Annotated in this window: 39 protein-coding genes, 2 tRNA genes and 1 pseudogene; 21 read left to right on the forward strand and 21 right to left on the reverse strand. The window is 71.5% G+C overall.

The window, feature by feature from the left end:
• The 8 genes from ABD127_RS00900 to ABD127_RS00935 form a co-directional block, all read right to left on the reverse strand.
• On the reverse strand, nt 1–192 hold a 192-nt coding region (locus tag ABD127_RS00900), incomplete at its 3' end, for a hypothetical protein (protein ID WP_344196745.1).
• Nucleotides 193–279: 87 nt separating this feature from the next.
• Nucleotides 280–966 (reverse strand): ABC transporter ATP-binding protein, encoded by a 687-nt coding sequence (locus tag ABD127_RS00905; RefSeq protein WP_344196748.1) that lies wholly within the window; start codon nt 964–966, stop codon nt 280–282.
• A 46-nt stretch (nt 967–1,012) separates the two neighbouring features.
• Nucleotides 1,013–2,449: an ABC transporter permease gene (locus ABD127_RS00910; protein ID WP_344196750.1), complete on the reverse strand. Its 1,437-nt coding sequence runs from the start codon at nt 2,447–2,449 to the stop codon at nt 1,013–1,015.
• A gap of 88 nt (nt 2,450–2,537) precedes the next feature.
• Entirely contained in the window at nt 2,538–4,478 is a 1,941-nt protein-coding gene (locus ABD127_RS00915) for a CASTOR/POLLUX-related putative ion channel (RefSeq protein WP_344196752.1), read from the reverse strand.
• 111 nt (nt 4,479–4,589) lie between these two features.
• Nucleotides 4,590–4,665, reverse strand: a tRNA-Lys gene (locus tag ABD127_RS00920).
• Nucleotides 4,666–4,724: 59 nt separating this feature from the next.
• Nucleotides 4,725–7,262, reverse strand: coding sequence for a hypothetical protein (locus ABD127_RS00925; RefSeq protein WP_344196754.1), 2,538 nt, complete (start codon nt 7,260–7,262; stop codon nt 4,725–4,727).
• 23 nt (nt 7,263–7,285) lie between these two features.
• Complete coding sequence (locus ABD127_RS00930) at nt 7,286–8,824, reverse strand: phytoene desaturase family protein (RefSeq protein WP_344196756.1); 1,539 nt, start codon at nt 8,822–8,824, stop codon at nt 7,286–7,288.
• A gap of 29 nt (nt 8,825–8,853) precedes the next feature.
• Nucleotides 8,854–9,192 carry a winged helix-turn-helix transcriptional regulator gene (locus ABD127_RS00935; protein ID WP_344196758.1) on the reverse strand — a complete coding sequence of 113 codons (339 nt, stop codon included), beginning with the start codon at nt 9,190–9,192 and terminating at the stop codon, nt 8,854–8,856.
• Between the two features lie 102 nt (nt 9,193–9,294).
• Between ABD127_RS00935 and ABD127_RS00940 the strand changes: the two genes are divergently transcribed.
• From ABD127_RS00940 to ABD127_RS00955, 4 genes are all read left to right on the forward strand, one after another.
• Nucleotides 9,295–10,143 carry an SDR family oxidoreductase gene (locus ABD127_RS00940; protein WP_344196760.1) on the forward strand — a complete coding sequence of 283 codons (849 nt, stop codon included), beginning with the start codon at nt 9,295–9,297 and terminating at the stop codon, nt 10,141–10,143.
• A gap of 47 nt (nt 10,144–10,190) precedes the next feature.
• Nucleotides 10,191–11,711: a glycerol kinase GlpK gene (gene glpK / locus ABD127_RS00945; RefSeq protein WP_344196762.1), complete on the forward strand. Its 1,521-nt coding sequence runs from the start codon at nt 10,191–10,193 to the stop codon at nt 11,709–11,711.
• A gap of 195 nt (nt 11,712–11,906) precedes the next feature.
• Nucleotides 11,907–13,670, forward strand: a complete 1,764-nt coding sequence (locus tag ABD127_RS00950; protein ID WP_344196764.1) for a glycerol-3-phosphate dehydrogenase/oxidase — start codon at nt 11,907–11,909, stop codon at nt 13,668–13,670.
• Nucleotides 13,667–14,428 carry a DUF4097 family beta strand repeat-containing protein gene (locus ABD127_RS00955; RefSeq protein ID WP_344196766.1) on the forward strand — a complete coding sequence of 254 codons (762 nt, stop codon included), beginning with the start codon at nt 13,667–13,669 and terminating at the stop codon, nt 14,426–14,428. Before ABD127_RS00950 ends, ABD127_RS00955 begins: the two co-directional genes overlap by 4 nt.
• A 279-nt stretch (nt 14,429–14,707) precedes the next feature.
• Here the strand turns inward: ABD127_RS00955 and ABD127_RS00960 are convergent, their stop codons facing one another.
• Complete coding sequence (locus ABD127_RS00960) at nt 14,708–14,953, reverse strand: mycoredoxin (protein ID WP_229051646.1); 246 nt, start codon at nt 14,951–14,953, stop codon at nt 14,708–14,710.
• A gap of 95 nt (nt 14,954–15,048) precedes the next feature.
• Between ABD127_RS00960 and ABD127_RS00965 the strand changes: the two genes are divergently transcribed.
• Nucleotides 15,049–17,064 carry an ATP-dependent DNA helicase UvrD2 gene (locus tag ABD127_RS00965; RefSeq protein ID WP_344199387.1) on the forward strand — a complete coding sequence of 672 codons (2,016 nt, stop codon included), beginning with the start codon at nt 15,049–15,051 and terminating at the stop codon, nt 17,062–17,064.
• On the opposite strand, the gene ABD127_RS00970 is transcribed toward ABD127_RS00965, so the two are convergent.
• From ABD127_RS00970 to ABD127_RS00980, 3 genes are all read right to left on the reverse strand, one after another.
• Nucleotides 17,032–18,375 carry an ABC1 kinase family protein gene (locus ABD127_RS00970; protein WP_344196770.1) on the reverse strand — a complete coding sequence of 448 codons (1,344 nt, stop codon included), beginning with the start codon at nt 18,373–18,375 and terminating at the stop codon, nt 17,032–17,034. The genes ABD127_RS00965 and ABD127_RS00970 overlap by 33 nt on opposite strands.
• A 4-nt stretch (nt 18,376–18,379) precedes the next feature.
• Nucleotides 18,380–19,276 (reverse strand): hypothetical protein, encoded by an 897-nt coding sequence (locus tag ABD127_RS00975; protein WP_344196772.1) that lies wholly within the window; start codon nt 19,274–19,276, stop codon nt 18,380–18,382.
• Between the two features lie 64 nt (nt 19,277–19,340).
• A complete protein-coding gene (locus ABD127_RS00980; protein ID WP_344196774.1) occupies nt 19,341–19,499 on the reverse strand; it encodes a DUF5679 domain-containing protein in 159 nt (52 codons plus the stop codon).
• A gap of 227 nt (nt 19,500–19,726) precedes the next feature.
• On the opposite strand from ABD127_RS00980, the gene ABD127_RS00985 reads away from it, so the two are divergent.
• The gene (locus tag ABD127_RS00985) at nt 19,727–20,218 is read left to right on the forward strand and encodes a M48 metallopeptidase family protein (RefSeq protein ID WP_344196776.1); all 492 of its coding nucleotides are present in this window, start codon (nt 19,727–19,729) and stop codon (nt 20,216–20,218) included.
• On the opposite strand, the gene ABD127_RS00990 is transcribed toward ABD127_RS00985, so the two are convergent.
• Together ABD127_RS00990 and ABD127_RS00995 are read right to left on the reverse strand one after the other, a co-directional pair.
• On the reverse strand, nt 20,181–20,735 hold the full coding sequence (locus ABD127_RS00990) for an NUDIX hydrolase (RefSeq protein WP_344196778.1): 555 nt from the start codon (nt 20,733–20,735) through the stop codon (nt 20,181–20,183). The two genes, ABD127_RS00985 and ABD127_RS00990, sit on opposite strands and share 38 nt — an antisense overlap.
• Nucleotides 20,732–22,090, reverse strand: coding sequence for a zinc-dependent metalloprotease (locus ABD127_RS00995; RefSeq protein ID WP_344196780.1), 1,359 nt, complete (start codon nt 22,088–22,090; stop codon nt 20,732–20,734). Before ABD127_RS00995 ends, ABD127_RS00990 begins: the two co-directional genes overlap by 4 nt.
• 66 nt (nt 22,091–22,156) lie before the next feature.
• Between ABD127_RS00995 and ABD127_RS01000 the strand changes: the two genes are divergently transcribed.
• The 3 genes from ABD127_RS01000 to ABD127_RS01010 all read left to right on the forward strand — a co-directional run bounded on the left by ABD127_RS01000 (nt 22,157) and on the right by ABD127_RS01010 (nt 26,836).
• Entirely contained in the window at nt 22,157–23,278 is a 1,122-nt protein-coding gene (locus tag ABD127_RS01000; RefSeq protein ID WP_344196782.1) for a YlbL family protein, read from the forward strand.
• Entirely contained in the window at nt 23,275–23,796 is a 522-nt protein-coding gene (locus ABD127_RS01005) for a PPA1309 family protein (RefSeq protein ID WP_344196784.1), read from the forward strand. The genes ABD127_RS01000 and ABD127_RS01005 overlap by 4 nt, the downstream gene beginning before the upstream one ends.
• Before the next feature lie 109 nt (nt 23,797–23,905).
• Nucleotides 23,906–26,836 (forward strand): UPF0182 family membrane protein, encoded by a 2,931-nt coding sequence (locus ABD127_RS01010; RefSeq protein ID WP_344196786.1) that lies wholly within the window; start codon nt 23,906–23,908, stop codon nt 26,834–26,836.
• 56 nt (nt 26,837–26,892) lie between these two features.
• Here ABD127_RS01010 and ABD127_RS01015 read toward each other — a convergent pair whose 3' ends face one another.
• Entirely contained in the window at nt 26,893–27,714 is an 822-nt protein-coding gene (locus ABD127_RS01015; protein WP_344196788.1) for an alpha/beta fold hydrolase, read from the reverse strand.
• 213 nt (nt 27,715–27,927) lie between these two features.
• Here ABD127_RS01015 and ABD127_RS01020 point away from each other — a divergent pair, with 213 nt between their 5' ends.
• From ABD127_RS01020 to ABD127_RS01030, 3 genes are read left to right on the forward strand one after another with little or no spacing between them, the layout of a single operon-like run.
• Nucleotides 27,928–28,965, forward strand: a complete 1,038-nt coding sequence (locus tag ABD127_RS01020) for a ferredoxin reductase (protein WP_344196790.1) — start codon at nt 27,928–27,930, stop codon at nt 28,963–28,965.
• A gap of 13 nt (nt 28,966–28,978) precedes the next feature.
• Complete coding sequence (locus ABD127_RS01025; RefSeq protein WP_344196792.1) at nt 28,979–30,169, forward strand: fatty acid desaturase family protein; 1,191 nt, start codon at nt 28,979–28,981, stop codon at nt 30,167–30,169.
• Entirely contained in the window at nt 30,169–30,588 is a 420-nt protein-coding gene (locus ABD127_RS01030) for a hypothetical protein (RefSeq protein ID WP_344196794.1), read from the forward strand. The genes ABD127_RS01025 and ABD127_RS01030 overlap by 1 nt, the downstream gene beginning before the upstream one ends.
• 6 nt (nt 30,589–30,594) lie before the next feature.
• Here the strand turns inward: ABD127_RS01030 and ABD127_RS01035 are convergent, their stop codons facing one another.
• Nucleotides 30,595–32,058, reverse strand: a complete 1,464-nt coding sequence (locus ABD127_RS01035; protein ID WP_344196796.1) for a serine/threonine-protein kinase — start codon at nt 32,056–32,058, stop codon at nt 30,595–30,597.
• 47 nt (nt 32,059–32,105) lie between these two features.
• Nucleotides 32,106–33,383 carry a serine/threonine-protein kinase gene (locus ABD127_RS01040; protein ID WP_344196798.1) on the reverse strand — a complete coding sequence of 426 codons (1,278 nt, stop codon included), beginning with the start codon at nt 33,381–33,383 and terminating at the stop codon, nt 32,106–32,108.
• Nucleotides 33,384–33,451: 68 nt separating this feature from the next.
• Between ABD127_RS01040 and ABD127_RS01045 the strand changes: the two genes are divergently transcribed.
• From ABD127_RS01045 to ABD127_RS01055, 3 genes are all read left to right on the forward strand, one after another.
• Nucleotides 33,452–33,528, forward strand: a tRNA-Met gene (locus ABD127_RS01045).
• Nucleotides 33,529–33,699: 171 nt separating this feature from the next.
• Nucleotides 33,700–34,665 (forward strand): esterase/lipase family protein, encoded by a 966-nt coding sequence (locus ABD127_RS01050; protein WP_344196800.1) that lies wholly within the window; start codon nt 33,700–33,702, stop codon nt 34,663–34,665.
• A gap of 41 nt (nt 34,666–34,706) precedes the next feature.
• The gene (locus ABD127_RS01055) at nt 34,707–35,069 is read left to right on the forward strand and encodes a hypothetical protein (RefSeq protein ID WP_344196802.1); all 363 of its coding nucleotides are present in this window, start codon (nt 34,707–34,709) and stop codon (nt 35,067–35,069) included.
• Here the strand turns inward: ABD127_RS01055 and ABD127_RS01060 are convergent.
• On the reverse strand, nt 35,066–36,262 hold the full coding sequence (locus tag ABD127_RS01060) for an HNH endonuclease signature motif containing protein (protein WP_344196804.1): 1,197 nt from the start codon (nt 36,260–36,262) through the stop codon (nt 35,066–35,068). The genes ABD127_RS01055 and ABD127_RS01060 overlap by 4 nt on opposite strands.
• 112 nt (nt 36,263–36,374) lie before the next feature.
• Here ABD127_RS01060 and ABD127_RS01065 point away from each other — a divergent pair, with 112 nt between their 5' ends.
• The 3 genes from ABD127_RS01065 (at nt 36,375) to ABD127_RS01075 (ending at nt 37,443) form a co-directional block, all read left to right on the forward strand.
• Nucleotides 36,375–36,716 (forward strand): DUF1801 domain-containing protein, encoded by a 342-nt coding sequence (locus ABD127_RS01065; protein ID WP_344196806.1) that lies wholly within the window; start codon nt 36,375–36,377, stop codon nt 36,714–36,716.
• A 92-nt stretch (nt 36,717–36,808) separates the two neighbouring features.
• On the forward strand, nt 36,809–37,057 hold the full coding sequence (locus tag ABD127_RS01070) for a type II toxin-antitoxin system Phd/YefM family antitoxin (protein ID WP_344196808.1): 249 nt from the start codon (nt 36,809–36,811) through the stop codon (nt 37,055–37,057).
• Nucleotides 37,054–37,443: a type II toxin-antitoxin system VapC family toxin gene (locus ABD127_RS01075; protein WP_344196810.1), complete on the forward strand. Its 390-nt coding sequence runs from the start codon at nt 37,054–37,056 to the stop codon at nt 37,441–37,443. The genes ABD127_RS01070 and ABD127_RS01075 overlap by 4 nt, the downstream gene beginning before the upstream one ends.
• Before the next feature lie 39 nt (nt 37,444–37,482).
• Here ABD127_RS01075 and ABD127_RS01080 read toward each other — a convergent pair whose 3' ends face one another.
• The 3 genes from ABD127_RS01080 to ABD127_RS01090 are packed head-to-tail and all read right to left on the reverse strand — an operon-like array spanning nt 37,483 to nt 39,083.
• Nucleotides 37,483–37,965 carry a pyridoxamine 5'-phosphate oxidase family protein gene (locus ABD127_RS01080; protein ID WP_344196812.1) on the reverse strand — a complete coding sequence of 161 codons (483 nt, stop codon included), beginning with the start codon at nt 37,963–37,965 and terminating at the stop codon, nt 37,483–37,485.
• Nucleotides 37,966–37,992: 27 nt separating this feature from the next.
• Nucleotides 37,993–38,421, reverse strand: a complete 429-nt coding sequence (locus ABD127_RS01085) for a hypothetical protein (protein ID WP_344196814.1) — start codon at nt 38,419–38,421, stop codon at nt 37,993–37,995.
• Between the two features lie 23 nt (nt 38,422–38,444).
• Nucleotides 38,445–39,083 carry a DUF2306 domain-containing protein gene (locus ABD127_RS01090; protein WP_344196816.1) on the reverse strand — a complete coding sequence of 213 codons (639 nt, stop codon included), beginning with the start codon at nt 39,081–39,083 and terminating at the stop codon, nt 38,445–38,447.
• A gap of 170 nt (nt 39,084–39,253) precedes the next feature.
• On the opposite strand from ABD127_RS01090, the gene ABD127_RS01095 reads away from it, so the two are divergent.
• From ABD127_RS01095 to ABD127_RS01105, 3 genes and pseudogenes are all read left to right on the forward strand, one after another.
• Complete coding sequence (locus tag ABD127_RS01095) at nt 39,254–40,753, forward strand: ABC1 kinase family protein (RefSeq protein WP_344196818.1); 1,500 nt, start codon at nt 39,254–39,256, stop codon at nt 40,751–40,753.
• A gap of 98 nt (nt 40,754–40,851) precedes the next feature.
• Nucleotides 40,852–41,442, forward strand: a complete 591-nt coding sequence (locus ABD127_RS01100) for a TetR/AcrR family transcriptional regulator (protein WP_344196820.1) — start codon at nt 40,852–40,854, stop codon at nt 41,440–41,442.
• 45 nt (nt 41,443–41,487) lie between these two features.
• A pseudogene (locus ABD127_RS01105) lies at nt 41,488–41,945 on the forward strand (hypothetical protein); the annotation flags it as partial.

Raw genomic sequence — 41,945 nt, forward strand, 5'->3', positions numbered from 1 at the left:
GTCCAGCCGCCGCAACGCATACAGGTCGGCCGTGTGCTCCACGATCCGGGCCTGCGCGACGCGCATCAGCCGCTCCAACGCCGCGATCGCGTCGATGTGCTTGCCGCCCATCACGTCGATCGGCTCCAGCACCCGGTAGTCAGCGCACGCCACAGCGGCGAGCAGCTCCTCCGGCACCAGATCCTCGAACATGAGACCAGTCAATCGATCCCCGCTGACACCCAGCCGGGGCCACGATTCGGCCTGGGGACAACTCGGGATCCCCGGCGTGACCGCCCCTCAGTCCAGCTCGGTCAGCCTCCCGTTCGCGATGCGCAGGCGTCGCGGGGTGCGGCGCGCGATCGCGGTGTCGTGGGTGACCAGCACGACGGTCAGCCCGCGCTCGGCGTGCAGCGTCTCGATGACGTCCCAGATCTCGTCGCGCATCGCCTCGTCGAGGTTGCCGGTCGGCTCGTCGGCCAGGAGGACCTCGGGTCGCTTCACGAGCGCCCGGGCGATCGCGACACGCTGCTGCTGTCCGCCCGACAGCTCGGCCGGCCGGTGCGTGGCACGGTCGGCCAGACCGACCTGGGCCAGCACCTCGCGCGCCCGCTCGGCACGCGCCTGCGCCGTGACCTTCCCGCCGGAGTTGACCGGCAGGATCGCGGCCTCGACGTTCTCGGCGGCGGTCAGCGTCGGGATCAGGTTGTAGTGCTGGAACACGAAGCCGATGCTCTGCGCGCGGATCGTGGTCAGCTCGGCGTCGCTCAGCGCGGCGAGGTCGTGGTCGAAGGCCTTGATCGATCCGTCGGTCGGCCGGTCGAGCGCGCCGAGCATCTGCAGCAGCGTCGACTTGCCGCCGCCCGTGGGGCCCTGGATCGAGACGAGCTCGCCGTCGGCGATCTCGAGGTCGACCCCGGCGAGGGCCGAGATCGTGCCCCGTTCCTTCGTCGCGTACGTCTTGGTCAGTCCGGTGATGGAGTACATGTCGATGTCCTGTCGTGTGGGGGTCAGGCGATGGATCGCTGTGCCGTCAGGCGATGGATCGCAGGGCGACGGCGGGGCTGAGGCGGGCGGCGCGCCAGCCTCCGACGGCGCCGGCCAGGAGGCCGCCGACGACCGCGACGCCGAGGGCGATCGCGACGATCTGGGGGCTGATGGGCGCGTGGAGCACGAGGTCGACCGCGCTGGTCGTGGTCTCGGCGGCACCGCCGGGGCCACCGGCGCCACCCGGTCCGCCCCCACCGGGGGGAGCCCCGGGACCCGCGGTCGCCGCCTGGGCTGCCGTCAGGGTGATGCTCGCCAGGTTGAGGCCGATGATCGCGAGCAGGCCGACGACGGCTCCGATCGCGCCGCCGATCAGCGACTGCACGAGCGACTCGCCCGCGACCTGGCCGATCACGCGTCGACGGGACCAGCCGATCGCCTTCAGCGTGCCGAGCTCGCGGGTCCGGCGGTTGACGCCGGCGACCGTGAACAGGACGGCCAGGCCGAACGCGGCCGCGAGGACGGCGATCGAGAGCCAGCGGCCCAGCGAGGAGGCCAGGTCCGACGCGCTGGAGAGCGAGCCCGTGACCGACGAGGCCAGGTCCTCCTGCGTCTCGACCGAGAGGTCGGGCAGGGCGGTGCTGATCGCGTCGGCGACGCCACTGACGGCGTCGGCCGACGTGGCTTGCACGTAGACCGTCGAGACCTGGTCGGTCAGGCCCGACAGGGACTGCGCGAGCGCCAGCGGGACGTAGACGTTCGACTCCGTCGCGACGCCCTCGCCGCTCGTGGAGGTCGCGATGCCGATGACGGTCAGCTCGGTGCCGCCGACGGAGATCGTGTCGCCGACCGCGAGGCCGACCTCGCTGGCGTAGACCGAGTCCAGCACGGCCACGGCGTCGGTGTCGCCGGCCGAGGACAGACCCTCGCCGTCGGTGACGGCCATCGTGGTCAGCGGTCCGAGCGCGTCGGACGAGGCGTCGACGCCCGTCACGGAGAACCGATCGATCGAGAACGAGCTCGGGCCGCCGGAGCCGCCGGAGCCGTCCGTCGGAGGGCCGTTCTGGGGGGTCGCGCTCTGGTCGGGCACCTCGCCGCTGAAGCTCGAGTTCTCGAGCGAGAGCGTCGCGACCGCTGCTGCGACGCCGTCGAGGTCGGTGATCGTGGCCAGGTCGGACGACGCGAAGGCGGTCGTGCCCATGCCGGTGCTGAGGCGCTCCTGCGACAGCTCGGCTCCCTCCTCGAACTGGAACTGCCCGCCCTGGCCGGGACCGCCGCTGCCGGCCTCGGGGGCCTGGGTGACGGTGACGTCGGTGCCGACGCCGTAGACCGAGGCGAGTGCCTCGCTCTGGGCGTCGCGCACGCCGGCGGCGAAGGCGTTGACGATGATGACCAGCGCGATGGCGACGGCCATGCCGATCGCGACGATCGCGGTCTGCTTGCGGCGGCCGCTGAGCTCGCGCCTCAGGTAGGTGGTGAACACCGGGTTCCTCTTCTCGGGACGACATCAGATGTCGTGACCGTAGGAACTCAGGATCGGAGCCGACTGGCGTCGGCCTGTGGCACCTCTGTCAGTCGTCGGCGAGCACGATCACGAGGTCGTCCTCGGTGATCGTGAACGTGCGCGACTTGGCCGGGTTGACGACGATGCCAGCCGGTCCGTCGGCGGTGATCCGGTAGCCGAGGGCCGTCTCGCCCCGAGCGGCCGCGGCCGCGACGACCGTCGCGTACGTCGCCCTCACGCCGACCTGCACGTAGCCGCCCGCAGGACGCAGGTAGACCTCGGCGCCGTCCGCGTCGAGCAGGTCCTCGAAGACCGCCGCCAGGCGCACGTTCTCCGACAGCTGGCTCAGCATCAGGCTGATGATCTCGTCGCTGACGATGACGTCGTCGACCTGCGCGACCTGGGCCAGGGCACGGTTGCGGTCGTCGAGCATCTCGCTCACCACGGTCGGTCCGCCCGTGCGGCCGCCGACGATCTCGCGCAGGTGCAGCAGCGTGACGAGCGTGCGGGCGTCGGCGTGCTGCACGTCGAGGTCGTCGGAGTAGCAGAGCACGATGACCTGGTCGAGGTCGATGATCGAAAGCCCCGCGAGGGTCGCGCGGTCGAGGGTGCGGACCTTCTCGACCGTGGCAGTCAGGTTCGTCAGCGGCGGCAGCACGGGATCACCGAGCTCGGTCACGATCTGCAGGCTGCTCCCGGGCGCGGAGTACTGGTCGAGCTCGCGCAGGACCGTGGTCGCGCGGCTGTTCCAGCCCAGGACCAGGATCTGGCTCGGGCGCTCGACGACGACGCTCGCGGTCGACACGGCAGTGGCGTCGACATCGCCCTTGCGCGCGGTCGTGGAGGTCAGCACCGAGTCGTCCGAGGCGACCACGACGAGCTCTGCATCGCCGACCGAGGTGTCGCTCGGCGGGTTGAGGCGCACGCGGCCGTCGCTCGTCGCGAGACCGATGACGGAGACGTCCTCGTAGGCCAGGACCGCCTCGGAGTACGTCGCGCCGGCCAGCCGCGGATCGAGGTGGAAGTAGATCTCGTCGCCGTCGAAGTCGAACAGCTCGGTGTAGACCGCGGCTGCGCCGGACTGCCGGGCGCTCTGCACGAGGAGCCGGGCCACGGTCTCCTGCTTGTCGAGCACGATCGACCGGTCGCCTCCCACCAGCCGTGCCGCCTCGAGGTTCTCGGGGTCCCGGATCTCCGCGACGACGGGCGCGGTGATCTCGGTGTCGTGGTTCAGCGCCAGCAGGGTCTTGATGACGCCGGGATCAGGATCGGCGTCGTCGGGGGAGAGGACGATGATCGAGCGGGCCTCCCGCAGCGACGCGAGGCGCAGGTCGCCGAGGTCGAGGGGCGACCCGGAGCGCACGACCACGCGGGTGCCGCGCAGGTCGTCGACCTTGTCGCGGATCTCCTCCTCCATCTCGACCTTGTCGCGGTCGGCCAGCACCACGACGGCGGGTCGCTTGCGGCTCTCGTTCGCGATGCTCAGCTCGCGCAGCATCGCGAACACGGTGTCGCTCCAGCCGAGGATCACGGTGTGGTCGCGCTCGACCACGAGCGACCGGCCGCGACGCAGGTCGGCCAGGCGGTTGTCGATGCCGGCGGCGATCACGCCGATCAGGGCGCTGACGATGAACAGGCCCGCGATCGTGAGCACGAGCATCGCGACCAGGAAGAACCACGAGCCGGTGTCGCCGGCCACGGTGCCGGGGTCGAGGGCGTGCATCAGGGTCGTGAACAGCTGACCGAAGAATCCGGGGCGCTCACCCTCCTCGGGCGCCGGGGCCCACTGGGTCACGAGCAGGAACAGCGAGAACGCGGTGATCAGCACCAGCGTCACGAGGGCGAGCCACGCGACCAGCGCGGGCGTGCCGTGCGCCATCGTGCCGTCGAACCAGTACCGCAGCCGGGCTCCCCGCCCGGGTGCCCGGGTGGTGCGACGCGGGGTCGGTGTCGAGGCGGCGATCGACTGGGTGGTGCGGCGACGCATCTGCTGTCCGGTTCGGCCCATCTCGCGATGATGGAGCCAGCCGTGCAGGGTCCGCAGGAAATCCCCGAAGTCTGTGAACCGGCGATGGGGCAGAACGGGAAACGCCCTCCGACCCGAAGGTCGGAGGGCGAGTGGTACACCCCCTCGGACTCGAACCGAGAACCCGCTGATTAAGAGTCAGCTGCTCTGCCAATTGAGCTAGGGGTGCGCGGGGGAAAACATTACCAGCCTGACCGCCCGTCCCGAAATCGGGCGGTCAGGCTGCGTTCACCCGGCGTCTCCGTCGCGACCGTCCGCCCTGAGACGACGGGGAGAAGCGACGATCGCGGTGCCGAGCAGCAGTGCGAGCAGTCCGCCGAGGAGCGTGCCGAGGCCCGGTCCGCCCGTGTCGGGGATGCGGCCCGTGCCGTTCGTGACGGTGCCGCTGCCCCCGAGCGTCCGCCCGTCCGTCCCGACGACCCCCGTGCCGCCGTCGGTCGGGGTGCCGCCGCCGGTCGACGTGGCCGGGTCGCCGGTGCTGACGGTCGCGACCGCGGTGCCGGCGAAGGTCACGGTGACGGTGGCCTCGGAGGCGCCGTCGAGCGCGCAGTACTGGTAGGTCGAGTCGCGGCGCAGGTGCGGCTGGCCGAAGCCCGTCAGCACGTCGTCGGAGCTCGTGCCGGCCGCGATCGTCGCGAACTCGCTCGCCTGACGACGCAGCTCGGGCTGGCGGCACGCGTCGTTCGTGATGCCGTTCGCCCGCTCCCACATCTGCAGGTACGCCTCGGGCCCGCGGACCAGGTCGTCGTCGATGGCCTGTCCGCCGATCTTCTTCAGGTCCTCGATCCAGTCGGGGTAGAGGCCGTAGTGCGCGACGCCGTCGACGTTGACGTCGTAGACGCGCTCACCCGAGTGCTGGTGGTCGATCTCCACGCCGAACGTGCCCTGGAACGGGTACGTCACCGGATTGGCGACGTCCGCGCCGCGCGGCGCGCCCTGGACGCCGAGACCGTTGGTGTCAGCGCCGTAGCCGATCCCGAAGTAGAAGCGGCCGTCCATGTCCTCGACGTGCCCCGTCCACTCCTCGACGAAGCCCGTGCTGTCGCCCGCGTAGGAGCTGACCAGGCCGCCGAGCGCGAAGATGCGCGGGATCGCACTGGGGTCGGACCACGAGTGGCTCGAGATGACGCCGGAGTACCCGACCGCCTCGAACTCGGTCAGCGCCTCGGACCGACCGAGGGCGCTCATGTGGTCGACGTCGTAGATGATGTTCCGCGCGACCATCTGCTCGATCATGAACCGGCCCATGTCGGTCAGGCCGCGCTGGTTGCACTGCGGCCCCGGCCCGTACAGCGGCAGTGCCACCGGCAGCGGGTTGCCCACCGCGATGACCTCGAACAGGTCGCCCAGCAGGTTGGCGAGCTCGGGCACGGGCAGCGCGCTGGGGTTGAGCTGGGCGTTGTCGGCCGCCGCTCCCTCGGCGCACGGCTCCATGTTCAGGAACGAGCCGCTCGCGAGGACGTTGCCGACGTTGGTCACGATGCCGTTGAAGCCCTCGTCGCCCTTGGTGCCCGAGAACGCGTTGTCGAACTTGTGCGTCGGGACCATCTGGCGGATCCCGAGCTCCTGCAGCTCGTCGAGCCCGTCGATCACGGCCTGCTGGTCGCACTGGGGCGAGTCGAGGATCGTGCTGCAGCCGAACAGGTTGCTCGACTCGGTGCCGAGCACGACTGCGAGCTTGCCCTGGTTGATCACGGCGCGGGCCTCGGCGGGGGTCGTCACGACGCGGTACCAGCCCTTCCCGGGTCCGCCCCACTGTGCGTCGACGTAGTTCTCGAACGCGCGCGTCTCGGCGGCCTGCGTGCGGATCGAGTCCATGTCGTTGCACGTCTTGTTGGGGCCCGGGTAGACCGAGCAGAGGATGTGGTTCTCGACGAGCAGGTTGACCCAGAGCCGCTGGCCGCCGCGCCAGGCCCGCTCGACCCACTTGTAGTACGTGCCCTCGTGCGTGAGGGAGTCGTAGGCCGGCCAGTCCTCGAACGTCGGCCAGCCGACGGGATCGTGCTCGGGCTTGCCGCTCAGCACGATCTCGGGGATCGCGAGCTGGCCCTGCGTCGTCAGGTGGTCCTGGCAGTCGACCAGGGCGAACTTCACGCCGTACGGGTGCCAGGGCTTGCCGCAGTGGATGTTGCCGCCGAGGAAGCCGGACGTCATGTGGTGGATGTGGTCGTCGAGGTAGCCACGGACCTCCTGGAGCGGCGAGGTGCCGGCGAAGACCGGGCCCTCGACGTTGACCTCGATCTCGTCCCATGGCGCGCAGCCGTCGGTCAGGCGCAGGTCGAACGTGCCCAGGCCCTCCACGACGAAGCCGTCGGGGCCGAGATCGATCGTGAACTCGGCGTCGGGGCTGGGCGTCTCGGCCACGGTGGGGCCGTTCGCCCCACGGGCGACGAAGTGCTCGGCCGGGTCGAACAGCAGGTAGCGGCCGAGCTCGGTGGCCTGAAAGTGGAACGGCGTCGCGTCCGCTGCTGCCGCGGTGGTGCTGAGGGTCGCGCCGGAGGTCGCGACGAATCCGTCGGGCGACTCCAGCGTGTAGCAGCCGCCGGCCATCGCGTAGCGGTCCTGCGGCACGTCCGAGCGGGGTCCGGGCTCGGGCAGGAGCACGAGCGTCGGGTCGGACTCCTCGCGCTGCTCGGCCGCCTCCCGCGAGCCGACCGGCTCCAGCTCCTCGCCCGAGGCCGCGACGCCGGGCACCAGGAGGGCGGCGACCAGGGCGGTGACGAGGGCGGATCGGCGGACGTGATCTGAGTCACCGGCGTGCCACATGTCCGCAGATTAGTGCGTCTGCCTCAGTTCGTCGATGCCCGATGCTCCAGCAGGGCAGACGCCGCGCTGTGACCTCCGAGCCCGCTCACCGCTCCGCCGCGACGCGATCCGCTGCCGCACACCAGCACGCGGGGGTGTGCCGTGGCGACGCCCCACCGCTGTGCGGCGGTGCCGGCGACCTCGTCGTCGCCGAACCACGGCCAGGCCAGGTCGCCGTGGAAGATGTGGCCGCCCGGCATCGCCAGCGCCTCCTCGATGTCGCTCGGCGTCTTGACCTCGGCGCCCAGCACGAGCGGGGCGATCGGCTCGGCGAGGTGCGCGTCGAGTGCAGCGAGCACGCGCGCGTACGCGTCGCGCGCGGCCGCGTCGTCGGGCAGCGTCGACGGCGGGGTGTGGAGGCCGAAGTAGGTCAGGGTCTGCGCCTCGGTCGCAGCGAGCTCGGGTCCGAGGATCGAGCGGTCGGTGAGGGTGTGGCAGTAGACCTCGCCAGCCGACCTGGTGGGGAGGGTGCCGGCCGCGGCCTCGGCGTAGGCCGTCTCGAGCTCGGAGTACGCCTCGCCGAGGTGCAGGGTCCCGGCGAAGGCGACCGCAGGATCGACTCCGCTCCGGAGCCGTGGCAGGCGCGAGAGCAGCAGGTTGACCTTGAGCTGTGAACCCTCGGGTCGCACCGCGAGCGGGGTGCCGAGGAGGTCGGCCAGCACGGCGGGCGCGACGCCGGAGAGCACGTGGTCGGCGCGCCAGGACCGCTCGCCGGCCGTCACCGTGACGCCCTCGTCGTCGGGCTCGACCGCCGTGACGGTGACCGCCGTGAGGATCTCAGCCCCGGCCTCCCGGGCGACCCGCTCGAGCTCACCCGTCACGGCGCCCATGCCGCCCACCGGCACGCGCCACTCGCCCGTGCCGTTGCCGATCAGGTGGTAGAGGAAGCAGCGGTTCTGGGCGAGCGAGGGGTCGTGGAGCGAGGCGAACGTGCCGATCAGGGCGTCGGTCGCGACCACGCCCCGCACCACGTCGTCGGCGAAGCGCTGCTCGATCGCCGCGCCGAGGGGATGCTCGACGAGGTCCTCCCAGATCTGCGTGTCCGACGCGGCGCGGACCTCCGAGGCGCGGGGGAGGGGGCCGAGCAGCGACGGCGCCACGGCGTCGGCCAGCTGTGCTACCTCGGCGTAGAAGCGCTGCCACGCCGCCAGCTCGTCGTCGCCGCCCGTCCGCCGTCGGAACGACGCGCGGGTCGCCTCGCCCGGCACGGTCTCGACCAGCAGGCCGTCGGCCGTCCCGTCGGCGTGGACGTACGGCGTGTAGGAGGCGGTGTCGCGCGAGCGGAGCTCGAGGCGCAGGCCCAGCTCCTCGACCAGCGCCTCGGGGAAGAGGCTGACGAGGTAGGAGTACCGGGAGAGGCGCGCCTCGTGCTCGGGGAACGCCTGCGCGCTGACGGCCGCCCCGCCCACGTGGTCGAGCCGCTCCAGCACGGTGACCGAGAGTCCTGCCCTGGCCAGCAGGGTGGCGGCGACCAGCGCGTTGTGCCCGCCGCCCACGATCACGACGTCGTGGTGCTCGTTCATGTCCCCACGCTATCGGCGCGCGGCGGGCCTCAGTGGAGGGCGGGCTGGACCGCGTAGACCGACTGCACGAGCGCGATGACGGAGGCGGCGACGGTCTGGCCGGCGTCGGTCAGGGCGTAGTCGACGTGCTGGGCCAGGGTGTCGTGCTCGGCGCGGGCGACGAGGCCGCCCGCGGTGAGCTGCTTGAGCGTCTGGGACAGCATCTTGTCGCTGATGCCGTCGATGCGGCGGCGCAGCTCGCCGAAGCGGGCGGGGCCGGCGTCGGCCAGGGCGGCGAGGGTCAGGGTGCCCCACCGGCTCGTGACGAGCTCCAGCGTCTCGCGGGACGGGCACTGCGTCGCGAACACGTCGTAGTCCGGTGCACTCATGAGGAACCTCCTGGAGTCATGCTAACCCACGGGTAGTGCTTTCGGAAAGTAAGTGCTAACGTCTGGTTAGTACTTCACCCCACGACAGAACGAGGAACCACCATGACCATCGCCGTCACCGGTGCCACCGGCCAGCTCGGCCGTCGCATCGTCGCCCAGCTGCTCGAGCGCGTCCCCGCGTCGGAGGTCGTCGCCGTCGTCCGTGACGAGGCCAAGGCCGCCGACCTCACCGCGCAGGGCGTGCAGGTCCGCGTCGCCGACTACACCGACGTCGCTGCACTCACCGACGCCTTCGCCGGCGTCGAGAAGGTCGTGCTGGTCTCGGGCAACGAGATCGGGCAGCGCGCCGTGCAGCACGGCAACGTGATCGAGGCCGCGAGGGCCGCCGGCGTCACGTTCATCGCCTACACGAGCGTCCTGCACGCCGACGGCTCGCCGCTGCTCGTCGCCCCCGAGCACGTCGAGACCGAGGCGCTGCTCGCGTCGTCCGGCCTGTCCTACAGCCTGCTGCGCAACGGCTGGTACCACGAGAACTACGCGCCGAGCATCGACGCGGCCCGCGCCTCCGGTGCCGTCGTGACGAGCGCCGGTGACGGCCGCGTCGCGAGCGCCTCGCGGGACGACTTCGCCGCCGCTGCCGCCGTCGTGGTCACGTCGGACGCGCCGGAGCAGGTCTACGAGCTGTCCGGAGACGTCGCCTGGACGCAGTCCGAGCTGGCCGCCGCGATCGGCGAGGTCATCGGCTCCGACGTGTCGGTGCTCGACGTCGACGCCGCCAAGCACCGCGAGATCCTGAGCGGTGCCGGTCTCGACGAGGGTTCGGTGTTCTTCGTCGTCACGACCGACGGCCACATCGCCGAGGGCCACCTCGCCGACGCCCCCGGAACGCTGTCGGCGCTGATCGGCCGTCCCACCACCCCGCTGGTCGACACGCTGCGCACCCTGGCCTGAGACGGAGTTGCTCCCGAGAGGTGGCCTGCGTCACTAGGCTGCCCTGCATGACGCAGGCCCCCTCTGATCGAGCCCGGTACGTCGGTGCGATCGACCAAGGCACGACGAGCACCCGCTTCATGGTCTTCGACCACGCCGGTGCCGAGGTCGCCCGCCACCAGGTCGAGCACGAGCAGATCATGCCGCGCGCCGGCTGGGTCGAGCACGACGCGACCGAGATCTGGCGCAACACCGAGCTCTGCATCCGCGAGGCGCTCGCGGGCGCCGACCTGACGCACGCCGACCTGGCCGCGGTCGGCGTGACGAACCAGCGCGAGACCACCGTGGTGTGGGACCGGCGCACGGGGGAGCCGTACGCGAACGCGATCGTCTGGCAGGACACCCGCACCGCCGAGATCGCGGCCGAGGCCGACGAGAAGCACGGCGACCTCATCCGTCACCGCTCCGGCCTGCCACCGGCGGCGTACTTCGCGGGCGGCAAGATCGCCTGGGTCCTGGCCAACGTCGACGGCGTGCGCGACGACGCGGAGGCGGGACACGCGATCTTCGGCACGATCGACACGTGGCTGCTGTGGTGGCTCACCGGCGGGCCCGACGGCGGCCAGCACCTGGTCGACGTCACCAACGCCAGCCGCACGATGCTGATGGACCTGGAGACGCTCGCCTGGGACGACGAGCTGCTCGCGGTGTTCGACGTGCCGCGCCAGATGCTGCCGGAGATCCGCTCGTCCTCGGAGGTCTACGGCACGACCCTGGCCGACGGTCCGTTCGGTGGCGAGGTGCGGCTGGCCGGCGACCTCGGCGACCAGCACGCGGCCCTCGTCGGCCAGGCGTGCTTCGAGCCGGGCCAGCTCAAGAACACCTACGGCACGGGCAACTTCCTGGTGCTCAACACCGGCACCGAGATCGTGCGGTCGAGCCACGGCCTGCTCACGACGCTCGGGTACAAGTTCGGCGACGCCCCCGCCGTCTACGCGCTCGAGGGGTCGATCGCGGTCACCGGATCGGCCATTCAGTGGCTGCGCGACCAGCTGGGGCTCATCGACGACGCGGCCGAGACCGAGGCCCTCGCCGCGAGCGTTGAGGACACCGGCGACGTGTACTTCGTCCCGGCGTTCTCGGGCCTGTTCGCCCCGCACTGGCGCCCCGACGCCCGCGGCGTGATCGTCGGCCTGTCGCGCTTCAACACCAAGGCCCACCTCGCCCGCGCCGCGCTGGAGGCGATCTGCTTCCAGAGCAAGGACGTCGTCGACGCGATGGTCGTCGACGCGGGCCTGGACCTGTCGATCCTGCGCGTCGACGGCGGGGTGACGGCCAACGACCTCTGCATGCAGATCCAGTCGGACGTCCTGGGCGTCACGGTCAGCCGCCCCGTCGTCACCGAGACCACGGCGCTCGGCGCCGCCTACGCCGCCGGTCTCGCGGTGGGCTTCTGGTCGAGCTGCGAGGAGCTGGTCGACAACTGGCAGGAGAGCAAGCAGTGGGAGCCGCAGTGGGACGACGCCCAGCGGACATCCGCCCACGCGAAGTGGACCAAGGCCGTCACCCGCACCCACGACTGGGTCTGAACGACCCCTCGCGAGTGAGTTTCCGCCCTCCCAGGAGTGGATTTCCGCCCCGTCAGGAGTGATTTTCCGCCCCTCGCGGGTGGGGGCCGGGGCGGAAACTCGCTCGCGGAGGGGCGGGAATTCACTCGCGAGGGGGCGGGAATCCACTCGCGAGCGGAGATGTGGGGGTGGTGGAGGCCTGATTGACTGGTCCCCATGCGATCGGTAGCGCTGTCTCCCTCCTCCCGGCAGGACTCCCTCGACGCGCTGGGGTCCACGCACCTCGACGTGCTCGTGATCGGCGGCGGGGTCGTCGGCGCGGGTGCTGCGCTGGACGCTGCGACCCGCGGCCTCTCGGTCGGCCTGGTCGAGGCGCGCGACTTCGCCTCCGGCACGTCGAGCCGCTCGAGCAAGCTGATCCACGGTGGCCTGCGCTACCTGGAGATGCTCGACTTCCGCCTCGTCGCGGAGGCGCTCGCCGAGCGCAGCCTGCTGCTCGAGAAGCTCGCGCCGCACCTCGTGAAGCCCGTGCCGTTCCTCTACCCGCTCACGCACCACGTCTGGGAGCGCTTCTACGCCGGCTCCGGCGTGCTGCTGTACGACTCGATGGCCCGCCTCTCGGGGCGCTCGCGCGGCGTGCCGCACCACCGCCACCTGACGCGCCGCGGGGCGCGCCGCATCATGCCCGCGCTGCGCAAGGACGCCCTCGTCGGCGCCCTGCAGTACTACGACGGGCAGGTCGACGACGCCCGCCACACGATGATGATCGCCCGCACGGCCGCCGCCTACGGCGCGCACGTCGCGACCCGCGCCCGCGTCGTCGACCTCCTCCGCGAGGGCGGTCGCGTCGTCGGCGCGCGGGTGGCCGACCTCGAGACCGGCAAGGAGATCGACGTCCGTGCCCGCCAGGTCGTCAACGCCACGGGGGTGTGGACCGACGAGACGCAGTCGTTCGCGGGGGAGCGCGGCCAGTTCCACGTGCGCGCCTCCAAGGGCATCCACCTCGTCGTGCCCCGCGACCGCATCCGCGGCGAGTCGGGCCTGATCCTGCGCACGGAGAAGTCCGTCCTGTTCGTGATCCCGTGGGGCCGGCACTGGATGATCGGCACGACCGACACCGACTGGTCGCTCAGCAAGGACCACCCGGCGGCGAGCCGCAGCGACATCGACTACCTGCTCGACCACGTGAACTCGGTCCTGGTCGAGCCGCTGACCCACGACGACGTCGAGGGCGTGTTCGCGGGCCTGCGGCCGCTGCTGGCGGGGGAGTCCGACGCCACGAGCAAGCTCTCGCGCGAGCACGCGGTGTCGACCAGCACCAAGGGCCTCGTGGTCATCGCGGGCGGCAAGTACACGACGTACCGCGTCATGGCGAAGGACGCCGTCGACGCCGCGGTGCACGCGATGAGCGGCGAGCTCGACCGCAAGGTGCCACCGTCGTGCACCGAGGACGTCCCGCTGCTGGGCGCCGACGGCTACGAGGCGCTGTGGAACCAGCGGCACCAGCTCGCCGACGGCTCCGGGTTGAGCGTCGGGCGCATCGAGCACCTGCTGAACCGCTACGGCTCGCTGACGCTGGAGCTGCTCGACCTCGTCCAGAAGTACCCCGACCTGGGCAAGCCGCTCGGCGGGGCCGACGACTACCTGCGCGCCGAGGTCGTCTACGGCACGACCCACGAGGGTGCCCGCCACCTCGACGACGTCATCGCCCGCCGCACGCGCATCTCCTTCGAGACGTTCGACCGCGGCACCGAGGTCGCGACCGAGGTCGCCGAGCTGATGGGCAAGGCCCTCGGCTGGAGCAAGGCGCAGCGCAACCGCGAGGTCGAGCACTACCTCAAGCGGGTCGAGGCCGAGCGCGAGAGCCAGACGATGCCCGACGACGAGACCGCCGACGCGGCGCGCATGGGTGCCGCGGACGTCGTGCCCGTCTCGGTCGCGAAGACCGACAAGGCGCCGCTGCCCGAGGGCCTGGCATGACCGACCCGGTCGAGCCCGAGATCGACGACTTGACCGACCCGCGGTCGCCGCTGGCGCGCACGCTCATCACGGTCGTGGCGACGGTCGTCGTGGTGCTGGTCGTCCTCGGCCTGGTCCTGGGGATCGGTCGGCTCACCCGCAGCACCGACACGGTCGCCGAAACGTTCACGGCCGACCCGAGCCAGCCGCTGCGGTTCGTCGTCGAGAACCTCGACGTGAAGGTCGTCCAGGCCGACGCGGACGAGATCACGGTCGACGCCGAGCTCGTGAGCGGGTGGTTGCCGACGGACCTGGAGACCGAGCAGGACGGTGGCACGATCGTCCTGGGCGCGTCGTGCCTGTCGCTGCTGATCCCGGGCTGCGGTGGCACCGTGACGATCGGGGTGCCGGAGGGGGCGCAGTTCGAGGTCGACACCGACGGCGGTGACGTCGACCTCGAGGCCGTGGGCGGTCTCGTGTCCGTCCAGACCGGATCCGGCGACGTCACGGGTCGCGACCTCGCGACGCTCGACATCGGCGTCACGACCACCTCGGGCGACGTCGACCTGGCCTTCGCGACGCAGCCCTACGGCGTCAAGGCGGTCACGGAGTCCGGCGACGTCGACGTGACCGTGCCAGGCGGCGACCTGACCTACGACGTCGTCACCGAGTCCGGATCAGGCGACGTCGAGTCCGACCTGCCCGACGGCGGCGACGGTGCCGAGGCGCTCATCGCGGTCGAGACCGACTCCGGAGACGTGTCGATCGAGCAGGGGTGAGCACCGCCGGGCCGTGGTGGCAGTTCGGGGGATCGCTGAGGGTGTCCGGGGGCACGTAGCACGGCAATTCGTCCCAGGGCACGGCAAATTTGCCGTGCCCGAGGGCGAGTTGCCGTGCCGTGCAGAGCGGAAGGCTCCGGGATACCGAGGAACCGGCTCCCGGTCCATGCCGCTTGTCCCGCACCACCGTGAGCGGTCACGTGCGGGATGGTTTCGAGGCTCGCGCGCCAGAGCGCACTCGCACCTCAACCACCGGGTGGGGCGGGCCGAGCGGAACCGTCAGGCGAGGGCGAGCTGGGCCTTGACCTGCGCGACCGAGGGGTTGGTCAGCGCGGTGCCGTCGGCGAAGACCAGGGTCGGGACGGTCTGGTTGCCGTTGTTGGCCTTCTCGACGAGCTTCGCGGCCTCGGGGACCTGCTCGATGTCGACCTCGTCGAACGTGATGCCCTCGCGCTTGAGCTGGCTCTTGAGCCGGTGGCAGTAGCCGCACCAGGGGGTGCTGTACATCGTGAACGTCTCGCTCATGGGACTGTCTCCTTCGACCTCTACGCTGGAGTCAACCACGCCCCCCAGCATCTGATTCCTTCCAGGAGCCCAGCATCAGCACCACGTCCCACCCCCTGCTCGAGGCGCTCGATCCCGAGCAGCGCGAGGTCGCCGTGGCGCTCAAGGGTCCCGTCGCGGTCATCGCGGGTGCCGGCACGGGCAAGACCCGCGCCATCACGCACCGCATCGCGTACGGCGTCGACACGGGTCTGTACAAGCCGCAGGAGGTCCTGGCGGTCACGTTCACGACCCGGGCCGCGGGGGAGATGCGGGGTCGCCTGTCGCAGCTGGGGGCGCCGGGGGTCCAGGCGCGCACGTTCCACTCGGCGGCGCTGCGGCAGCTGCGCTACTTCTGGCCGCAGTACTACGGCGGCGACCTGCCGGAGATCATCTCGTCGAAGTTCGCCCTCGTGGCCGGAGCCGCCCGCCGGGTCGGGGTGCGCCCCGACAACGCGATCGTGCGCGACCTGGCGTCCGAGATCGAGTGGGCCAAGGTCAGCAACGTCGTGCCCGACGAGTACACCCGCCGCGCCGCGGGCCGCTCGGTCGGCGACCTCGACCTCGGCGACGTCGGCGCCGCCTTCCGGGCGTACGAGGACATCAAGCGCGAGCAGCGCAAGATCGACTTCGAGGACATCCTGCTGTTCACCGCCGGCATGCTCGACGGCGACGAGCGCATCGCGGCGCAGGTCCGCAGCCAGTACCGCTGGTTCGTCGTCGACGAGTTCCAGGACGTCAACCCGCTGCAGTCCACGCTGCTCGACCTGTGGCTCGGGGGTCGCTCCGACGTGTGCGTCGTCGGCGACCCGTACCAGACCATCTACACGTTCGCGGGGGCGTCGCCGGCCGCGCTGCGCACGTTCGCGAACCGCTTCGACGACGCCACCCGCGTCGAGCTCGTGCGCAACTACCGGTCGTCGCCGCAGATCGTGGCCGCCGCCAACGCGGTGTTCAGCGGCTCGCAGCGCACGGGCGTCACGCTGCAGCCGCAGAACCCGGCGGGCGACCCGGTCGACTACACCGGCTACGCCGACGAGGCGTCGATGGCCGAGGCGGTCGCCGACGAGATCGTCGCGCTCAACCGTCGCGGTGTCCCGTACCGCGAGTCCGCCGTGCTGTTCCGCATCAACGCCCAGTCGGAGGCCTTCGAGGAGGCGCTGGGCTCTCGCGGCGTGCCTTTCATGCTGCGGGGCGTCGAGGGCTTCTTCCAGCGCGCCGAGGTCCGCCAGGCCGTCACGCTGCTGCGCGGTGCCGCCGCGGCGGCCGAGTCGGGCGACCTGATGGGCGACGTCCGCGCCGTGCTGTCGGGCATGGGCCACCCCGACGAGGCACCCAAGGGCACGGGCGCCGCGCGCGACCGCTGGGAGTCGTTGCACGCGCTCACCACGATGGCGGCCGACTTCGTCGAGGCCGACCCGAACGCCACGGTCGCGAGCCTGGTGGCCGACCTCGAGCGACGTGCCGAGGCCGCCCACGCGCCCACCGCCGACGGCGTCACGCTCGCCACGTTCCACTCCGCCAAGGGTCTGGAGTGGGACGCCGTGTTCTGCACGGGCCTGCACGAGGGCATGCTCCCGATCGTCCACGCGCAGACCCCTGAGGCGATCGAGGAGGAGCGCCGGCTCTTCTACGTCGGGGTCACCCGCGCCCGCCGCCACCTGTACCTGACCTGGGCCACCGCGCGCACCGCCACGGCCCGCACCAAGCGCAGCCCCACGCGCTTCCTCGACCCGCTGCTGCCCGCCAACCACGCGGCGCGCGCCAGCCGCAGCTCCGACCGCAAGGTGCGCACGTGCCCCGTCTGCGGCCAGGTCCTCGCCACGGCGGCCGACCGCAAGCGTGGCCGCTGCGCCGACTGCCCCGTCACCTACGACGAGGGGCTCTACGAGCGGCTGCGCACGTGGCGCACCGAGATCGCCTCCGACCGCAAGGTGCCCGCGTACGTCGTCTTCAACGACAACACGCTGAAGCTCATCGCGGAGGTCAAGCCGTCCGACGCTCCCGCACTGCTGCGCATCAGCGGCGTCGGTCGGCGCAAGCTCGAGGAGTTCGGCGAGTCAGTCCTGGCGATCGTCGGCGAACCCGGGTAGCTCGTCCAGCAGGATCTGCCGGAAGTGGGCCGTGGCCTCGAGCTGGCTCAGCACGCCGATCGCACCGGTCCACACGCGGTGGATCAGCAGGTACTCCGGCGGCAGGTTGACCTTCATCGCGGTGCCCATGCCCTCCGCGCCCGGCGAGGTCACGCGCGCGAGCTGCTCGCGCAGCCACTCGCGGCTGAAGCCGAACGCCTCGACCGTGGCCGGCTCGAAGAACGGCGCGACGTAGGCCGAGAGCACCTCCGGCTCGATCTTCACGCCGGGGCGGATGAACCCCTCGGTGCGCAGTCCCTCGGTGACGGCCTCGGCATCGCCCTCGACGGCCTTGCGGAGCAGGCCGCCGATGACGGGCGGGAACCCGCCGTCGAGGCGGGCGACGGCGCCGAAGTCGACGACGCCGAGGCGTCCGTCGGCCAGGGTGCGGAAGTTGCCCGGGTGCGGGTCGGCGTGCAGCAGGCCGCAGCGACGCGGGCTGCCGATCAAGAACCGCACGAACTGCTCGCCCCGCTCGTCGCGCTCCTCCTGGGTGCCGCTGGCGATCACGGCGGCGAGGGAGCCGGTGCTCTCGAGCCACTCGGTCACGAGCACCCGCTCGGTGTGGGTGACCACCTTCGGGACCACGTAGACCGGGTCGCCGTCGTACGCGGCGGCGAACACCTCCTGCGAGGCGGCCTCGAGGGAGTAGTCGAGCTCCTCCTCGACCCGGGCCTGCAGCTCGGCGACCAGCGGCTTGACGTCGAGGCCGGGGGCCAGCACGGAGAACAGGCGCGACAGCCGCGCGATCTGGCGCAGGTCGGCGCGCAGCGCACGCGCGGCCCCGGGGTACTGGATCTTGACCGCGACCTCGCGACCGTCCTCCCAGACCGCGCGGTGCACCTGGCCGATCGAGGCCGCGGCGACGGGGGCGTCGTCGAACTCGCGGAAGCTGTCGCGCCAGAAGTCGCCCAGCTCGGTGGCGAGCACGCCGTGCACCGTCGCGGCGGGCATCGCCGGAGCGGCGTCCTGCAGCTTCGTGAGCGCCTCGCGGTACGGGCCGGCGAGCTCGTCGGGCAGTGCGGCCTCGAAGACGCTCATGGCCTGGCCGAACTTCATCGCGCCGCCCTTGAGCTGGCCGAGGACCGAGAAGATCTGCTCGGCCGTGCGGCGCTGGACGTCGGTCAGGACGACCTGGGCCGGACGGCCGACCATGCGCTTGCCGACGCCGAGGGTCGCGCGTCCGGCGAAGCCGACGGGCAGGGCTGCGAGGCGTGCCGTGCGCCCGAAGGCGCTGCTCGGCATCACCTTGCGCTCCTTGTCGCTGCCCACCGCCTCAGGATACGGCCGTTGCCTCGGGCGGCAGGACGGTCAGCACGTGGCACGGGCAACCGGGGTCGAACGGGACCGGCGCGGCGGCGGCGCTGCCGGGTGCGGGGCCGGTCGTGAGTCGCGCGCCGACGGTGCGCGGCCGGCGGCCGTCGCAGGCGGCGAGGACGTCGGCCACGACGAGCATCGCGGCGAGCTGCGCGACCTCCGCCCCGACCCCGTGGGGCCGATCGGGTCGGTCCAGGGACGGCCAGTGCCCTGCCCAGCTGTGGTCCCAGGTCGACCGGGCCAGGTCGGCGCATCGCAGGCAGGGGGTGCGACCGCGCTCGATCCACGGGCCGATGACGCAGCGACCCTCGGCGAGGGCCACCGGAAGCACGGGCGCGCCGGCGGCGGCGAGGTCCTCGACCGTGTCGCGGTGCGGCTCGCCGACGCTGACGGCGACGTGGATGCGTGGTGTGCGGTGGGGGCGGCTCGACACCCCACCGATGCGGGCTCCGAGCTCGATGAGGTCGCTGAGGTCGTGACACGTCGGGGCGGCGTGCACGCTCAGCCCGGTGCGGGCCCTGCCGCTCATCGGTCCCGGGTCACGCCCGGCCAGGACGGCGGCGACGACCTCGTCACGCGGAGCCCGGACGCGCAGCCACGGCTCGGCGTCCACCACGGCACCGCGACGGATCAGCTCGTCGAGCAGCTCGCGGGCCACGGCCGGGTCCTGCTCGGTGGCCTCCGCCGCAGCCGCGCAGGCCAGCTCGGCGTCGCGGACCCCGTCGATCGCGGCCACCAGGGCGCGCAGCAGCGGAGAGTCGTCGATCACGACGCCCGGGTGCGACCCGATCCGCAACCGGCGGGCGTCGTGGCGGGTGAGGTGGGAACCCGGGGAGAGGGCGGGACGACGGACCATCGGTCCACCCTCGTGGTGCCACCGCCGACGGCGCCAGCGCGCCGTCCACAGCCTGCGAGCCGGGCTAGGCCTTGCCGAGGATGCGGGTCAGGTTGGTGCTGCACGTCGGGCACACGCCCTTGGCGAGCTTGGTGCCCTTGGCGTTGACCTCGATGTGGCCCGTCGCCTCACGCTTCTCGCGACACTTGACGCAGTAGAACTCACCGCTCCAGGACTCTGACATGTGTGCCTCCTCGGTCGGGCGCCACCGCTGTGACGCCGGTCACACGAGAGCATAGGGGCAGAGAGCCATACGACGCGGGACATCGCGCGTCAAGGGGTTTCGTGAAAGTCTGTCCACCGTTGTGGAAAACCATGGGGACAACCTTGTGTGAATCGCCGGGTAGCGGTGTGGACGAACCCGTGGACGACCTGTGGGCAACCGCCTGCGACCCGTCGTAGGCTCGGCGGGTGGACGAGGTGGAGATCCGACGCTCGGCGCGCCGGCGGCGCACGGTGCAGGCGCGGCGCGAGGGCGATCGCCTCGTGGTCCTGATGCCGGCGGGCCTCGACCAGGCCGAGGAGCAGCGCATCGTCGACTCGCTCGTGGCCAAGATCGAGCGCAGCGACCGGCGCCGCAACCTCGGCGACGACGACCTGATGAGCCGGGCGGCCGCGCTCTCCCGCACCTACCTCGAGGGCCGAGCCAGGCCCACGTCGGTCAGGTGGGTCACGAACCAGAGCACGCGCTGGGGCTCGTGCACCGCAGCGACCGGCGAGATCCGCATCTCGCACCTCGTGCGCGACATGCCGCCCTGGGTCGTCGACTACGTGCTGCTCCACGAGCTCGTGCACCTCGTGGTGCCGGGCGGTCACCCGCCGGAGTTCTGGGAGCTCGTCGCTCGCCACCCGAGGGCCGAGCGGGCTAGAGGGTTCCTCGAAGGCGCTGCACACCAGCGCTGACGAGTCGGCGCACGTCGTCGTCGGTGCGTTCGGGCAGCTCGTCGACGGCGAACCAGCGCAGGTCCTCGGACTCGTCCGAGATCACGGGCTCGGCGCCTGGGGGAGCGACGGCCACGAGCTGCACGTCGAGGTGGTGGCCGCCGGGGACGCAGAACGGCACCGCGTGGCGCGAGAGCAGCACGGGCGACGGATCGATCTCGAGCCCGACGATGCCGGACTCCTCGGTGCCCTCGCGCAGCGCGGCGCCCGCGAGGGTGTCGTCGGTGTCCTCGCAGTGTCCGCCCGTCTGCAGCCACAGACCGGCCTTGCCGTGCAGGGTCAGCAGCACCCGCTGGTGGTCGTGCGAGACGACCAGCACGCTCGCGGTGAGGTGGTCCGGCTGGCACGAGCGCTGCGTGGCGTCCTCACGACCGACCAGGACGTCGAGGTAGAGCCGCCGCAGCGCTTCCTGCTCGGCGTCGGGCGCGACCCAGTCCTCGAGGACGCGGATCGAGTCGGCGCGCAGCGCCGAGGTCACTCGTCGCCGTCGAGCAGGCGGCGCAGCTCGGCGTCGAAGGCGTCGTCGCCCTCGGCGTCGGTGCTCGGCTCGGCGAAGCCCAGCGGGTCGTCGAGGTCGGCCGGCGTGGGCAGCACGTCGGGGTGCTGCCAGAACCGGTCGCGCACCTCGGCGCCCTGGCGGTCGCGCACGGCCGCCCACAGGTTGACCGCGTCGCGCAGGCGGCGGGGCCGCAGCTGCAGACCGACGAGGCTCGCGAACGTCTGCTCGGCCGGACCGCCGCTGGCGCGACGGCGACGCATCGTCTCCGCCAGGGCCGTCGCGGCCGGCATGCGGTCGTGCGTGGCCTGCGTGACGACCTCGTCGACCCAGCCCTCGACGAGGGCCAGGAGGTGCTCGAGCCGGTCGAGCGCGTGCCGCTGCTCGGGGGTGGGCTCGGGGTCGAACAGCCCGTTCTGCAGGGCGTCGACGATCTCCTGCGGTCGCGACGGGTCGAACTCGGCCGCACGACGCTCGACGGCCTCCAGGTCGATCTTGGTGCCCCGGCCGTACTCCTCGACCGCCGCGACGAGCGCCGGCTTCAGCCACGGCGCCGAGGCGAACAGCCGGTGGTGCGCGCACTCGCGCAGCACCACGTAGAGGAGCACGTCGGTCGAGCTGAGCTCCAGGCCGTCGCCGAAGGCCTCGATGTTGGCGGGCAGCACGGCGGCGACGCCCGTGGGCCCGAGCGGCAGGCCGATGTCGGTCGAGCTCAGGACCTCCCCGGCCAGCTCACCGAGACCACGGCCGAGCTGCTGGGCGAACATCGCGCTGCCGGCCTGCGACAGCATGCCGATCAAGGGGCCGGCCATCGTCTTGATCTCGTCCGGCATGGCCTGGCTCATCGCGTCGACGACGTGCTGGGCGACGGGCTCGGACAGCGTGTGCCAGGTGCCGGCGGTGTGCTCGATCCACTCGGCCCGGCTCCAGGCGGCGCTGGTCGTGGCGCCTCGGGGCAGGTCGGTGGCGTGGTCGAGCCACATCTCGGCGAGCTGCACCGCGTCGGCGACGGCGGCCTGCTGCGAGGGCGTGGTCGAGGGGTCGGGACCGGCCGCCGCCGTGGTGTGGCGGGCGACCTCGAGCGTCACCGAGGCGTCCACGGTGCCCTCGTGCGGCGCGAACATGCGCTGGACCTGCGCCATGAGGGCGTTGAGGTCGGGCACCTGGCCGCCGGACGGGCCGTTCGGCAGGAAGCCGGCGGGGCCGGAGGACCCGGGGGTGCCGGGCTGCGTGAACCCGAGCTGGGAGAAGAGCGCCTCGAAGGGCGTGCCTGCGAAGGGGTTCGGTGGCGTGTCGTCGCCGGAGTCGTCGGGCCGGTCGGTGCCGTGGTCGGACATGGACCCACGATAGCCACCGCGGCCCAACGTCCCCAGGGCTGGGAGCACGGCCCTATCGTGGGGCGCGTGTCCGTCACGCCACCCCCTCCGCCCGTCGCCGCGGACCACGAGCCCTGGGTCGGCCACGAGAGCTCCCTGAGCGGCCGGTACGTCACGGTCGTGGTCGCCGCCCTCAGCACGATCATGCTGTCGCTCGTCGCGTTCATCCTTCCCGTTCCGTACGCGACGCTCGAGCCGGGACCCGTCTTCGACACCCTCGGCGAGTTCAACGGCGAGCCGATGCTGGCGGTGCAGGACGGCGTGCAGACCTACCCGACCGACGGCGCGCTCGACTTCACGACCGTGTCGGTCACCAGCCCGAGCGGGCGCGTCAGCTTCACCGAGGCGCTCGCCGCCTGGTTCAACTCCGACGTCAAGCTCGTGCCGAAGGACTTCCTCTACCCCGAGGGCGAGACCGTCGAGCAGTCCGACGCCCGCTCGGCCGCCCAGCTCGCGTCGTCGAAGGACAACTCCACGGTCGCCGCGCTGCGGGCCCTGGGCTACGACGTGCCGGAGCAGGTCGCGGTCGCCGAGGTGCTGAAGGACGGCGCGTCGGCCGACGTGCTGGAGGCCGGCGACGTCATCACGTCGGTCAACGGCACGGCCGTCTCGACCCCGCAGCAGGCGATCGACGTCGTGGCGACCGCGACCCCCGGCGACCAGGTGAGCCTCGTCGTCTCGCGCGACGGGGTCAGCCAGGAGCTGGCCGTCACGACCAAGGCGGCCGAGGACGACCCGGACGTGCCGCGGATCGGGGTCAGCCTCACGCCGACGTTCGACCTGCCGATCCAGATCGACAACAACGTGGGCGACTCGGTCGGCGGCCCGAGTGCCGGCACGATGTTCGCGCTCGCGATCTACGACCTGCTGACCCCCGGCAGCCTGACCGGTGGGCAGCGCATCGCCGGCACCGGCGAGATCACCCCTGAGGGCCAGGTCGGCGCGATCGGCGGCGTCCGCCAGAAGATGGCCGGCGCGCACGCCGACGGGGCCGAGATCTTCCTCGTGCCCGCCGAGAACTGTGCCGAGGCCGCCGACGGCGACGACTTCGGCATGACGCTCGTCAAGATCACGACCCTCGACGACGCGATCAGCTCGCTCGAGACGCTCGCCGACGACCCCGACGCGAAGGTCCCCTCCTGCTCATGACCGACCTGCCCGTGAACGACGGAGTCATCGAGCTCCACCCCGACTCCCCGTTGCGCCGTGCCGCTCTCGAGGTCGAGCAGCACGTGGCCGAGGCCGGCTGGGACCAGGCGCCCCGCCTGTTCGCGCTGGTGCGCACCGCCGAGCTCGTCGCGCGCCAGCCCGCGCTGGCCGACCAGGTCGGCGACGGCGCGGACGGCTCGTTCACGCCGATCGAGCAGGAGGGCGTCCCCGCGGAGGACTTCGAGGACGCCCTGACCCGCCTCACCTGGCCCGACGAGGTCCACGGCTGCGCCGCCGTGATCGAGCGCTTCATGCTGCCCCCGGATGCCGAGGGCGATCCGGCGACCCACCCCGACCGCCAGGAGGTGCGGCTCGTGGCCGCGGTCCTGCGCTCGGGCGGGAGCCACAGCGCCGTGCGACGCCGGGGTGACGGGGCCGACTCCGACCTGCTCGAGGGCCCCGACCTGGTGCCCGGACTGGTTGCACTGCTCGACCAGACGCTCGCTGCTGAGGCGTGACGTAGAGTTCAGGTTCCACGGACTCATTCCGACTCAGGAGCCCAGTGAACGAGCGCATGCACGAGCACCACGAACCCCGCCGCCCTTCTGCTGAGACGGGGTCGACGCTGTGAGCGACATCTTCGGCGTGCCCGACCAGCCGGCCCAGGCGCCGACCCCCGAGCGCCGCCGCCGCGTCCTGGTGCCCACGCTCGTCACGGTGGCCGTGTTGATCTTCCTCGGGTCGATCTTCACGAACCTCTACACCGACCGGCTCTGGTTCTCCTCCGTCGGCTACACCGACGTCTTCACCAAGGTGCTGCTCACGCGCATCGGGATGTTCGCGGTGTTCGGCCTCCTGTTCGCGCTCGTCGTCGTCGGCAGCGCGTACCTCGCGTGGCGCTTCCGCCCCGAGAACCCGCCGGCTCGCCGCGACGACCCGGCGGTCCGGTACCGCCAGGCGCTGTCGCCGATCCTGCGTCCCGTCACGATCGTGGCCGCGCTGCTGTTCACGGCGTTCGCCGGCTCGGTCGCCCAGGGCCAGTGGCAGACGTTCCAGCTGTGGCGCGCGGGTGGCTCGTTCGGCATCAGCGACGCGCACTTCAGCCGTGACGTCGGCTTCTTCGTCTTCGACTACCCGTGGCTGCGCTTCCTGACGACCTTCGGCTTCACGACGGTCATCATCGCCTTCGTCGTCTCGGCCTTCGTGCTGTACGTCTTCGGCGGCATCCGCGTCCTGGGCGGCATCCGCTTCACGCGCGCCGCGCAGGTGCAGCTGTCGGTCATCGTCGGCTTCGGCCTGCTCGTGCGGGCGTTCGGGTACTACCTCGACCGGTTCGGCTACGCGGTCGGCAACTCCTCGCTCTTCGACGGCATCGGCTACACCGACGCGATGGCCCGCATCCCGGCCCGCAACGTGCTGGCGATCGTGGCGATCGTGGTCGCGCTGCTGTTCTTCGCGATGATCTTCCTGAAGTCCTGGACCCTGCCGGGCCTCGGCCTCGGCGGCCTGCTGCTCGCCTCGATCGTGATCGGCGGCATCTGGCCGTACGCGATGCAGTCCTTCCAGGTCCGCCCGTCCGAGCCGGACCGGGAAGGTCCGTACATCGCCAAGAACATCGAGGCGACCCGCGACGCCTACGACGTGGCGGACTCCCAGACCGAGGACTACACGGCGGCCACCGAGCTGACGCCCGAGGAGCTCGCCGGTTCGGCGGAGTCCCGCGTCAGCAGCCGTCTGCTCGACCCGACGCTGATCTCGGACGCGTTCCAGCAGCTCCAGCAGGTGCGCGGCTACTACACCGTCCCCGAGACGCTCGACGTCGACCGCTACCTCCTCGAGGGCAGCGACATCCCGCAGGACGTCATCATCGCGGCGCGCGAGGTCGACCTCGCGGGTCTGCAGGAGAGCCAGCGCACGTGGTCGAACGACCACACGGTCTACACGCACGGCTACGGCGTCATCGCGGCCTACGGCAACCAGCGCGGCGAGCAGGGCGAGCCCGTCTGGGCCGTCCAGGACATCCCGCCGGTCGGCCAGATCGAGACCGACATCCCGCCGCGGATCTACTTCGGCGAGAACTCGCCGAGCTACTCGATCGTCGGCCGCCCCGACGGCGCCGACCCGATCGAGGTCGACATCCCGCGCGGTGGTGGCGGCGGCGACGACGCGGCCGGGACCGACGGCGACGCGCAGGCGACCCAGAACACCTACGACGGCGAGGGCGGCGTCGCGGTGGGCAGCCTGTTCCACAAGCTGCTGTACGCCGTGAAGTTCAACGAGCCGAACATCGTGCTGTCGGACCGTGTCAACGAGAACTCCAAGATCCTCTACGACCGGCACCCGCGTGACCGGGTCGAGAAGGTCGCGCCGTGGCTGACGGTCGACGGCGACGTCTACCCGGCCGTGGTCGACGGCCGCGTGGTCTGGATCGTCGACGGGTACACGACGAGCAACTCGTACCCGTACTCCGAGCACCGCTCGCTGCGCACGGCCACGGCCGACACGCTCACGCAGACGAGCGCCCAGGCGGCCCTGCCGACCGACGAGATCAACTACATGCGCAACTCGGTCAAGGCCGTGGTCGACGCCTACGACGGCAGCGTCAAGCTCTACGCGTGGGACGAGGACGACCCGATCCTCGAGGCGTGGATGAAGGTCTTCCCCGACACGGTCGAGAAGAAGTCCGAGATCAGCGACGACCTGATGAGCCACCTGCGCTACCCGGTCGACCTGTTCAAGGTCCAGCGCGACGTCCTGGCCCGGTACCACGTGACCGACGCCCAGACGTTCTACGAGGACGGCGAGCGCTGGCGCGTGCCGAGCGACCCGACCCAGGGCAGCGACTCGAACGTGCTGCAGCCGCCGTACTACCTGACGATGAGCCGTCCGGGTGAGAACGAGACACCCAACTTCTCGCTCACGAGCGTGTTCCTGCCGAACAGCCGCCAGAACCTGGCGTCGTTCGTGTCGGTCAACTCCGAGGCGACCAGCGAGGACTACGGCACGATGCAGATCCTGCAGCTGCCGAGCGACACCCAGGTGCCCGGTCCCTCGCAGATCGCCAACCAGTTCCAGACCGACAGCGCCGTGACGCAGGCCCTGCTGCCGTTCGAGCAGTCCAGCGAGGCCCGCATCCTGCGCGGCAACCTGCTGACGCTGCCCGTGGGCGGAGCCCTGCTCTACGTGCAGCCGGTCTACATCCAGCGCAGCGCGAGCGAGGGCACGTTCCCGGTGCTGCAGTTCGTGGCGGTCTCGTTCGGCGAGAGCGTGGGCTTCGGCACGACGCTGGAGGACGCGCTCGCGAACGCCCTGGGCCTGCAGCCGGCCGACGTGCCGACCGACGTCGAGGATCCCGAGCCCGACGACGGCGGCGACGGTGGCACCGATGGCGGCGACGCCGCCCCGGCCAAGACCACCTCGCAGTGGCTGACCGAGGCCTCAGCGGCCTACAACGCCGCGCAGCAGGCCCTGGCGGCCGGTGACCTCGCGGGCTACCAGACGCAGATCGACGCGATGAACACCGCGATCGTCGGTGCCCAGGAGTCGCTCAACCAGTAGCACCCACAGCACGAGGCCCCCACCCGATGATCGGGTGGGGGCCTCGTCGTGTGGGGCTACTTCTGGAGGAAGTCCAGCAGGGCCGCATTGAGCTCGTCGGCGTGGCTCACGTTGAAGCCGTGCGGGCCGCCCTCGACGACGTGCAGCGTCGCGTCGGAGATGGCCTCGGCCGAGCGCTTCCCGGAGACCTCGAACGGCACGATCGCGTCGGCGTCGCCGTGGATCACGAGCACCGGGACGTCGATCTTCGCCAGGTCGTCACGGAAGTCCGTGCGACCGAAGGCGTCGATGCAGGCGACGACGGCCTCGTCGCGGGCCGGGGCGGCGAGCGTCAGGGCCTCCTGGCGCTGCTCCTCGGTGACCTTGAGGTCCCCGGCGGCGCTGAAGAAGTCCGTCGTGAACCCGTCCAGGAAGCCGGCGCGGTCGTCCCTCACGCCGTCCTTCATGCCCTCGACGTCCTCGTCGCCGAGCCCGCCGTCGGGGTTGTCGTCGGTCTTCAGCAGGAACGGCGGGACGGCGCCGGCGAGCACCGCGGAGTGGATCCGCTCGGAGCCACGGGTCCCGAGGTAGCGCGCCACCTCGCCGCCGCCCATGGAGAAGCCGACCAGGGTCGCGTCGGTGACGTCGAGGTGGTCCAGGAGGCCGGCGAGGTCCTCGCTGAACGTGTCGTAGTCGTAGCCGTCGGCGGGCTTGTCCGAGTCGCCGAAGCCGCGGCGGTCGTAGGTGATGACGCGATAGCCGGCGGAGGTCAGGGCGGGGACCTGCTCGGACCACGAGGCGCCCGAGAGGGGCCATCCGTGGATCAGGACGACGGCACGTCCGTCGCCGCCGGAATCGGTGTAGCTGAGGGTGATGCCGTTGGACTCGAGAGTCGGCACGGTGGTCCTTCCGTCGTGGGGGAGATGACCTCTCCAGGGTGCCTCGACGCGTGACGTCGCGCACGGTGAGGGCCTCTGACCTGCGGCGTTACGAACGCGTGAAATTTGAGGTTGCCCTGGATGTAACTCGATGTCACGGTGGCGGGAGGAAAGGGGTCCACCGTGCCGGATTCACTGATCGCAAGGTCCCGCGTGCTGCGCAACGTGCGGCGCGTGGGAAAGGCGTTGACGACGCCCCTGCATCCCGACGACTACTTCAGCCTGGTCAACCCCCTGTGGTCGGCTCGTGAGCTGCGAGGACGCATCGAGCGGGTCGACCCCGTCACCGAGCGGGCCGCGACGCTGGTCATCCGACCCGGCTGGGGCTGGACGTTCGACCATCAGCCGGGCCAGTACATCGGCATCGGCGTGGAGATCGGCGGCCGGTTCCACTGGCGCTCCTACTCGCTGTCGTCGCCGCCGCTGGTCGAGGGCGGCACCGTCAGCATCACCGTGAAGGCGATGCCCGAGGGATTCCTGTCCGACCACCTCGTCAACGGCCTGGAGCCGGGCACGATCGTGCGCCTGGCGGCGCCCCAGGGCGACTTCACGGTTCCCGAGCCCCCGCCGGCCAAGATGCTGTTCGTCGTCGGCGGCAGCGGGATCACCCCGGTCATGTCGATCCTGCGCACGCTCGACCGCCGCGACCACCTGCCGGACGTCGTGCTCGTCTACTCGGCGCTGCGCGAGTCCGAGATGATGTTCCTGTACGAGCTGCGGGTGCTGGCGCTGCGCTACCCGACGTTCACGTTCCACGAGCGGTTCACCGACACCGACGGAATGTTCACCGCCGACCAGCTCGACGACCTCGTGCCGGACTGGCGGGACCGCGAGACCTGGGCCTGTGGTCCGGGTCCGATGCTGGACGCCTTCACCGAGCACTACGAGGAGCAGGGGCTCGAGGAGAACATCCACGTCGAGCGCTTCACCCTGCAGCGCGCCGACGGCGGCGACGCGGGCGGCACCGCGACGTTCGGAGCCGGCGGCCCGACCGTCGAGGTCGACGGCGCCGAGACGCTCCTCGAGGCGGGGGAGCGCGCCGGCGTCAACATGCTGTTCGGCTGCCGCATGGGCATCTGCCACACGTGTGACGTTCCCCTGGCCTCCGGCCGCGTCCGCGACCTGCGCAGCGGCGACGAGCACGCCGAGCCGGGCGAGTACATCCAGACCTGCGTCTCGGTCGCCGTCGGCGACTGCACGCTGTCCCTCTAAGAAGGAGCACACCATGGCTTACTCCGACGTGCGTGAGTACACCCACCTGACCGACGAAGAGGTCGAGGAGATCGGGCGCGAGCTCGACGAGATCCGGGCCGAGGTCGAGGCGTCCCGCGGCCAGGCCGACCGCGACTACGTGCTGCGCGTCATCGCGCTGCAGCGTCGCCTCGCGGTGGCCGGTCGCATCACCCTGTTCGCCAGCATGTTCCCGCCGGCGTGGCTGCTCGGCACGGCCCTGCTGAGCTCGGCCAAGATCCTGGAGAACATGGAGATCGGCCACAACACGATGCACGGCCAGTGGGACTGGATGAACGATCCGGAGATCCACTCCAGCAACTGGGAGTGGGACACGACCCAGCCGGCCGAGCAGTGGAAGCACTCGCACAACTACATCCACCACCAGTTCACGAACGTGCTCGGCCACGACAACGACGTGGGCTACGGCATCCTGCGCATGTCGCGCGACCAGAAGTGGACGCCGTACAACCTCGGCCAGCCGGTCTACAACGCCCTGCTCGCGCTGTTCTTCGAGTACGGCGTCGCCCTGCACGACCTCGACATCGAGGCGATCCGCAAGGGCAAGAAGGACCCGAAGCTGCTCAAGAAGCAGCTCAAGCAGATCGGCGACAAGATCGGCAAGCAGGCGTTGAAGGACTACGTCCTGTACCCGGCGATGACCGGTCCGGCGTTCTTCCACACGCTCTCGGCGAACTTCACGTCGAACATCGTGCGCAACGTCTGGGCGTACATGATCATCTTCTGCGGCCACTTCCCCGACGGTGCGGTGCACTTCGACGAGAAGGAGCTCGAGGACGAGACGCGGGCCGAGTGGTACCTGCGCCAGATGCTCGGCTCGGCCAACTTCGAGGGCGGCAAGCTGCTGCACCTGATGAGCGGCCAGCTCGGCTACCAGATCGAGCACCACCTGTTCCCGGACCTGCCCAGCAACCGCTACGCGGAGGTCTCGGTCAAGGTCAAGGACATCTGCAAGCGCAACGGCATCCCCTACACGACGGGGCCGCTGCACCGTCAGTACGGCCAGGTGATCCGCACGATCATGAAGCTGTCGCTGCCGAACCGTCGCACCAAGGACGACGCCACCCCGCCGCCCCCGGCGCGCAAGGGCCGTCTGAGCGACGAGGAGCGTCCCGGTCGCCGGTCCGAGCTGGGGCGGTGGACGAACACCGCAGCGAGCGTCTGATGAGCGTCATCGAGGGGCTGGACCGTCCGGTCGTCGACGGGGTGCGGCTGCCGTTCGCCTGCGTCGACGACGCGGACGGCGGCCGTCACGACACCGTCGTGAAGGCCCGGGCGATCCGGTGCGCGCTGAGCCGCATCTGCGGCATCTGCGCCGAGGTGCTGACGCGCCCGGTGGCGTTCCTGGGCTCGGCCGAGGAGGCCGAGGCCGTGGAGTTCCTCTTCCCACCGTGCCACGTGTCGTGCGCCGAGGAGGCCGTGCGCGAGCACGCGCCCCGCGGTGCGGTGCTGGGCCACGCCGAGGCGCCGGGCGAGTGGGTCGTGCTGACGACCGCCGGGTTCGACCTGGTGCGGCCGACCAAGCGCGGTGCGCCGGTGGCCTTCAGGCCGAACTCGGTGCTGGCGCGCGTCGATCTCGACTGACCGGAGTCAGCTGACCGAGCTGCTGGCGATCTGCAGCTGCTCGTCGTTGCGCTCGACGGTGACCTGCAGGGTGCGGGTGAAGGTCTCCGAGACGGTCTGGGTCTGCGTGCCCGGGCCCTCGTCATCGTCCTCGTCGTCCTTCTTCTTGGGGCCCTTCTCGTCCTTCGGCTCCACCGGGACCTCGACCGTCGACGTGACGGTCCACTGCAGCGTGGCGACGGCTGAGCCGGTGGCCGCGTCCACCGTGAGCGCCGTGATGGTCACGCCCGGCATCGAGGCCCACGAGGCCTGGAACGGCTCGAACCCGCCGACGCTCTCGCGGGCGTCCTCGGAGAGGAGGGCGAAGCCCGCGCCGGGGTCGCCGGCGGTCGTGGCGACGTACTGACGCACGTAGGCGTCGATCTCCTCGGCCGTGGGCGGTGGCGGCGTCGTGGCGGTCTCGCCGGCGCTCGCCACGTCGGCCGAGTCGTCCCCGCCGAGGGCGACGGCCAACGACCCCAGGAGCACGACGACGAGCGCGGCCGCAGCGGCCAGGACCGCCCAGCGGGGGAGTCGGTCGACGAAGGAGCGCTTCGCGGCCGGCGGTGGCGGCAGCGGCAGCGGCACGGGCGGCAGGACGTCGGTGGCATCCGGCAGCGGCACCATCGCCTGGGTCTCGGCGGGCTCGGCGCGACCGGAGACGAGCGCGAGCGCCGTCGCGGCCTCCGCGGCCGAGGGGCGCTGGTCCGGCTCGTGCGTCATGAGACGGGCCACGAGGGTGCTGAGTGCGCCGTGACCCGGCAGGCGTGGCGGGTCGTCGTGCACGATGCGGAACAGGGTGCCCACGGGGTTCGAGTGCTCGCCGTCCGGAGCGGCGTACGGCGAGCGTCCGCTCGCGGCATGGAACAGGGTGGCGCCCAGGGACCACAGGTCGACCTCCGGGCCGCCGTGCTGGCCTCGAGCGACCTCGGGCGGCAGGTAGGCGGGCGAGCCGCTCACGTGGCCGGTGCGGGTCAGGGCGTCGTCGCCCTCACCCCGCGCGATGCCGAAGTCGGAGAGCTTCGCGATGCCGTTCGGCGCGATCAGGATGTTGGACGGCTTGACGTCGCGGTGCACGATCCCGGCCTGGTGCGCGGCTGCCAGCGCGTCGGCGACCTGGCGACCGATCTCGGCGACCCGCGCCTCGCTGAGGGTCTCGGACGCGATCTCGTGCGCCAGGGTGCGGCCGGCGACGTGCTCCATGACGAGCCACGACCAGCCCTCGTCGTCCTCGACCAGGTCGTGGACCGCGACGACGTTGACGTGGTTCAGTCGGGCGGCGAGCTGCGCCTCTCGCTCGGCGCGCCGCCGGTCGACGCCGTCGGCCGTGCCGATGCCGCCGAGTCGTTTGAGCGCGACCGTGCGGCCGAGGCGCGTGTCACGGGCCAGCCACACCGCACCCATGCCGCCTCGACCGATCTCGCTCTCGAGCTCGTACCGACCTGCGATCACCCGTCCGACGGTAGTGGAGGTGCCGACGATCGGCTCGCGCTGCCGCCTCAGGGCGCGGGAACCTCGATCGACGGGACGGTCGGGGTTGGCGTGGGAGACGGCGTCGTCGCGGTCGGGCTGGGGGTGGGAGAGGGCGTCGGCGTCGGGGTCGGCGTGGGCGTCGGCGTCGGCGTCGGTGTCTCGCTCGGGGTGGGGGTCGGAGTCGGCGTGGGTGCCGTGGTCTCGTCCGGGGTCGGCGTGGTGGTCTGCGCCGGCGTGGGGGTCGGGTCGTCGGTCGGCTCGTCGTCGTCCCCGCCGAACACCCCGAGCGCCAGCGCCAGCACCGCGAGCAGCACCAGCGCGACCGCGGCGCCGCCGGCGATCATCCACCAGCGGTTGTCGCTGCGTGCCGGCTCGGGCTCCACCGGAGCGGGCCCGACCGTGCCGATGGCCTGCGTCGCGTCGGAGATCGGTGCCGCGACCGGAGCGACGACCGCCGTGGCCTGCGTGGGGCTGTCGACGGGCGTCGCGACCGGCGCGGCGACGGGAGCGGCGCCGCCGGCGACCACGGCCAGCGCGACCGCCGCCCCTGCTGCCGTCGGCCGACCCTCGGCCTCGAAGGTCATGAGCTGGCCGACGATGGTCGTCAGCGGCTCGTCCGGGGGCAGCTGCGGCGGCGGGTCCTGCACGATGCGGAACAGCACGCTCATCGCGTTGCCCTCGCTCGACGTATAGGGCTTCTGACCGCTGGCGGCGTGGTAGAGCGTCGCGCCGAGCGACCACATGTCGCCGGCCTGCGAGGCCTTCGCACCGCGCGCCACCTCCGGAGGCAGGTACGCCGGCGAGCCCGTGACCTCACCCGTGCGGGTCAGGGCGTCGTCGTTCTCCGACCGGGCGATGCCGAAGTCGGACAGCTTGGCGCGTCCGTCCTGGGTCAGCAGGATGTTGGACGGCTTGACGTCGCGGTGCACGATGCCGGCCGCGTGGGCCGCGGAGAGCGCCTCGGCGACCTGCTGGCCGACGCGCGCGACGGCGCGCGACTGCAGCGGCGCCTCGGCGATGGCCTGCGCCAGGCTGATGCCGGGCACGAACTCCATGACGAGCCACGCCCACCCGTCCTCGTCCTCGACGAGGTCGAACACCGAGACCATGTGGGGATGGTTGAGACGCGCGGCCAGCATCGCCTCGCGCTGCGCCCGCTGTCGGTCAGGACCGTCGGCGGTGCCGATGCCTCCCAGCCTCTTCATGGCCACGGCGCGGTCGAGCAGCGTGTCGTGGGCCTGCCAGACGGCACCCATGCCGCCCCGACCGATCTCTGACTGGAACTCGTAACGACCTGCGATCACGTCACTCACCGTAGCGGGGCACCCCGATTTGGCTCGCTGGTCACACATCTGTAAAGTAGTCCGAGCGACGCGGGGTGGAGCAGCTCGGTAGCTCGCTGGGCTCATAACCCAGAGGTCACAGGTTCAAATCCTGTCCCCGCTACCAATAAGACCGGGATCTCAGTGAAAACTGAGGTCCCGGTCTTTCCTTGTCATCGGAATCGGGTCAACCGGGCGTGAGTGGATGGCCGACGACCGCGGCCCTGAGGCCACCGCCGAGCCGATCCGGCGTGACTGAGGTAACTTCGTGTTACCGAACTCACACCGGAGGCTCCTCATGCGTGCACCTCGACTTCTCGGCACCCTCGTCGCGCTCGTCGCCGTCCTCGCGGGGCTGACGTCCGCGCCTGCCCAGGCCGCGCAGCCGAAGCCCCCGCTGCCGGTGCCGTACTCGTTCCTGCTGCCCGCCGTGGTCGCGGGTCTCGGCATCAATGCCGACCCGCCGGGCGCGAACGACTGGTCGTGCAAGCCGTCGGCCGCGCACCCGAAGCCGGTCGTGCTGGTGCACGGGCTCACGGGCAACAAGGCCACCAACTGGCAGACGTACGCCCCGCTGCTCAAGAACGAGGGCTACTGCGTCTTCGCCCTGACGTACGGCCAGAGCACGCTGGCGCCCGCCCCCTACGACCAGGTCTTCGGCGGCTTCGCGCCCATCGAGAGCAGCGCCGCGCAGCTCGCGACGTTCGTGGAGCAGGTCAAGGCCGCGACGGGCACCGCCAAGGTCGACATCGTGGGCCACTCCGAGGGCACCCTGATGCCGAACTACTACGCCAAGTTCCTGGGCGGCGCCGCCTCGATCGACAAGTACGTCTCGATCGCGCCGCTGTGGCACGGCACGGACCCGGCCGGCCTGGCCACGCTGAGCCTGATCGGCACGCCGTTCGGTGTCACGCCGGTGATCAACAGTCTCCTGCAGCCCTTCTTCGCCTCGGGGCCGCAGCTGCTGGCGGGCTCGCCCTTCATCCAGAAGATGCGGTCAGGCGGCGGTCCGGCCGTGCCGGGCATCACCTACACGAACATCGTCACGCGGTACGACGAGCTCGTGATCCCGTACACGAGCGGGATCGAGCCCGGCATGACGAATTACGTCGTGCAGGACTACTGCGCGCTCGACCTGAGCGAGCACTTCCAGATCGTTGCCGACCCGGTGGCTGCGGCCCTGGTGCTGAACGCCCTGGATCCCGCGCACCCGCGGCCCGTGCCGTGCCAGCTGGTGCTCCCGTTCGTGGGCAACATCGTCTGACGCGCACGCTTGCGCCGCGCGCTCCGGGGTACCCCCGGAGCATGAACACCTCGATCCTGACCCTGCCCGTCCGCCTCGCCGCTCGAGCCGCAGTCGGGGTCGTGAGCAGCGGGGTGGGTGCGGCCACCGCAGTCCTGGCCACGGTGCGTGGCGGTGACGACGAGCACGGCGGCGACTCCCCGGTGCCCGCGCCGAATCCTGCCCCGCCGCGCAAGGCTCCCGCGGCGAGGAAGGCTCCCGCGAAGAAGGCCGCGAAGGTCACGCCCGCTGACGTCGCTGCACGCGTCGCCCCGAGGGCCGACGAGAAGGAGCACGTCGAGTCCGAGGAGGTGCTGGTCTACAGCACCGGGCCCGAGGCTGCGACGACGATCGCCGACGAGGTCACCGCCAGCGCCACGCGCTAGTTGGCGAGCACGAAGTCGATCACGAACCCTGGCTTGAGGCGCTCAGGTCGCTCCTCGTCGAGCAGGCCGAGCAGGTGCGGCAAGATGCCGTGACCCTTGCGGGCGTGGTCGCGCTTGCAGCGGGGGTCGAGGTTCGAACCTCGGGTCGGCCCCTCGGGCCAGGGGACGCGGTGGTCGAGCTCGCACTCGTCGGCGGGGACGAGGCACCCAGGCGTCGCGCACGTGCCCGACCGGAAGGCGATCGCCCGTCTGAGGAGGTCGGGCGGGCTGTAGCCGCGGTAGTCGTGGGCGAGGGTGTCGTGGGTGATCGGGTCGGTCAGGAGGCGGTGCCAGTAGGCCTCACCGGCGAACGCTGAGTCGAGGATCCACTCGGTGGGGACCTGCCAGGAGCCGTCGGCGGCCTCGGCGGGCCCCTCGATCATGCCGGTGAGCACGGCCGCGTCGATCGTGACCGCGATGTCGCACTTCAGCCCCGCGGTGGCCGGCAGGTCGTCGGTGACGGCGGACGTGAGCAGGTGCGTGAGGAGGTCGGCGCGCCGCTGCTCGCGGGTGCGCTTGATGCCCGCGGCCTTGTCGGACGCCTTGAGCGCCTTGGCGGTGCGCTGCAGCCGCTTCTGGATCGCGGCGGCCTGGTGTGCGGGGAGGTAGGCGTGGAGCCAGGCCATGCCGTCGTCGGTCTGGTCGATGACGACGTGGCGCTGGGCGCGCTCGGCCTCGGCGCGCTGGGTGAACAGGTCGGCCTCGACCCGGGCGACGAACCGTCGCAGCCAGCGGCGGAGCTCGGGCACGGTGTGCTCGCGGGCGTACGGGAGGGCCTCGTCGTCGAGGCGCTGACGCGAGTCGTCGCGCTCGAGCCTTGCGAGCGTCACGGAGATCTCGCGCGCCCGGGCGGCGTCCACGTGTCCGGCCACGAACGCCTTCCAGGACTTCGGGCCGTGCTCGAGGAGCCGGTCGGCCGCGGCCAGGCGGTCGACGACCTGCCCCTCGGACATCTGCAGCTCGCGGGCGAGCTGCAGGTGGATGGCGTCGCGCTCCAGGCCCCGCCGCAGCGGTGAGGCGTCGCGCCGCAGCCGGGTCAACGCGTTGTCGCGGAACGTGACCATCGCCGTCCACTCACGAGCCTCCGCCCGGGCCCGCTCGCGGCGGGCGGCGCGCAGCTCGCGCAGCGTGCCGGGAGGAGGGGGAGTGGACATGGCTCGATTCTACTCGAACAGATGTTCGATAGCAACGATTCTGATCTGGACTTTCAGCAGATGTGCGAGAAAGTTCTTCCGGGAAGGGTGCTGGCTGACCTACCCTCGCGACATGAGCGAGGACTGGAGGGTCGACACGGTCGACCGACTGCGTGAGCTGATCGTGACGGCGGCCCCTGAGGTCGTCGAGGAGGTCAAGTGGCGCAAGCCTTCCAACCCCGACGGCGTGCCGACGTTCTCGCTGGACGGCCTGGTCTGCACGGTCGAGACCTACAAGGACAAGGTCAAGGTGACCTTCGCGAAGGGGGCGTCGCTCAGTGACCCGAGCGAGGTCTTCAACGCCAGCCTCGATGCTGGGACGCGCCGCGCGGTCGACGTCTTCGCTCCGGGCGACCTCGACGAAGACGCGTTCGTGGACCTGGTCGCGGGGGCCGTCGCGCTCAACCAGGGCTGAGCCGCCGCGGTGTCCGACCCGTCGGGTACCTGTGTCGAATGACCGTTCTCCACGACGTCGACAAGGTGCTACGAGGTGCTACATTCGACAGCATGCGCTCCATCAGTCAGCGCGAGCTGCGCAACGACAACGCCGCCGTCGTGCGCGAGGTCGAGGCGGGGGAGTCGTTCGTCGTGACGCGCCGCGGTGTGCCGGTCGCTCGCCTCGTGCCCTGGACGGCCGAGGCGGACCTGACGCTCGACCGGCCAGCACGCAGACGTGGCGCGTTCGCGGACCGCGCTCGGGTCCGCCTTGCCGAGAGCACTGACGAGGTCCTCGACGACCTTCGCGGCGATCGATGACGCGCTGGTACCTCGACACGTCGGCGGCACTGAAACTCGTCGTCGACGAGGCCGAGTCGGACGCTCTCGCCACGACGATCGATGCCGGTGCGGCCGAGGTCGTCAGCTCCTGGTTGCTCGAGACCGAGATGCGGCGGGCGGCGCACCGGATCGAGGGGCTCACCCAGACGGCGGTGTCCGAGCTCCTCGACGCCATCGACCTGTTCGAGGTGCCCGGTTCCGTCTTCCGCGAGGCCGGACTGCTGCCCGGGGAGTCCCTGAGGTCGCTCGACGCCCTTCATCTCGCCGTGGCCGTGCGCCTCGGGGTCGAGCACGTGGTCACCTACGACCGCCGCATGCAGGACTCGGCGCGCTCGCTCGGCCTCTCGGTGCTCGCTCCGGCGTGACCCGGAGGGCTCCCGCGTCGATGAAGGCTCGCATTGCCCTCAAAGGCCGTCGATCTTGGCGTGGTCGCCACCGTCGTAGGGCTCGCCGGTGATCTTCGACTTCACGAAGCTGATCACGGTCGCGACGCGTCCGCCGGGGTTGTCCCAGTACTCGGCCGACTCGACGTCGACCCGCAGCAGGATGGCATTCGGGTCCTCGGGGCCGTCGGGGATCCAGGCCTCGGCGAACGTGGTCCAGAGCTCGCGGAGCTTCTCGACGTCGTCGACCACGGCGGCGGTCCCGGCCAGCGAGACCCACGAGGTCTCGCTGCTGACGGTGACCGAGACCTTCGGGTCGGCGCGGATGTGCTCGACCTTGCGGGAGTCGCGGGTGGCGATGAACCACAGCTGGACCCCGAGGTCGACCTCCTGCCGCGCCATCGGGCGGCTGACCAGCGTGCCGTCCGCGTCGGTGGTGGTCAGCATGCAGAAGCGGGAGTCCTTGGTCAGGTCGACGAGGTGCTCGATGTCAGAGGTGCTCATGGAGAGGAGGTACCCCGCGGCCGGGTTTCATCCCGTCGGCGCCGCGAGCGCGGCCGGCGGGACGACTCCGACCGAGCGGTCCGTCGCGAAGAACAGGGGCCGGGTGCGGAACGGTGCCGCCACGAGCATCTCGTGCGTCATGCTGCACCAGGTGCGGTCCTCGTTCGTGAGGGTCGGTGAACCGGGACGCGCGCGCATCAGCGCGAGCGAACCGCCCGGGTACTCGGTGCGGAGCAGCTCTCCGTGCGCCTCGAGGAAGGTCGCCATCACCTCGGCGTCGAGCCCGCCGTCCCACTCGGCGTCGTAGACCTGGATGACCGTCGGCACGATCGTGTCGTGGCGGTCGATCAGCAGCGCGAACATCTGGGGGGCGTCGTAGCCGAAGTCGCCGTCGATGAAGCGCCAGACGCGGGTCAGGTCGCGGAGGGAGCGGATGGGTCGGTCCTGGATTCTCATGCCCGGCAGTCTCGGCCGATCCGTCACGTCGTGGGGATCTCCGTCCACAGGCGAACGTGCCGGGGCGCCACCGGTCCGCGCCGGGTCAGGTGCAGGGCGAGGGCGAGGTTGGGCACCCAGCAGAGCCACGCGATCGCGACGTACGAGGCGTCGAACGGAAGCCCCGCAGCACCGGCCAGCCCGAGGTAGAGCCGCAGGGTGACGGCGGCGAAGGTCAGGGACGCGCTGCGGATCATCCAGCGCTGGTGAGCCGCGAGGTCGCGGCGGCCGATCGCGTGCACGCCGGCGGCGGTCGTGCCGAGCCAGGCGGCGCCGAGGCCCGCGAACCCCAGCCCGGCGACGGCGCCGCCGTGCGCCGTGGTCGCCAGCGCGAGGCCGCCGAGCCCGCCGACGGCGACGCCCACCACGTAGAGCACCCCGGTGCCGCGGTGGAGCCGAGGATGGCGGCGCCGCAGCCCGCGGGCGAGCTGGAACGGCAGGAGAAGCAGGGCCACGATCGCTCCGCCGACGTGCAGGCCGAGCACGACCTGTCGGTCGAGGTAGACGTCGCGCTGCTGCTCGAAGTACGTCATCGGGTCGAACGCCAGGTACCGGGCCGCGTAGGCCACGACGAGGAGCGACAGCACGAGGCTGACGAGCCAGGCGGCGCGGGTGGATCTCATGGTCCGAGACTGGCGGCGGGGGCTCGGCAGGGACATCGGGGAAGTCCCTGGCACCACCCGGGTCGGGCCCTGAGGGGCGGCCGGGACGGCGGTGTGGCCTGCGCCTCGTGACGGGACCCACGCCCGCAGGGGCTCGCACCATACCGACGGTATGTGCCACTGTCGGTGTCATGAACACCCCGCCGCCGCTGCCGAATGTCGACGCCCTGATCCGTCGCTCCGAGCGGCTCGCCGCCGTTCCCGGTCTGACGCAGCAGGCGCTGCAGTGGCACCACGAAGCAGCTGACCAGCGCGCCGTCGTGGCGCGGGACGCGAGCCGCCTTGCGTCGCCGCGACTCTGGCCCGACACGCTCGGATCCCTGCTGTCGATGGGCTGGCGCGTCGTCTCGACCGCGGCCCCGGACGTCCCGTTCCAGCTGCTCGGAGCCGCAGCCGCGGCGGTCGGCCTGCGGGTGGAGCCGCCGAACGCGAGCGCCGGGACGCTCGAGCGGGCGCAGCGCCTCGTGCGCGCCGGCGGGCCCACCTACGTCAAGCTCGGCCAGTTCATCGCGACGGCCGACGGGCTGCTGCCCGAGGAGTGGGTCACGGCCTTCGCGTGGTGCCGCGACGAGGCGCCGGCCCTGCCGACCGAGGTCGTCCTCGACGTCGTCGACCGCGAGCTGGGCGACGCCCGCGACCGCCTGGAGTGGGTCGACGAGACCCCGCTCGCGGCCGGCTCGATCGGCCAGGTCCATCGCGGCCGGCTGGCCGACGGCTCCGAGGTCGTCGTGAAGGTCCGGCGTCCGGGTCTGCGCCGCCGCTTCCGCTCCGACATCGAGACGCTCGCGCTCACCGCCGCCGCCGCCGAGAAGCTGCACGAGGGTGCCCGGTCGGCGAACCTGACGGGGTTCGTCGAGCTGTTCGCCCAGCTCGCGCTGGAGGAGCTCGACTTCCGGCTCGAGGCGGCCAACCTGGTCGACTCCACCGCCATCCTCGAGGCGATGGGCGCCGACCACATGCGGGCGCCCCGCCCGGTGCCCGGCATGGTCACCGAGCGCGTGCTCGTGATGGAGCTGCTGCCCGGCGTCTCGTACGCCCGCCTCGACCCGTCGCGCGAGCACGACGGCGACCGGCTGCTCCACCTCGGCATCCAGGGCGTCGTCGAGGCGACGCTCAAGCACGGTGTCTTCCACGGCGACCTGCACGCCGGCAACGTCCTGGTCGACCAGGACACGGGCTCGTTCTCGCTGGTCGACTTCGGCATCGCGGGGCGCCTCGACGCAGCGCAGCGGGCGGGCCTGGTCGAGTACCTGACCGCGTGGGCCATGAGCGACGCCGAGGGGCAGATCCGGGCGATGCAGTCGTTCGGCGCGATCGCGAGCGACGCCGACATCACGCCGCTGGTCGCCGAGCTGCAGGTCGAGCTCGACCTCCTGCAGGACCGCTCGCGCGGCGCCGTCACGTTCGACCAGCTCGGCATCACGCTCGGGCGTCTCCTGCAGGTGCTCGCCCGCAACGGCTTCCGGATGCCGAAGGAGCTCGTGCTGTTCTTCAAGAACCTGCTCTACCTGGCGGGCTTCGCGGCCAGCGTGGCGCCCGACGCCGACGTGCTCGAGGTCGTGCAGGGGATCCTGCTCGAGCTGCTCGCCGACCCGGAGTCGGGCCTCGGCGAGGTCACCAGCGCCGCCTGAGCGACCACGGGGCGAGGTCCTCTCGGCCGACCGGCTGAGCCCGATTTCATCCTCCCGGCCGATTGCACTCTACTTTCGATAGTGCAAAACTGCACTCTATGACCGAGAGTGCATCGTCCGAGCGCAAGCGCTCCACGCAGCGGGCGATCTCCGCGAGTGCCCGTGATCTCGCGCTCGAGCACGGTCTCGACGGATTCACGATGGATGACCTCGCCACCAGCGTCGGTGTCTCGCGTCGCACCCTGTTCAACTACGTCCCGGGCAAGATCGACGCGGTCCTCGGTGTCGCCGAGGACCCGGACCCCGAGCTCATCGCGACCTTCATGGCGGGCGGTCCGACCGGTCACCTGTTCACCGACCTGAAGGAGCTCGTCGTCGTCGCGCTGGACGAGGAGGGCACCTCCGCGTCCGAGATCGACGCCGTGCGACGTCTCGTCCTGAGCGACCCGCGGCTCTATCACGCCATGCAGGACCGCCTCACGAGCTCGATGGACGAGTTCGCCGAGTTCATCAACCAGCGCGAGGGCTCCGAGGTCGACGGTCTGACGGTGGCCCTGCTCTTCAAGCTCACGGTCAGCGTTCTCCACGTCGCTCTCGACGAGTCGCTGGCCGATGCCGACCACCCCTTCACGTGGCACTACTCCCGTGTCTTCGACGCCGCGATCGCAGCGGTCGAACGACCTGCCTGACTCCCAGTACGACCTTCATCCGCCTCTACCCAGGAGATCCCTGTCATGGCCACCCTGCTCTACCGACTCGGCAAGAACGCCTACCGGCGTTGGCCGATCTTCCTCGCCGCGTGGGTCGTCGCCCTCGTCGGCCTCGGCGCCGCTGCCGGCGCCCTGTCCAAGCCGATGTCCGACTCCTTCTCGATCCCCGGGGTCGAGTCCGTCGAGACCGCCGAGCTCCAGCAGGAGCTGTTCCCCGAGGCCGCCGCGGTCGACGCGCCGTCGGCCACGATCGTCGTCGCCGCGCCCGAGGGCGAGACGCTGGCCGACGAGCCCTACGCCGACGCCGTGAGCACCCTGGTCACCGACCTCGGTTCGCTGGACGACGTCACCGAGGGCGTCGTCGGACCGGTCGAGGCGGCCGCCGGGCTCGAGGCCCAGGTCGCCGCCGGCGTCGACGAGGCCGAGGCCGCCGCGACCGCGGCTGGCCAGCCGTTCGACCGGGAGGCAGCGCTCGCCGCCGC

The sequence above is a fragment of the Aeromicrobium alkaliterrae genome (genome assembly GCF_039529015.1).
GTDB classification, from domain to species: Bacteria; Actinomycetota; Actinomycetes; order Propionibacteriales; family Nocardioidaceae; genus Aeromicrobium; species Aeromicrobium alkaliterrae.

What these genes read in the sequence shown, in the direction of transcription:
- ABD127_RS00905 (WP_344196748.1), bottom strand. Translation starts at nt 966, where the DNA reads ATGTACTCCATCACCGGACTGACCAAGACGTACGCGACGAAGGAACGG.
- ABD127_RS00915 (WP_344196752.1), bottom strand. Translation starts at nt 4,478, where the DNA reads ATGGGCCGAACCGGACAGCAGATGCGTCGCCGCACCACCCAGTCGATC.
- ABD127_RS00925 (WP_344196754.1), bottom strand. Translation starts at nt 7,262, where the DNA reads ATGTGGCACGCCGGTGACTCAGATCACGTCCGCCGATCCGCCCTCGTC.
- ABD127_RS00930 (WP_344196756.1), bottom strand. Translation starts at nt 8,824, where the DNA reads ATGAACGAGCACCACGACGTCGTGATCGTGGGCGGCGGGCACAACGCG.
- ABD127_RS00935 (WP_344196758.1), bottom strand. Translation starts at nt 9,192, where the DNA reads ATGAGTGCACCGGACTACGACGTGTTCGCGACGCAGTGCCCGTCCCGC.
- ABD127_RS00940 (WP_344196760.1), top strand. Translation starts at nt 9,295, where the DNA reads ATGACCATCGCCGTCACCGGTGCCACCGGCCAGCTCGGCCGTCGCATC.
- glpK (WP_344196762.1), top strand. Translation starts at nt 10,191, where the DNA reads ATGACGCAGGCCCCCTCTGATCGAGCCCGGTACGTCGGTGCGATCGAC.
- ABD127_RS00950 (WP_344196764.1), top strand. Translation starts at nt 11,907, where the DNA reads ATGCGATCGGTAGCGCTGTCTCCCTCCTCCCGGCAGGACTCCCTCGAC.
- ABD127_RS00955 (WP_344196766.1), top strand. Translation starts at nt 13,667, where the DNA reads ATGACCGACCCGGTCGAGCCCGAGATCGACGACTTGACCGACCCGCGG.
- ABD127_RS00960 (WP_229051646.1), bottom strand. Translation starts at nt 14,953, where the DNA reads ATGAGCGAGACGTTCACGATGTACAGCACCCCCTGGTGCGGCTACTGC.
- ABD127_RS00975 (WP_344196772.1), bottom strand. Translation starts at nt 19,276, where the DNA reads ATGGTCCGTCGTCCCGCCCTCTCCCCGGGTTCCCACCTCACCCGCCAC.
- ABD127_RS00980 (WP_344196774.1), bottom strand. Translation starts at nt 19,499, where the DNA reads ATGTCAGAGTCCTGGAGCGGTGAGTTCTACTGCGTCAAGTGTCGCGAG.
- ABD127_RS00995 (WP_344196780.1), bottom strand. Translation starts at nt 22,090, where the DNA reads ATGTCCGACCACGGCACCGACCGGCCCGACGACTCCGGCGACGACACG.
- ABD127_RS01005 (WP_344196784.1), top strand. Translation starts at nt 23,275, where the DNA reads ATGACCGACCTGCCCGTGAACGACGGAGTCATCGAGCTCCACCCCGAC.
- ABD127_RS01025 (WP_344196792.1), top strand. Translation starts at nt 28,979, where the DNA reads ATGGCTTACTCCGACGTGCGTGAGTACACCCACCTGACCGACGAAGAG.
- ABD127_RS01030 (WP_344196794.1), top strand. Translation starts at nt 30,169, where the DNA reads ATGAGCGTCATCGAGGGGCTGGACCGTCCGGTCGTCGACGGGGTGCGG.
- ABD127_RS01050 (WP_344196800.1), top strand. Translation starts at nt 33,700, where the DNA reads ATGCGTGCACCTCGACTTCTCGGCACCCTCGTCGCGCTCGTCGCCGTC.
- ABD127_RS01055 (WP_344196802.1), top strand. Translation starts at nt 34,707, where the DNA reads ATGAACACCTCGATCCTGACCCTGCCCGTCCGCCTCGCCGCTCGAGCC.
- ABD127_RS01060 (WP_344196804.1), bottom strand. Translation starts at nt 36,262, where the DNA reads ATGTCCACTCCCCCTCCTCCCGGCACGCTGCGCGAGCTGCGCGCCGCC.
- ABD127_RS01065 (WP_344196806.1), top strand. Translation starts at nt 36,375, where the DNA reads ATGAGCGAGGACTGGAGGGTCGACACGGTCGACCGACTGCGTGAGCTG.
- ABD127_RS01070 (WP_344196808.1), top strand. Translation starts at nt 36,809, where the DNA reads ATGCGCTCCATCAGTCAGCGCGAGCTGCGCAACGACAACGCCGCCGTC.
- ABD127_RS01075 (WP_344196810.1), top strand. Translation starts at nt 37,054, where the DNA reads ATGACGCGCTGGTACCTCGACACGTCGGCGGCACTGAAACTCGTCGTC.
- ABD127_RS01080 (WP_344196812.1), bottom strand. Translation starts at nt 37,965, where the DNA reads ATGAGCACCTCTGACATCGAGCACCTCGTCGACCTGACCAAGGACTCC.
- ABD127_RS01085 (WP_344196814.1), bottom strand. Translation starts at nt 38,421, where the DNA reads ATGAGAATCCAGGACCGACCCATCCGCTCCCTCCGCGACCTGACCCGC.
- ABD127_RS01090 (WP_344196816.1), bottom strand. Translation starts at nt 39,083, where the DNA reads ATGAGATCCACCCGCGCCGCCTGGCTCGTCAGCCTCGTGCTGTCGCTC.
- ABD127_RS01095 (WP_344196818.1), top strand. Translation starts at nt 39,254, where the DNA reads ATGAACACCCCGCCGCCGCTGCCGAATGTCGACGCCCTGATCCGTCGC.
- ABD127_RS01100 (WP_344196820.1), top strand. Translation starts at nt 40,852, where the DNA reads ATGACCGAGAGTGCATCGTCCGAGCGCAAGCGCTCCACGCAGCGGGCG.